55 protein-coding genes (2 of these 55 only partly in view) are annotated in these 55,070 nt (G+C 66.4%); 33 read left to right on the top strand and 22 right to left on the bottom strand.

Features of this window, described 5'->3' with window-relative positions:
• On the top strand, window positions 1–1,116 hold the 3' portion of the coding sequence (locus ACFQNJ_RS14120) for an aldehyde dehydrogenase (NADP(+)) (RefSeq protein WP_382258654.1). Its footprint begins 357 nt before the window's first position; 1,116 of the gene's 1,473 nt are visible here — the last part of the coding sequence; the start codon falls outside the window, past its left edge; the stop codon is at window positions 1,114–1,116.
• 33 nt (window positions 1,117–1,149) lie between these two features.
• Here the strand turns inward: ACFQNJ_RS14120 and minE are convergent, their stop codons facing one another.
• From minE to minC, 3 genes are read right to left on the bottom strand one after another with little or no spacing between them, the layout of a single operon-like run.
• A complete protein-coding gene (gene minE, locus ACFQNJ_RS14115) occupies window positions 1,150–1,413 on the bottom strand; it encodes a cell division topological specificity factor MinE (protein ID WP_374640346.1) in 264 nt (87 codons plus the stop codon).
• A 3-nt stretch (window positions 1,414–1,416) separates the two neighbouring features.
• Window positions 1,417–2,232, bottom strand: coding sequence for a septum site-determining protein MinD (minD, locus tag ACFQNJ_RS14110; RefSeq protein WP_382258651.1), 816 nt, complete (start codon window positions 2,230–2,232; stop codon window positions 1,417–1,419).
• 52 nt (window positions 2,233–2,284) lie between these two features.
• Window positions 2,285–3,064: a septum site-determining protein MinC gene (gene minC / locus ACFQNJ_RS14105; RefSeq protein ID WP_382258648.1), complete on the bottom strand. Its 780-nt coding sequence runs from the start codon at window positions 3,062–3,064 to the stop codon at window positions 2,285–2,287.
• Between the two features lie 133 nt (window positions 3,065–3,197).
• On the opposite strand from minC, the gene ACFQNJ_RS14100 reads away from it, so the two are divergent.
• Window positions 3,198–4,139, top strand: coding sequence for a prenyltransferase (locus ACFQNJ_RS14100; RefSeq protein ID WP_382258645.1), 942 nt, complete (start codon window positions 3,198–3,200; stop codon window positions 4,137–4,139).
• A gap of 350 nt (window positions 4,140–4,489) precedes the next feature.
• On the opposite strand, the gene ACFQNJ_RS14095 is transcribed toward ACFQNJ_RS14100, so the two are convergent.
• The 6 genes from ACFQNJ_RS14095 to ACFQNJ_RS14070 form a co-directional block, all read right to left on the bottom strand.
• Window positions 4,490–7,165, bottom strand: a complete 2,676-nt coding sequence (locus ACFQNJ_RS14095; RefSeq protein ID WP_382258642.1) for a bifunctional acetate--CoA ligase family protein/GNAT family N-acetyltransferase — start codon at window positions 7,163–7,165, stop codon at window positions 4,490–4,492.
• Window positions 7,166–7,172: 7 nt separating this feature from the next.
• The gene (locus ACFQNJ_RS14090; protein ID WP_374640341.1) at window positions 7,173–8,099 is read right to left on the bottom strand and encodes a histone deacetylase family protein; all 927 of its coding nucleotides are present in this window, start codon (window positions 8,097–8,099) and stop codon (window positions 7,173–7,175) included.
• Window positions 8,100–8,216: 117 nt separating this feature from the next.
• On the bottom strand, window positions 8,217–9,431 hold the full coding sequence (gene ubiM / locus ACFQNJ_RS14085; RefSeq protein WP_382258639.1) for a 5-demethoxyubiquinol-8 5-hydroxylase UbiM: 1,215 nt from the start codon (window positions 9,429–9,431) through the stop codon (window positions 8,217–8,219).
• Between the two features lie 81 nt (window positions 9,432–9,512).
• On the bottom strand, window positions 9,513–10,133 hold the full coding sequence (locus ACFQNJ_RS14080; protein ID WP_382258636.1) for a Spy/CpxP family protein refolding chaperone: 621 nt from the start codon (window positions 10,131–10,133) through the stop codon (window positions 9,513–9,515).
• 136 nt (window positions 10,134–10,269) lie between these two features.
• Window positions 10,270–10,722 (bottom strand): Cu(I)-responsive transcriptional regulator, encoded by a 453-nt coding sequence (gene cueR, locus ACFQNJ_RS14075; protein WP_382258633.1) that lies wholly within the window; start codon window positions 10,720–10,722, stop codon window positions 10,270–10,272.
• Window positions 10,719–10,919: a heavy-metal-associated domain-containing protein gene (locus ACFQNJ_RS14070; protein ID WP_374640337.1), complete on the bottom strand. Its 201-nt coding sequence runs from the start codon at window positions 10,917–10,919 to the stop codon at window positions 10,719–10,721. The genes cueR and ACFQNJ_RS14070 overlap by 4 nt, the downstream gene beginning before the upstream one ends.
• A 285-nt stretch (window positions 10,920–11,204) precedes the next feature.
• On the opposite strand from ACFQNJ_RS14070, the gene ACFQNJ_RS14065 reads away from it, so the two are divergent.
• The 6 genes from ACFQNJ_RS14065 to ACFQNJ_RS14040 all read left to right on the top strand — a co-directional run bounded on the left by ACFQNJ_RS14065 (window position 11,205) and on the right by ACFQNJ_RS14040 (window position 18,945).
• A complete protein-coding gene (locus ACFQNJ_RS14065) occupies window positions 11,205–13,496 on the top strand; it encodes a heavy metal translocating P-type ATPase (RefSeq protein WP_382258800.1) in 2,292 nt (763 codons plus the stop codon).
• Between the two features lie 95 nt (window positions 13,497–13,591).
• Window positions 13,592–14,188 carry a hemerythrin domain-containing protein gene (locus ACFQNJ_RS14060; protein ID WP_382258630.1) on the top strand — a complete coding sequence of 199 codons (597 nt, stop codon included), beginning with the start codon at window positions 13,592–13,594 and terminating at the stop codon, window positions 14,186–14,188.
• Window positions 14,189–14,226: 38 nt separating this feature from the next.
• Entirely contained in the window at window positions 14,227–15,456 is a 1,230-nt protein-coding gene (locus ACFQNJ_RS14055) for a YbfB/YjiJ family MFS transporter (RefSeq protein ID WP_382258627.1), read from the top strand.
• Between the two features lie 144 nt (window positions 15,457–15,600).
• Window positions 15,601–16,524 (top strand): agmatinase, encoded by a 924-nt coding sequence (gene speB, locus ACFQNJ_RS14050; RefSeq protein ID WP_382258624.1) that lies wholly within the window; start codon window positions 15,601–15,603, stop codon window positions 16,522–16,524.
• Between the two features lie 2 nt (window positions 16,525–16,526).
• The gene (locus tag ACFQNJ_RS14045) at window positions 16,527–17,840 is read left to right on the top strand and encodes an NAD(P)/FAD-dependent oxidoreductase (RefSeq protein WP_382258621.1); all 1,314 of its coding nucleotides are present in this window, start codon (window positions 16,527–16,529) and stop codon (window positions 17,838–17,840) included.
• 46 nt (window positions 17,841–17,886) lie between these two features.
• Window positions 17,887–18,945, top strand: coding sequence for a tellurite resistance/C4-dicarboxylate transporter family protein (locus ACFQNJ_RS14040; RefSeq protein ID WP_374640330.1), 1,059 nt, complete (start codon window positions 17,887–17,889; stop codon window positions 18,943–18,945).
• 10 nt (window positions 18,946–18,955) lie between these two features.
• Here ACFQNJ_RS14040 and pdxR read toward each other — a convergent pair whose 3' ends face one another.
• The gene (gene pdxR, locus ACFQNJ_RS14035) at window positions 18,956–20,446 is read right to left on the bottom strand and encodes a MocR-like pyridoxine biosynthesis transcription factor PdxR (RefSeq protein WP_382258618.1); all 1,491 of its coding nucleotides are present in this window, start codon (window positions 20,444–20,446) and stop codon (window positions 18,956–18,958) included.
• Between the two features lie 97 nt (window positions 20,447–20,543).
• Between pdxR and ACFQNJ_RS14030 the strand changes: the two genes are divergently transcribed.
• The 10 genes from ACFQNJ_RS14030 to ACFQNJ_RS13985 all read left to right on the top strand — a co-directional run bounded on the left by ACFQNJ_RS14030 (window position 20,544) and on the right by ACFQNJ_RS13985 (window position 32,222).
• The gene (locus tag ACFQNJ_RS14030; RefSeq protein WP_382258616.1) at window positions 20,544–21,344 is read left to right on the top strand and encodes a gamma-glutamyl-gamma-aminobutyrate hydrolase family protein; all 801 of its coding nucleotides are present in this window, start codon (window positions 20,544–20,546) and stop codon (window positions 21,342–21,344) included.
• A gap of 65 nt (window positions 21,345–21,409) precedes the next feature.
• A complete protein-coding gene (locus ACFQNJ_RS14025; protein ID WP_374640327.1) occupies window positions 21,410–22,771 on the top strand; it encodes a glutamine synthetase family protein in 1,362 nt (453 codons plus the stop codon).
• A gap of 21 nt (window positions 22,772–22,792) precedes the next feature.
• A complete protein-coding gene (locus ACFQNJ_RS14020; protein ID WP_382258612.1) occupies window positions 22,793–24,232 on the top strand; it encodes an aspartate aminotransferase family protein in 1,440 nt (479 codons plus the stop codon).
• 144 nt (window positions 24,233–24,376) lie between these two features.
• A complete protein-coding gene (locus ACFQNJ_RS14015; RefSeq protein WP_374640325.1) occupies window positions 24,377–25,555 on the top strand; it encodes an extracellular solute-binding protein in 1,179 nt (392 codons plus the stop codon).
• Window positions 25,556–25,655: 100 nt separating this feature from the next.
• A complete protein-coding gene (locus tag ACFQNJ_RS14010; protein WP_382258609.1) occupies window positions 25,656–26,759 on the top strand; it encodes an ABC transporter ATP-binding protein in 1,104 nt (367 codons plus the stop codon).
• A 21-nt stretch (window positions 26,760–26,780) separates the two neighbouring features.
• Entirely contained in the window at window positions 26,781–27,692 is a 912-nt protein-coding gene (locus ACFQNJ_RS14005; RefSeq protein ID WP_374640323.1) for an ABC transporter permease, read from the top strand.
• A gap of 13 nt (window positions 27,693–27,705) precedes the next feature.
• Window positions 27,706–28,539: an ABC transporter permease gene (locus ACFQNJ_RS14000; protein WP_374640322.1), complete on the top strand. Its 834-nt coding sequence runs from the start codon at window positions 27,706–27,708 to the stop codon at window positions 28,537–28,539.
• Window positions 28,540–28,633: 94 nt separating this feature from the next.
• Complete coding sequence (locus ACFQNJ_RS13995; protein ID WP_374640321.1) at window positions 28,634–30,106, top strand: aldehyde dehydrogenase; 1,473 nt, start codon at window positions 28,634–28,636, stop codon at window positions 30,104–30,106.
• A gap of 11 nt (window positions 30,107–30,117) precedes the next feature.
• Window positions 30,118–31,413, top strand: coding sequence for a 4-aminobutyrate--2-oxoglutarate transaminase (gabT, locus tag ACFQNJ_RS13990; RefSeq protein ID WP_382258604.1), 1,296 nt, complete (start codon window positions 30,118–30,120; stop codon window positions 31,411–31,413).
• A 44-nt stretch (window positions 31,414–31,457) separates the two neighbouring features.
• Entirely contained in the window at window positions 31,458–32,222 is a 765-nt protein-coding gene (locus ACFQNJ_RS13985) for a BUD32 family EKC/KEOPS complex subunit (protein WP_382258601.1), read from the top strand.
• Window positions 32,223–32,225: 3 nt separating this feature from the next.
• On the opposite strand, the gene ACFQNJ_RS13980 is transcribed toward ACFQNJ_RS13985, so the two are convergent.
• The 4 genes from ACFQNJ_RS13980 to ACFQNJ_RS13965 all read right to left on the bottom strand — a co-directional run bounded on the left by ACFQNJ_RS13980 (window position 32,226) and on the right by ACFQNJ_RS13965 (window position 35,298).
• Window positions 32,226–32,996: a class II aldolase/adducin family protein gene (locus ACFQNJ_RS13980; RefSeq protein WP_382258598.1), complete on the bottom strand. Its 771-nt coding sequence runs from the start codon at window positions 32,994–32,996 to the stop codon at window positions 32,226–32,228.
• Between the two features lie 33 nt (window positions 32,997–33,029).
• Window positions 33,030–34,163: an ABC transporter substrate-binding protein gene (locus tag ACFQNJ_RS13975; RefSeq protein WP_382258595.1), complete on the bottom strand. Its 1,134-nt coding sequence runs from the start codon at window positions 34,161–34,163 to the stop codon at window positions 33,030–33,032.
• 174 nt (window positions 34,164–34,337) lie between these two features.
• Complete coding sequence (locus tag ACFQNJ_RS13970) at window positions 34,338–34,529, bottom strand: YgaP family membrane protein (protein ID WP_374639253.1); 192 nt, start codon at window positions 34,527–34,529, stop codon at window positions 34,338–34,340.
• A gap of 109 nt (window positions 34,530–34,638) precedes the next feature.
• Window positions 34,639–35,298, bottom strand: coding sequence for a Crp/Fnr family transcriptional regulator (locus ACFQNJ_RS13965; protein WP_382258591.1), 660 nt, complete (start codon window positions 35,296–35,298; stop codon window positions 34,639–34,641).
• Between the two features lie 126 nt (window positions 35,299–35,424).
• Here ACFQNJ_RS13965 and ACFQNJ_RS13960 point away from each other — a divergent pair, with 126 nt between their 5' ends.
• The 4 genes from ACFQNJ_RS13960 to ACFQNJ_RS13945 all read left to right on the top strand — a co-directional run bounded on the left by ACFQNJ_RS13960 (window position 35,425) and on the right by ACFQNJ_RS13945 (window position 37,865).
• Window positions 35,425–35,982 (top strand): cytochrome b, encoded by a 558-nt coding sequence (locus ACFQNJ_RS13960; protein WP_374639257.1) that lies wholly within the window; start codon window positions 35,425–35,427, stop codon window positions 35,980–35,982.
• Window positions 35,983–36,009: 27 nt separating this feature from the next.
• A complete protein-coding gene (locus ACFQNJ_RS13955) occupies window positions 36,010–36,579 on the top strand; it encodes a YceI family protein (protein WP_382258587.1) in 570 nt (189 codons plus the stop codon).
• A 47-nt stretch (window positions 36,580–36,626) separates the two neighbouring features.
• Window positions 36,627–37,199, top strand: coding sequence for a YceI family protein (locus ACFQNJ_RS13950; RefSeq protein ID WP_382258584.1), 573 nt, complete (start codon window positions 36,627–36,629; stop codon window positions 37,197–37,199).
• A gap of 96 nt (window positions 37,200–37,295) precedes the next feature.
• On the top strand, window positions 37,296–37,865 hold the full coding sequence (locus ACFQNJ_RS13945; RefSeq protein ID WP_382258581.1) for a YceI family protein: 570 nt from the start codon (window positions 37,296–37,298) through the stop codon (window positions 37,863–37,865).
• Here ACFQNJ_RS13945 and ACFQNJ_RS13940 read toward each other — a convergent pair.
• Together ACFQNJ_RS13940 and ACFQNJ_RS13935 are read right to left on the bottom strand one after the other, a co-directional pair.
• Window positions 37,856–38,140, bottom strand: a complete 285-nt coding sequence (locus ACFQNJ_RS13940; RefSeq protein ID WP_382258578.1) for a YkgJ family cysteine cluster protein — start codon at window positions 38,138–38,140, stop codon at window positions 37,856–37,858. The genes ACFQNJ_RS13945 and ACFQNJ_RS13940 overlap by 10 nt on opposite strands.
• 10 nt (window positions 38,141–38,150) lie before the next feature.
• Window positions 38,151–38,741 carry an NADPH-dependent FMN reductase gene (locus ACFQNJ_RS13935; protein ID WP_382258575.1) on the bottom strand — a complete coding sequence of 197 codons (591 nt, stop codon included), beginning with the start codon at window positions 38,739–38,741 and terminating at the stop codon, window positions 38,151–38,153.
• A gap of 244 nt (window positions 38,742–38,985) precedes the next feature.
• Between ACFQNJ_RS13935 and mnmG the strand changes: the two genes are divergently transcribed.
• From mnmG to ACFQNJ_RS13900, 7 genes are all read left to right on the top strand, one after another.
• Window positions 38,986–40,980: a tRNA uridine-5-carboxymethylaminomethyl(34) synthesis enzyme MnmG gene (gene mnmG / locus ACFQNJ_RS13930; RefSeq protein ID WP_382258572.1), complete on the top strand. Its 1,995-nt coding sequence runs from the start codon at window positions 38,986–38,988 to the stop codon at window positions 40,978–40,980.
• A complete protein-coding gene (gene rsmG, locus ACFQNJ_RS13925; protein ID WP_382258569.1) occupies window positions 40,977–41,744 on the top strand; it encodes a 16S rRNA (guanine(527)-N(7))-methyltransferase RsmG in 768 nt (255 codons plus the stop codon). The genes mnmG and rsmG overlap by 4 nt, the downstream gene beginning before the upstream one ends.
• Before the next feature lie 109 nt (window positions 41,745–41,853).
• Window positions 41,854–42,468 carry a LysE family translocator gene (locus ACFQNJ_RS13920; RefSeq protein WP_382258566.1) on the top strand — a complete coding sequence of 205 codons (615 nt, stop codon included), beginning with the start codon at window positions 41,854–41,856 and terminating at the stop codon, window positions 42,466–42,468.
• 21 nt (window positions 42,469–42,489) lie between these two features.
• Entirely contained in the window at window positions 42,490–43,260 is a 771-nt protein-coding gene (locus ACFQNJ_RS13915; RefSeq protein ID WP_374639267.1) for a ParA family protein, read from the top strand.
• 15 nt (window positions 43,261–43,275) lie between these two features.
• The gene (locus ACFQNJ_RS13910; RefSeq protein ID WP_382258563.1) at window positions 43,276–43,833 is read left to right on the top strand and encodes an RBBP9/YdeN family alpha/beta hydrolase; all 558 of its coding nucleotides are present in this window, start codon (window positions 43,276–43,278) and stop codon (window positions 43,831–43,833) included.
• Between the two features lie 14 nt (window positions 43,834–43,847).
• Entirely contained in the window at window positions 43,848–44,768 is a 921-nt protein-coding gene (locus ACFQNJ_RS13905) for a ParB/RepB/Spo0J family partition protein (protein WP_382258560.1), read from the top strand.
• 16 nt (window positions 44,769–44,784) lie between these two features.
• On the top strand, window positions 44,785–45,219 hold the full coding sequence (locus tag ACFQNJ_RS13900; protein WP_382258557.1) for a DUF3658 domain-containing protein: 435 nt from the start codon (window positions 44,785–44,787) through the stop codon (window positions 45,217–45,219).
• A gap of 105 nt (window positions 45,220–45,324) precedes the next feature.
• Here the strand turns inward: ACFQNJ_RS13900 and ACFQNJ_RS13895 are convergent, their stop codons facing one another.
• The 4 genes from ACFQNJ_RS13895 to ACFQNJ_RS13880 form a co-directional block, all read right to left on the bottom strand.
• Entirely contained in the window at window positions 45,325–46,167 is an 843-nt protein-coding gene (locus ACFQNJ_RS13895) for a hypothetical protein (protein WP_374639271.1), read from the bottom strand.
• 42 nt (window positions 46,168–46,209) lie between these two features.
• Window positions 46,210–46,812 carry a tetratricopeptide repeat protein gene (locus ACFQNJ_RS13890; protein WP_382258554.1) on the bottom strand — a complete coding sequence of 201 codons (603 nt, stop codon included), beginning with the start codon at window positions 46,810–46,812 and terminating at the stop codon, window positions 46,210–46,212.
• Window positions 46,813–46,929: 117 nt separating this feature from the next.
• Entirely contained in the window at window positions 46,930–48,354 is a 1,425-nt protein-coding gene (locus ACFQNJ_RS13885) for an FAD-binding oxidoreductase (RefSeq protein ID WP_382258551.1), read from the bottom strand.
• Between the two features lie 79 nt (window positions 48,355–48,433).
• A complete protein-coding gene (locus ACFQNJ_RS13880; protein ID WP_382258548.1) occupies window positions 48,434–48,754 on the bottom strand; it encodes an EF-hand domain-containing protein in 321 nt (106 codons plus the stop codon).
• Window positions 48,755–48,981: 227 nt separating this feature from the next.
• Here ACFQNJ_RS13880 and ACFQNJ_RS13875 point away from each other — a divergent pair, with 227 nt between their 5' ends.
• Both ACFQNJ_RS13875 and ACFQNJ_RS13870 read left to right on the top strand, forming a co-directional pair.
• A complete protein-coding gene (locus ACFQNJ_RS13875; protein WP_382258545.1) occupies window positions 48,982–49,548 on the top strand; it encodes a cob(I)yrinic acid a,c-diamide adenosyltransferase in 567 nt (188 codons plus the stop codon).
• Between the two features lie 17 nt (window positions 49,549–49,565).
• Window positions 49,566–49,886 (top strand): hypothetical protein, encoded by a 321-nt coding sequence (locus tag ACFQNJ_RS13870; RefSeq protein ID WP_382258544.1) that lies wholly within the window; start codon window positions 49,566–49,568, stop codon window positions 49,884–49,886.
• 16 nt (window positions 49,887–49,902) lie between these two features.
• Here the strand turns inward: ACFQNJ_RS13870 and ACFQNJ_RS13865 are convergent, their stop codons facing one another.
• Both ACFQNJ_RS13865 and ACFQNJ_RS13860 read right to left on the bottom strand, forming a co-directional pair.
• Window positions 49,903–51,048 (bottom strand): PilT/PilU family type 4a pilus ATPase, encoded by a 1,146-nt coding sequence (locus ACFQNJ_RS13865; protein ID WP_382258541.1) that lies wholly within the window; start codon window positions 51,046–51,048, stop codon window positions 49,903–49,905.
• Between the two features lie 145 nt (window positions 51,049–51,193).
• On the bottom strand, window positions 51,194–52,480 hold the full coding sequence (locus tag ACFQNJ_RS13860; protein WP_382258538.1) for a solute carrier family 23 protein: 1,287 nt from the start codon (window positions 52,478–52,480) through the stop codon (window positions 51,194–51,196).
• 192 nt (window positions 52,481–52,672) lie between these two features.
• Between ACFQNJ_RS13860 and ACFQNJ_RS13855 the strand changes: the two genes are divergently transcribed.
• Both ACFQNJ_RS13855 and ACFQNJ_RS13850 read left to right on the top strand, forming a co-directional pair.
• On the top strand, window positions 52,673–54,790 hold the full coding sequence (locus ACFQNJ_RS13855) for an acetoacetate--CoA ligase (protein ID WP_382258536.1): 2,118 nt from the start codon (window positions 52,673–52,675) through the stop codon (window positions 54,788–54,790).
• A 127-nt stretch (window positions 54,791–54,917) separates the two neighbouring features.
• On the top strand, window positions 54,918–55,070 hold the 5' end (the start) of the coding sequence (locus ACFQNJ_RS13850; RefSeq protein ID WP_374639301.1) for a tripartite tricarboxylate transporter substrate binding protein. It continues 843 nt past the right edge of the window; 153 of the gene's 996 nt are visible here — the first part of the coding sequence; its start codon is at window positions 54,918–54,920; its stop codon lies off the right edge, out of view.

The following is a 55,070-nucleotide window of genomic DNA, read 5'->3' as shown; positions in this document are numbered from 1 at the left end:
GTCGGCCATCCCGCCATGCAGCGACAGCGCGTGCCCCTGGGTCCGGTGGCGATGTTCGCGGCCAGCAACTTTCCCTTTGCCTTTTCGGTGCTCGGTGGTGATACCGCATCGGCCCTGGCGGCCGGTTGCCCGGTGGTGGTCAAAGCCCACCCGGGACATCCGGCCCTGTCGCAACGGGTCCACACCCTGATCCAGGCGGTGCTGGCACGCCAGGGTCTGCCCGCCGGTCTGATCGGCCTGGTGCAAGGCGCCGGGATCGAGGTGGGCGTGGCGCTGATTCGCCATCCCCTGATCGCCGCGGGCGCTTTCACCGGCTCCACCCGGGGAGGACTTGCGCTGCAGGCCGAGGCCAATGCCCGCCCCCGGCCCATCCCGTTCTACGGTGAGCTCGGTGCCATCAACCCGGTGGTGGCGCTGCCCGGGGCGCTGACCGCCCAAGGTGCCGAACTGGCCACCACGCTGGCGGGCTCGATCACGCTCGGTTGTGGCCAGTTCTGCACTAACCCCGGCCTGCTGGTGATGCTGGACCACCCGGCCACGTACACCTTCATCGGCCAGTTGCAGGCGGCTCTGGCGGCGCTGCAGCCACATCCGATGCTCACGCCGGGCATACGGCAAGCCTTTGACGCGGGCGTGGCCCAACTTCTGCAGGCAGGTGCCGACCTGGTGTGGCAATCGCAAGGGCAGGGAACAGCCCCGGGTCCCCATCTGCTGACGGTGGGGGCACAGAGGTTCATGGCCGAGGCCGCCTTGCGGGAAGAAGTCTTCGGCCCCTCGAACCTGATCGTGCGCTGCGCGGACGTGGAAGAGGTGTTGGGGGTGCTGATGGCCGTCGGCGGCAGCCTGACGGTGACGGTGTGGGGCGTCGAGACCGACACGGCGGATCACCGCGCTCTGGTGCGCACCGCCATGCAGATCGCCGGTCGGGTGCTGTTTGCCGGGGTACCGACGGGTGTGGCCGTCACCAGGGCCCAACAGCATGGCGGCCCCTGGCCGGCCTCCACCGCACCCATGACCACCTCGGTCGGTGACGCGGCGCTGGATCGCTTTCTGCGCCCGGTGTGTCTGCAGGATGCCCCGGCCTGGCTGCAGGCACGGGCCGGGGTGCCTTGCTGATCGTCTGAGCCTGCCCGGCGGGCAGGCCTTGTCTCAAGGCTTGCGGTCGGGCAGCTCGATCTTGACTTCCAGCACCTCCAGGTCGTCCTGGCGCTCCAGGTGGACCTTGATGTCGTCCTGGTTGATCTGGATGTACTTGCTGATCACGGCCACCAGCTCGCGCTGCAGGGCCGGCAGGTAATCGGGCGTGGCCGCGCTGCGGCCGGCGCGCTCGTGCGCCAGGATGATCTGCAAACGTTCCTTGGCGACGCTGGCGGTCTTCTTCTTTTCGCCGAGCAGGAAAGACAGGAAGGACATGGCTTACTTGCTCCCGAACAGGCGCTTGAAGAAGCCGGGCTTCTCGGCGTCGATGAAGCGCAGCGGCTTCTCGGCCCCCAGGAAGCGGTCGATCACATCGCTGTAGGCCTCGGCCACATCGGTACCCTTGAGGTGGATCGCCGGCGTGCCCTGGTTGGAGGCCTGCAGCACGTTCTCGCTCTCGGGGATGACACCGATCAGCTTGATGCGCAGGATGTCCTGGATGTCCTCCAGGCTGAGCATCTGGCCGTCGGCCACGCGGTTGGGGTTGTAGCGGGTGATCAGCAGGTGTTCCTTGATCGGCTCCTTGCCCTCGATGGCTCGCTTGGTCTTGCTGCCCAGCATGCCCAGGATGCGGTCGGAGTCGCGCACCGAGGAGACCTCGGGGTTGGTCACCACCAGGGCCTCGTCGGCGTAGTGCATGGCCATCAGCGCGCCGGTTTCGATGCCGGCGGGCGAATCACAGACGATGTAGTCGAAACCCATGCCGGCCAGGTCGTTGAGGACCTTCTCCACGCCTTCCTGCGTCAGCGCGTCCTTGTCGCGGGTCTGGCTGGCGGCCAGCACGAACAGGTTGTCGCAGGTCTTGTCCTTGATCAGGGCCTGGTTCAGGTTCGCCTCACCATGGATCACGTTGATCAGGTCATAAACCACACGCCGCTCGCAACCCATGATGAGGTCGAGGTTGCGCAGGCCGACGTCGAAGTCGATGACGGCGGTCTTGTGGCCGCGCAAAGCCAGGCCGGAGGCAAAGCTGGCGCTGGTGGTGGTCTTTCCCACGCCACCCTTGCCGGAAGTGACGACAACGATCTTGGTCATGGTGAGGGTCTTTCTCGCTCGGTTGGTCTGGGTTGGTCGGTGGGTCAGCGCTTCAGGCGCTGATGGCATCGATGACGAGCTTGTCGCCATCGGGCCCGGAATTGAGGCGCACCTGCGCCGGCTTGCCCTGCACCTCGGGTGGCAGCGGGTTCTCCGAGGTGCGGTAGATGCCCGCGATCGAGATCAGCTCCGGGTCCATGGACAGGGCGAAGATGCGGGCCTCGGCGTTGCCTCGGGCGCCAGCGATGGCCTTGCCGCGCAGCGGTGCATAGACATGGATGTGGCCATCGGCAATCACCTCGGCACCCGGGTTGACCATGGCCATGACCACCAGGTCTCGGCCGCGCGCATACACCTGCTGGCCCGAGCGCAAGGGCTTGTCGATGACCAGGGCGTTGGAGGTCGGCGGCGGCGCCACCGGGGCAGGCGCCGCCGGTGCGGCGGATGCGGCCGGGGCCGTGGCGGGTGCGGGACCGCTGGCGCGCTGGACCACGGCGTCGTCGGCTGGCACCAGGCCCGCCAGCACGGCGGCCGCCATCTGCGTCTCATTGCCACCGCGCACCGCCAGGGGACGCAGGCGGTGCTGGCCCAGCAGCGCGGTCAGGCGGGCGAAATCCAGGGGCGCATCCGCCTCGTCCGAGGTCTGCAGCGGCCCCAGATCGATCAAGAGCGGATCGTGGTCGAAGAAATCGGGCACATCGCCGAAGCGCTGACGCAACTCATCCTCCAGCCGGGACAGGTCGGCCGATTTGAGCAACAGGGCCACCAGGGGCAGACTGGCGCTCTTGATCTCGAAAGTGACGGGCGCTTGGGCGTTGAGGACAGTGGACATGTCGGAGGCGGGCTGGCGGCCGGGGGTACCGCGGCGCGTGGCAGGCAGTTTACCAGTGGCCTGCCGCCCGCCGACCGGCGAGCGGCACCAGGCTGTGAACAGGTGTAGCCACCGCTGACATACCATGTGGGGTATGAAACACCCTGCGCCCGCCAGTGCTTGTGCCCGTGCCTGGCTGATCATCCGCATGACCCGCCCGGCCTTCCTGCTCCTGACAGTGGTGGCCTGTGTGCTGGGCACAGCCACCGCCGCCGCCTGCGGTTGCGGACTGGACCCGGGTCTGGCCCTGACCGCGGGCGTGCTGGCGGTGCTGGCCCATGCGGCCGGCAACGTGATCAATGACCTGCACGATGCCCGCAACGGCGCCGATGCCGCCAACCTGCAACCGATGACCCCTTTTGCTGGCGGCTCGCGCCTGATCCAGCAGGGGTTGGTGTCCGAGCGGCAGACCGCCGAAGTCGCCTGGGGCCTGATGCTGCTGGTGGCTCTGGGTGGCCTGTGGCTGGCGGTCAAGACCGGTGGCGGACTGATTCCCCTGGGCCTGGCGGGCCTGGGTCTGGCCTGGGCCTATTCGGCACCGCCCCTGAAGCTGATGTCGCGCGGGCTGGGCGAACTGGCGGTGGGTCTGGTCTGGTTCCTGGTGGTGATCGGTGCGGACTATGTGCAGCGGAGGCAATTTTTCCTGATACCGGCCAGTGCGGCCGCCAGCTTCGCACTGCTGACCATGGCGGTGCTGCTGATCAACAGCCTGCCGGATGCCGCCAGCGATGCGCAAGTTGGGAAACACACCACCGCGGTACGCCTGGGCGCCGATGGCAGCTGTGTGCTGTATGTCCTGCTCATCCTGCTGGCCCACGGCTGGCTGGCGCTGAGCACCTGGTGGCTGATCCCGCCCGTGCAGGCGCTCTGGGGTCTGCTGTCCCTGCCACTGTCGCTGAGCGCGGCGGTGCTGCTGGTGCGCCACCGGCAGGACACCGGGCACTTGCGCCCTGCCCTGGTCCTGAGCGTGGCCGCCGTTCTGGTGCACGGTCTGGGCATGGCCGCCGGCTTCTGGCAGGTCGCCCGACTGCACTGAATCCTTCGTTCTGCCCCCATGGCCGACACCGTCGGCCATTTTTTTGCACAAGTTTGTTGATAACTTTCTGGCAACTCATGATTTATCCACAGGGTTGTGGATTTCCGGACATTTGTCCCCGTTCGCGAACATCACCGTCCGGGGCAGTGCCCACACACTTTGATCGAGTCCAGATCGTTGATATGTCAGGAAAAAAGTGGCTTGTCCACAGACCTGGCGCTTGCTCTACTACTCCTACTAATTTGAAATAAAGAACTTAGAGAAGAACAACAGACAAAAAAAAGCCACCCCGACAGGGGCGGCTCGCGTCAAAAAATGCCTGAAAAACAGGCAAACCAGGTCTCAGAAACTCACAAGGGGTGGGTCACCAGCTTGAAATCAGGGTCCTCGACAAAGGTTTTCACCGCGAAACCCAGACTGCGCATGAGCTTGAGCATGCCGGGGTTGTTGGCCAGCACCAGCCCCTCGATCTCGGCCAGGCCCTTGTCGCGGGCCTCCTCCATGATGCTCAGCATCAGGCGTGACCCCAGGCCCTTGCCGTTGAAGTCATCCGCCACCACGAGCGAAAACTCGCAGCTGGATTTGTCCGGGTTGGTGATGTAGCGCGACACGCCGATGATGCGTTCGGTCTCCTCCATCTCGCCGTCGGGATTGGCCTTGCGCTCCTTGAGCACCGCCACCAGGGCCATTTCCCGGTCGTAGTCGATCAGCGTCAGACGCGCCAGCATGGGGGTCGGCAACTCGGTCATGGCCGAGACGAAACGGAAATACCGGCTTTCAGACGACAGGCCATGCACCAGGTCCTGCAGCATCTGGGCATCGTCGGGGTGGATGGGGCGGATGGTGTACTCGCCACCCCCGCGCATCGGCCAGATCTGCTCGTAGCGCGCCGGGTAGGGCAGGATCGACAGGTGGGCGTAGTTGCGGGCGGTGGCCGGCGCGCTGTCGATCACGATGCGTGCATCCACGGCGACCGCGCCGCTTTCATCGACGATGATGGGGTTGATGTCCATCTCGCGCAGCTGGGGCAACTCGCAGACCATTTCCGAGACGCGCAACAGCACCTGTTCCAGGGCCTCGCGATCGACCGCACTGGCGCCCCGCCATTCCCCCAGGGTATCGGCCACGCGGGAACGTTCGATCAGGCGCCGGGCCAGGAACTGGTTGAGCGGCGGCAGTTCCATGGCCTGATCGTCGATCAGTTCGATCATGGTCCCCCCGGCACCAAAGGCAATCACCGGGCCGAAGGGGTCGTCGGTCTTGAGGCCGATGTACAGCTCGCGGCCGCGCCGGTCACCCGCCATCTTCTGGATGGTCACGCCGTTGATGCGGGCATCGGGCTTGAGGCGTCCGACGGTCTGGATCATGGTGTTGTAGACGTCACGCACCGCCGTGGCATTGCGCACGTTCAGCGCCACGCCATTGACGTCGCTCTTGTGGCTGATGTCGGGCGAGTCGATCTTCAGGGCCACCGGGTAGCCCAGCTGGGTCGCGATCATCATGGCCTCGTTGGCGCTGCGCGCCAGCAGGGTCTGCGTGACCGGGATGTGGAAGGCCGAGAGCAGGGCCTTGGATTCCATCTCGGTGAGCACTTTGCGGCGCTCGGTCAGCACGTTCTCGATGATCAGGCGCGCGCCTTCGATGTCGGGCTTGGCCAGCGGCGACAGCGGGGGCGGGGTCTGCTGCAGCAACTGCTGGTTCTGGTAGAAGCTGGCGATGTTGCCGAAGGCGCCGACGGCCGCCTCGGGCGTTCTGAAGCTGGGGATGTTGGCCGTGGCCAGCACCTCGCGCGCCTGACCGACGGAATCGTCGCCCATCCAGCAGCACAGCAGGGGTTTGCCCAGTTTCGGATTGACCTGGGCGATGGCATCGGCCACGGCCGCGGCATCCACATCCGCCTTGGGTGAATGCACCACCAGGATGCCATCGACACCCCGGTCCTTGCCAGCGGCCTCCAGGGCGGCGGCGTAATGCTCGGGCAGGGCCTCTTCGGACAGGTCGATCAGGTCCGACAGGGAGGCGAGCGCCGGCAATTGGGGCTTGAGCGACGTGGCCGAGTCGGGTGAGAGCCGCGCCAGGTCCAGACCGATCTCGTTGGCCCAGTCGGCGGCGAGCACGCCGGGACCGCCGCCGTTGGTGACGATGGCCAGCCGCTTGCCCACCGGCCGGTAGCGCGAGGCCAGGCACTTGGCGGCAGAGAACAGCTGCACGAAGGACTTGACCCGCACGGCACCCGCCCGGCGCAGCGCAGCGTCGAACACATCGTCGCTGCCGACGATGGCGCCACTGTGGGTCTGTGCGGCCTCGTTGCCGGCCGGCTTGCGTCCGGCCTTGAGCACCACCACCGGCTTGGCGTTGGCGGCGGCGCGCAGCGCGCTCATGAAGCGGCGTGCGTTGGAGATGCCTTCCATGTAGACCACGATGCTGTGCGTCTTGCCGTCGTTGGCCAGATAGTCCAGCACCTGGGCCAGGTCCACCGAGGTGTTGGGCCCGAGCGAGACGACCGTGGAAAAACCGACCGAGTTCTTGGCGGCCCAGTCCAGGATCGAGGCCGTCAGGGCCCCCGACTGCGACACCAGCGCCAGCGGGCCGGGCGTGGCCAGCTTGCCGGCCACACTGGCATTCAGACCGGCGGCCGGCCACTGGAAACCCAGGCTGTTGGGACCGAGCAGGTGCATGCCGTGGCGCCTGGCCACCCGGTGCATGTCGGCGGCCAGATCGGCACTGACGCCGCTGCCCACCACCAGGGCGGCCCGGCACTTGATGCGTCCGGCCACTTCCAGCGCTTCGATCACTTCACCGGTTTTCAGGCAGATGATGGCCAGATCGGCCCGCGTCTGTGCCAGGTCGGCCAGGGTGCCGGTGGTGTGGATGTCGATGAAGACGAAATGGCCTTTGAATCGCTGGGCGGTCAGCGCCTCGACCAGGTGGCGTGCATGGGCCGTCTGGACCGACGCATCCTCCCGGTTGGCAAAGATCGCGATCGATTCGGGCTGGAAGAGGGGGGTGAGGTAGTGTTTGTCCATAAATCCTTCAATCTGCTCCGATCAGCACCCGCACATGGGCGGCGGCGCTACGAGCCAGGGGGCTGAGCACATAGCCGCCCTCCAGGCAGGAGATCACGCGGCCCTTGCAGTGGGTGTCGGCCACTTTCATCAGTTGCTGGGTCACCCAGGCGTAATCGGCCTCGACCAGGCCCAGGTTGCCCATGTCGTCTTCGCGGTGTGCATCGAAGCCGGCCGAGATGTAGATCAGTTCGGGCCGGAAGGCGTCGAGTGCCGGCAGCCAGTGCGCGGTGACGGCTTCGCGGAAAGCATCGCTGCCCGAGCGGGTGGGCAGGCCGACGTTGACCATGTTCGGTCCCTTGGCTTCTTCGCCATTGAAGGGGTAGAGCCCCTTCTCGAAGATCGAGCACATCAGCACGCGCTCGTCTCCCTGGAAGATGTCCTCGCTGCCGTTGCCGTGGTGCACATCGAAATCGATCAGGGCCACGCGTGACAGGCCGTGCACGTCCAGGGCATGCCGGATGCCCACCGCCACATTGTTGAAGAAGCAGAAGCCCATGGCGGCGGCTCGCTCGGCATGGTGGCCGGGCGGACGGATGTTGCAGAAGGCGGTCGAAGCCTGACCGGCCAGCACCAGGTCGGTGGCCTGGATGGCGGCACCGGCGGCCCGCAGGGCGGCCGGCAGGGTCCAGGCGTTCATGCTGGTGTCGGGATCCACCTGGTGGATGCCTTCCGTGGGCGCCATCGCCATGAGTTCGCGCACGTAGAGCGAGGCGTGGGCACGGCCGAGCTGCTCTTCGGTGGCCATCGGGGCATCGTACTGCGCCATGTAGTCCAGCAGGCCCTTGACCAGCAGGTGGTCGTTGATGGCCCCCAGGCGCTCCGGGCACTCGGGATGGTGGGCGCCCATCTCGTGGCGGGCGCAGTCGGGGTGGGTGATGTAGGCGGCCAGCATGCAATCGTCTCCTCGAACCGGTGGATCGGGCCTGATGCCCTGGGTATGTCCAACGGTCCAATCTAGACCGGCAAGCTGACGCCTGCCTTGATGCAGCGCAATACCGTGCTGTGCTGTTCAGGCCAGTCCGGTCAGACTCCCGGCCACTGCCCGTTTGAAGGGTGGCAGCCGTTCACCCACTCGCACCATCAGTTCCCGCAGGACACGCGCAGGTCTCTCATCGCGGGTGTAGAGCGTGGCCAGCGCGTGCGTGGCCAGATACAGGCCACGGCTGGCCCGCTGGTGCGTGCGCTCATAGCGCTGCAGCAGGGCTGGCGAAGCGATGTCACCCCGCTGGTGGTGAGCACGAATGAGTGCTTGCGACAGCGCCTCGATGCTGCGCAGGCCCAGGTTGAAGCCATGGGCGGTCACCGGGTGCATGCCCACCGCCGCGTCACCCACGGCCGCAAACCGGCGCGCCACCAGATGCCGGGGCAGGACCCCGACCAGCGGATAGACATGGCGGGTGCTGGCCAGGCGCATGGTGCCCAGCTGCTGTCCGAAGCGGGCCGTGATGGCTTCGCCGAATGGTGCGGGGTCGGTGCCTGCCAGTACCTCGATGTCGGTGTGTGGCAGGGTGAGAACGACGCTGGAACGTGGCTGGCCGGTTTCAGGACAGTCGTTCATGGGCAGCAGCGCCAGGGTCTGCCCGTGGTCGAACCATTCCCAGGCGGCCGCCCCGTGCGGGGTGGGGTGGGTCATGGCGCAGACCAGCATGCTGCGGCCATAGTCGTGCAGATCCGCGGCGATGCCCATGGCGCGCCGGGTGCTGGAATGCCGGCTGTCGGCGGCCACCAGCAGGCGTGCGCGCAGGCGGCGGCCATCGTCCAATTGGACTTCGGCCCGGTGGTCGTCGGTGGCGACGCGGACCACCTGACGCCCATCGATCAGGTCTGGCGGAGATCCTGTCTCGTCGGGCTCGGCCATCGCACTGGCCCACGCAGCGCGCCGGATGTGGTGATTGTCCACCAGAAAACCCAGCTGCGGCTGGCCGCCATGCTCATGCCCGATGCGCATGCGGGCCTGGCCCCGACCGGGTGCGCCGTTCATGACCAGAGCGTCCCGCAGCGGGGCGATGTGGTCGGACCCGATCAGGCCCCACAGGCCCAGCTGCTGCATCAGGGACCGGCTGTGATGGGTGAGGGCGATCTCGCGGCCGTCAAACGCTGGCTGGGCCAGCGACTCGCGCTGCTGGCTGTCGATCAGGGCTACCGACAGGCCGCTGCCGCGCAGGGCCCGGGCCAGGCAAAGACCGGCCGGTCCGGCCCCGGAGATGATGATGTGGTGGTCCATGGAGCCGCCACTGTAGGGCGGCTGACCAGCATCGGCCTTGACTCAGGTCAAGCGGGCTGATGCCGGCCGGTTCCCACCGGATCAGCTGCGGGCAGCGGGCGGCATGTCACAACCCATGCCGCGTTTCATGGGGCCGTCACCGTGGTGCTTGCCGTGATGGCCATGATGATGACCCTGTCCACCACCGTAACCGGCGTGGCCACCCATGCCTGGACTCATGCCGCGTTCATCGAAGATCTTCTGCTGTTCGGGCGTCAGGGCGGCGTAGAAGCTGCGCGTGGCGTCCATGCGCTTGGTCATCAGGGCATCCCGTTCGGCTTTGCGGGCCGCCATGCGGTCCAGCCGTTCCGGTGTGGTCAGCTTGCTCCAGTCTTCGCGCGTCATGCGCTGGCCGGGGGCTTCGGCCGGGCCGGTGCGGGCCACAAAGGCTGCCCAGGCGGCTTCCTGCTCGGGGGTGATTTTCAGGGCCTCCTTCAGTCCGGCCAGACGCTCGCTGCGGTGGCGTTCCATGCGATCCAGGCGTTCGGACATGCTGACATGCCGCGCGCCGTGCATGTGCGGACCCGGGGCATCGCTCATCCGCTGGGCCGTGTGCTGGGCGAGCAGTTCGGGTGCCATGCCCTGCGCGATGGCGGTGGCCGACAGACCTGCCAGGGCCGCAGCCAGGGTGGTGGCGATGAGGGATTTCTTCAAAACGGACATGGCGTTCTCCTGGAGTGATTCGGTGGTGACCGGAACCGGCTGCGCTGGCAGCGTCGGGATGGTTCCAGTGTGGCCCTGCGATGTTTCCGGGGTGTGCCTGTCTGATGCCGTTTTGTAAAGTTTTGTTCCGCTCCCGTCACCGGGACGGCTCGGCCAGGTCATCCAGGATGGGGCAGTCCGGCCGGTCATCGCCCGGGCAGCAGCACAGTAGGGCCTTCAGGCTGCGCTGCATGGACTGCAGGGCTTCGATGCGCTGTGTCAGTTCGTCGTGATGGCGTTGGGCGATCTGCTTGACCTGGGCGCTGCTGCGACGGCGGTTGTGCCACAGGTCGACCAGTTCAGCGATGGCCTCCAGGCTGAAACCCATGTCGCGCGCGCGCCGGATGAAGCGCAGGGTATGCACATCGGTTTCGGTGTACTGTCGGTAGTTGCTGCCCGTGCGACGGACCTGGCCGAGCAAACCCAGCGACTCGTAGTGGCGCAGCATCTTGGGCGAAATGCCACTGAGGCCCGCCGCCACGCCGATGGCCACAGGCCAGTGGCTGGCCGTTGGCTCTTCAGGTCCGGCAGACGCGCGCAAGGTGCTCATGCCGCGACCGTGTAGCCTTCTTCCCGGATGGCCGCTGCCACGCTTTCGCGGTCTTTCTCGGTCGTGACCTCGACCAGGTTCTGCTGGCGGTCGATGCGCACCTGGGCCTGGGGATCGATGCTGCGGATGGCGGCCTGGACGGCCTTCTCGCAATGGCCGCAGGTCATGCCCTGGACCTGGAATTGCTGGGTGCTCATGGGAACTCCGATGGGATGGATGAAGAAGCCATCATGCACCTTGACACCGTGTCAAGGTCAAGCATGGATGCGCAACGATACACCTTGTGGCTTGACCTTCCCATGGGGGTAAAGCTTATGCTTCGATAACCCCTGCGCCGTTGCGCGGCTTTTCCCCCAGGGGGACCACGCCTGTGGCCCGGCGGAGCCGGTCCCACGGCGTGTGCTGGACGATTCATCGAGAACCAAGTGACTTCTTCAACTGCCGATACTTCTTCCTGCCAGATCGACCTGGGTGTGGGGGGCATGACCTGTGCCTCCTGTGTCTCGCGCGTCGAGCGCGTGCTCAAGCGCCAGAGTGGCGTCAGCGAAGCCACCGTCAACCTGGCCACCGAGTCGGCCCGCGTGGTGCTCACCGAACCCGCTGATGCCGATGCGCTGGCCCGCATCAAGCGGGCGGTGCGCGACGCCGGCTATGAGCCGCGGGCCCTTGACGAGCCAGATGACGACCACGCGGCCAGCTGGCACGGCATCCCGCGCGATTTCCTGCCCGTGCTGGCGGGGCTGGTGCTGTCGGCCCCGCTGGCCCTGCCCATGCTGGGTGACCTGGCCGGCCAGCACTGGATGCTGCCCGCCTGGGTGCAGTTCCTGCTGGCCACGCCGGTGCAGTTCTGGCTGGGCGCCCGCTTCTACAAGGCAGGCTGGCACGCGCTCAAGGCCATGACCGGCAACATGGAACTGCTGGTGGCCATTGGCACCACCGCCGGCTGGGCACTGTCGACCTGGCTGTGGCTGCGCGCCGACGCGGGCGAGATGGTGCACCTGTATTACGAGGGCTCGGCGGTGGTCATCACGCTGGTGCTGCTGGGCAAATGGCTGGAGGCCCGCGCCAAGCGGCAGACCACCAGCGCGATCCGTGCCCTGCATGCCCTTCGGCCCGAGCGCGCCCACCTGCTGCCCGACGGCGTGCGTCGCACCGATGAGACCGACGTGGCGGTGGACGAGTTGCTGGCGGGAGACGAGGTGCGGGTGTTGCCCGGCGAGCGCTTTCCTGCGGATGGTGAGGTGCTGGATGGCCATTCGCAGGCCGACGAGTCGATGCTGACCGGCGAGTCCATGCCGGTGCCCAAGTCGCCCGGTGACCGGGTCACGGGGGGATCGCTCAATGGCGACGGATCGCTTCGGGTTCGGGTGAGCGCCGTGGGGTCGCAGAGCGTGCTGGCGCGCATCATCGCCCTGGTGCAGGATGCGCAGGCGGGCAAGGCCCCGGTGCAGCGCCTGGTCGACCGGGTGGCCGCGGTGTTCGTACCGGCGGTGCTGGTGATTGCCGCCCTGACGCTTGGTGTCTGGCTCTGGGTCGGCAGCCCGGTGGAAGAAGCCCTGCTGCATGCGGTGGCGGTGCTGGTGATCGCCTGCCCGTGTGCCCTGGGTCTGGCCACGCCAGCAGCCATCATGGCCGGCACGGGGGTGGCGGCGCGGCACGGCATCCTCATCAAGGACGCCGAGGCGCTGGAGATGGCCCACCGGGTGGACACGGTGGCCTTCGACAAGACCGGCACGCTGACCGAGGGTCATCCCCGGCTGCTCAGCGTGGAGGGTGTGGCCGGTGTGGATGAGCTGGCGGCCCTGGGCGCGGCGGCGGCCCTGCAGGCGCACAGTGCGCACCCGCTGGCCCAGGCCGTGCGCGAGGCGGCGCTGACCCGTGGGGTGGAAGTGGCCGAGGCCGTGGATGTCCAGGCGGTGCCCGGACGGGGTCTGCAAGGGCAGGTGCAGGGGACCACGCTGGCCCTGGGCAGCGTGCGCTGGATGGGTGAGCTGTCGGTGGATCTGTCGCTGCTTCAGGACGCGCTGGCCCGCCAGCAGACGTCAGGGGCTACCGTGTCGGTCCTGGCCACCCAGCTGCCTTCGGGGGGCTGGGCCGCGCTGGCCTTGCTGGCCTTTGGTGACGAGCCCAAGGCGGGCAGTGCCCAGGCCATTGCCCAACTTCGAAAGAGGGGTCTGAAGCTGGTCATGGTCTCGGGCGACAACCAGCCGGCGGCGCTGGCCATGGCCCGGCGCCTGGGTTTGCGTGAAGACCTGGGCGAGGTGATTGCCGAGGTGCTGCCCGGCGACAAGGCGGCTGTGATTGCACGCCTTCGTGCCGGCGCAGAAGGTCAAGAATTCACCGCCGGGCCGTCCCAAGGTGAATTCGCGCCCCCTTGGGGGGCAGCGACCCGCGCAGCGGCGGAGCGTGGGGGCCATGTGGTCGCCATGGTGGGCGACGGTGTCAACGACGCGCCTGCCCTGGCCGCTGCCGATGTGGGCATGGCCATGAGCCATGCGCAGGGCGGCGGGTCGGACGTGGCCATGCATGCCGCCGGCATCACCCTGATGCGGGGCGACCCGGCACTGGTGGCCGCTTCGCTGGACATTTCCCGGCGGACGGTGGCCAAGATCCGGCAGAACCTGTTCTGGGCCTTCTTCTACAACGCCGCCGGCATCCCGCTGGCGGCGCTGGGCTACCTCAGCCCCGTGGTGGCCGGTGCCGCCATGGCCCTGAGCTCGGTCAGCGTGGTCACCAACGCCTTGCTGCTCAAGCGCTGGAAGCCGGACGCTTGACCTGCGTCAAGGGCCTTTGGCTGGCGGCGCGGCATAGTGGCGTACATTGACCGACCGAGCGGTCGGCAAACGAACCGAGGAACGAGGAGACAGGCATGCAACACGAAGCCCTGCGGGTCATCCGCGAAGAACACGCCACGCTGGCGGCCATGCTGCAGTCGCTCATGCAGATGGTGCGCCGTGGGCCTCAGGCGGACGGCAAGGACGATGCCGAGCTGTACTTCGATGTGCTGCGCGCCATGCTGTTCTACATCGACGAGTTTCCCGAAAAGCACCACCACCCCAAGGAGTCGGATCTGCTGTTCCCGCGGGTGGCGCGGGTGGCGCCCCACACCATGGCCACGATCGACCAGCTCGAGCGTGACCACATGCGTGGCGAGCCGCGGGTGCGTGAACTCATGCACCTGCTGATGGCCTGGGAACTGCTGGGCGACACCCGCAAGCAGGCCTTCATCGACGAGGTGACCCGTTACGTGGAGTTCTACCTGGACCACATGCGGCTGGAAGAATCGGTGATCCTGCCCGAGGCCGAACGCTGCCTGACCGATGAGGACTGGCATGCCCTGAATGCGGCCTTTGCCACCAACCAGGACCCTCTGAACGGGCGCATTCCGCGGGATCCGCAGTTCGACCGCCTGTTCACCCGCATCGTGATGCGGGCACCGGCACCGGTGGGATTGGGTCAACCCTGAATGGCGGCAGCAAAGTTTCCCGCTGACAATGGGTGGTCATGTCCACCCGTCCTGCCCACCTGAGTCCCCCTGACGACGAGACCGGTCACACCCCCTGGGTGCGCCTGGCGCTGGCCCTGTCCCTGGGCGCGGCGGTCTCGCTGGGCATCACCCGCTTTGCCTATGGCCTGCTGCTGCCGCCGATGCGAGAAGACCTCGGCTGGTCCTACACGCTGGCGGGGGGGATGAACACCGCCAACGCCCTGGGCTACCTGCTCGGTGCACTGGCCACGCCGGTGCTGATGCGCCGCGGATCGCCCTCGGGCGTGCTGCTGGCGGGTGCCCTGCTGGCCTCGCTCTTCATGGCGGCCAGCGGTTTCTTCACGGCGGCGGTGCCCCTGCTGCTGCAGCGCCTGCTGGCGGGCGTGGCCAGTGCCTTCGTGTTCATCGCCGGCGGATTGCTGGCCGCCCGTCTGGGGGCACGGCAGCCGCACCGCAGCGGTCTGCTGCTGGGCCTGTACTACGGGGGGACCGGTCTGGGCATCGTCGCCTCCGCTCTGGGGGTGCCGGTGGCGCTGGCGGCCGCGCATGACCAGCCCCATGCCTGGACCTGGGCCTGGTGGGCCCTGGCCCTGCTGTGCCTGCTGGCCACGCTGGTGATGCGCTGGCCTGCGCGCGTGCTGGCCCGTCTGGAAGCTGCTGCACCGGCCGGGAGCGATCGATCCCAGGGGGCACGCGTCTTCCGCGTGCGGGATTTCGCCTTCGGTCTGGCCGGCTACATGGGCTTTGGCGTGGGTTACATCGGCTACATGACCTTCGTGATCGCATTGCTGCGCGAGCAAGGCACCTCGCCCCTGGCGATCACGGCCTTCTACACCCTGCTGGGGCTGGCGGTGGTGGCGTCTTCGCGCATCTGGGCCGGTCTGCTCGACCGCCACCGGGACGGCCAGGCCCTGGCGCGCCTGAATGCCCTGCTGGGGGTGGCTGCCATCCTGCCCGCGCTGACCTCGGCCTGGCCACTGATGCTGGCTTCCGGCCTGCTGTTTGGCGCCGTGTTCCTGTCGGTGGTGGCGTCCACCACGGCCCTGGTCCGGCACAACCTGCCGCCGTCCCAGTGGGCCGCCGGCATCAGCGCCTTCACCATCATCTTCGCCGCCGGCCAGATCGTGGGCCCGACCGTGGTCGGCCTGATCGCCGATGGGCCGGGTGGCCTGGCCCGGGGGCTGGTGTTTTCGGCCTGTTCTCTCTGGGTGGGCGCAGTGCTGGCCACTCGGCAGCGCGCTCTCTGATCCCGCGCCGGATGCCTGCCATGTCGGCGGTGGACGAATTCCGCCCCGACCAATTGGACCCATCGACCCATCGCCAACGGCGTATCGTCCAGATCCAATCCGGACCCCGGTTCCATTCCATTTGCCCTGCCCGGGCCTCACACCATGTCCTCGATCGGTCACTTTGCCTTCGCCAACAACACCAACCGGTTTCTGGCTTGCGATCCCTTGGCCGACCAGCCTTTTGCCATTGCAGGCATCCCCTATGACGGCGTGGTGACCAACCGGCCCGGCGCCCGGTTCGGGCCACAGGCCATCCGCTCGGCCAGCCTGATGCTGTGCGACGGCATCCACCCTTTCTTTGATGTGTCGCCGGTGGGCCTGCTGGGCGATGCGCTGGACATGCGCCTGCCCAACGCTTCGCCGCTGCCCGAGGTGCGCGCGCAGATCGAGCGGCAGGCGGCCGAGCTGATGGCCCGGCACCACTGCGTGTTCCTGGGCGGCGATCATTCCGTCACGCTGTCGCTGCTGCGTGCCGCCAGGGCGCGGCATGGTCAGGCGCTGGCCTGTGTGCATTTCGACGCCCACTGCGACACCTGGACCGACCACTTCGGTGAGCCCTCCGGCCACGGTACCTGGACCTATGAAGCGATCCAGGAAGGGCTGATCAGTGCCGAACACACGGTGCAGATCGGCATCCGCTCCAGCGGCGACCGGTCCGCGCGCGAGTACGTGGCCGATCAGGGGGGCGAGATCTTCACCGCCCGGCGCCTGCGCGGGCTGGACGGCGCGGGTCTGGCGCCCGTGGTGCAGGCGATCCGCCAGCGAATGGGCGACCGGCCCTGTTACCTGACCCTGGACATCGACTGCCTGGACCCCGCCTTCGCGCCGGGCACCGGCACACCCGAACCTGGCGGCATGACCAGTTCGCAGGTGCTGACGCTGCTGGAGGATCTGGCGGACCTGAACTGGATCGGCATGGACTGCGTGGAGGTGGCGCCTGCTTACGACCACGCCGAACTGACCAGCAACGCCGCCGCCACCTTCGTCTGGACCTACCTGTGTGGCCAGGTGGCCAAGAGGGCCTGACCGTGTTCAAGCGCTCCCTGCTGAACTCCGACACCCAGCTCAACCGCCTGAGCTATTACGAGGCCAGTGCGCAGCGCCCGGCGCCTGCGCCGACCTTGCAGGAAGACCTGCAGGCCGATGTGCTGGTGGTGGGCGGGGGGTTTGCCGGGTTGTCGGCGGCCCTGGAGATGGCGCAGCGTGGCCTGTCGGTCGTGCTGCTGGAGGCTGACCGCATCGGCAGTGGCGCCAGCGGCCGCAACGGCGGTCAGGCGATCGTGGGTTACGCCAGCGGGCAGGAGCCCTTCGAGCAGCAGCTCGGCGCAGCCGATGCCCGGCGCGCCTGGGACCTGTCGGTCGAGGCGGTGGAACTCATCGAGCGGCGCATCGGGGCGCACGGCATCGACTGTGACTGGCGGCGGGGCTACGTGTACGTGGCGGACCGACCCGCCAAGTTGAGGGCCTTGCGCGAAGAGGCCAACGCCTTGCAGGCCCACGGCATCGACTGCGAATGGGCCGAGGGTGAGGCGGTCCGCGGTTTCATCGACAGTCCACGCTACGTGGCGGCGGCGCGAGAGCAGCGCTCAGGCCACCTGCACCCGCTCAAGTACGCGTTGGGCCTGGCCCGGGCCGCGCAGGTCGCGGGCGTGCGCATTTTCGAACGCTCACCGGTGACCCATTTGCAGCGGGGCGATACCCTGGTGGCGCGCACGGCTGGTGGTCAGGTGCGCGCGCGCTTTGGCGTGCTGGCCGGCAACTGCATGCTGCCCGAATTCGGACCCGCGGTGGCGCCCGAAATCGCCCCGCGCATCATGCCCGTGGGCACCTACATCATCGGCACCGCACCGCTGGAGCCGGCGCTGTGCGAACGCCTGATCCCGGGATGCGCGGCCGTGTGCGACAACAACTTCGTGCTCGACTATTTCCGCTTCAGCGCCGACCATCGCATGCTGTTCGGCGGCCGGGTGAGCTACACCACCATGACACCGCCGCGCCTGAAGGAAGTGATGACGGCGCGCATGGTGCAGGTGTTTCCCCAGCTGCAGGGCGTTCCGGTGGAGTACGTGTGGGGCGGCTTCGTGGACATCAGCATGAACCGGGCGCCTGACTTCGGCCGGCTGGGTGACAACCTGTACTACCTGCAGGGGTTCAGCGGCCATGGGGTGGCCCTGACCGGGCTGGCGGGTCAGCTGGTGGCCGAAGCCGTGGCCGGGCAGGCAGGACGCTTCGATCTGTTCGCCCGGCTCAGGCACCAGGCTTTCCCCGGCGGTCCCTGGCTGCGCACCCCCAGCCTGGCGCTGGGCATGCTCTGGTACCGGGTGCGTGACCTGACCGGTTAGCGCATTCGCCGATCACTCACAATGCGGGTCGAACCAGCGACCCGTCATGAGCACGATCCCCATTCCTTCCGGACAACCCGCGCTGAGCCTTCAGGGCCTGCACCCGGGCAACTTTGCCCTGGTCATGTCGACCGGGATCATCGCCCTGGGACTGAACCTTCTGGGCTTCGGGCGCATCGCTGCTGCCATGCAGACCGTGGCCGTGGTCGCCTGGGTCGTGCTGGTGGCGCTCAGTCTGGTTCGGCTGCTGCGTCATCCCGGGGCGGTGCGCATCGACCTGCTCAATCCGCGCATGGTGTTCTCGTACTTCACACTGGTGGCCGCCACCAACGTGGTCGGTCTTCTGCTGCATGGATCGGGACAACTGGCCCTGGCCGTGGCTTGCTGGTTTCTGGCTTTTCTGGCCTGGTGCCTGCTGCTGTACCTGGCCTTCAGCGTGTTGACCTTCCTGACCCATGAACACAACGTCAACATCGTGCACGGCGGCTGGCTGATCGCGATCGTGGGGACGCAATCGCTGGTGCTGCTGGGCGCCCGCATTGCGCCCGATCTGGGTGAGTACACCGGTTACATGATGATCGAGGTGCACATGCTCTGGGGACTGGGGCTGGTCTTCTATGGCATCTTCGTCACCCTGTTCTGCCACCGCATCTTCTTTCTCACCCTCAAGCCGCAGGACATCTCGCCGCTGCTCTGGGTGGTGATGGGGGCGGGTGCCATCAGTGCCAATGCCGGCACCAGCCTCATCGCGGCCGATGCGCGCCTGCCCTTCCTGGTGGCCCAGAAGCCCTTCATCGATGGTGTGACCATGATCTGCTGGGCCTGGGCCACCTGGTGGGTCCCGATGCTGGCGATCTTCGGCATCTGGAAACACCTGGTCAACCGGGTGCCGATGCGCTACGAGCCGGTCATGTGGAGCATGGTCTTTCCGCTGGGCATGTACGCCGTGGCCAGCGCGCGCCTGGGCCTTGCCGCCGATTTCCCGCCGCTCTACGGCATTTCCCGGCTGATGATCTGGGTGGCGATGGCCGTGTGGCTGGTGGTCATGGCAGGGCTGGTGCGTCGTCTGGTCCGCGCGCTCATGCAATCGCGCACACCGGCCTGAGCGCCAGTGCTCAACGGGAAGCACCGGCACGGATCACCGTGTCCGTCAGCAGCCGTCCGCAACGGGCGATCTCGGCCAGCGGGGCATAGCCGTAGCCGATCACCAGTCCCCGCAGGTCCTGCCGTTGCAGGCAGTAGGCCGACACGGGTCGCACCGTCAGGCCCTGCTGGCCGATGCGCTGCGCCAGCGCGCGGTCGTCGGTGCCGGCCGGCAGCCGCAGACACAGGTGCAGGCCCTGGTCCGCACCACTGATGAACGGGCCATCGGCGTCACCCAGCAGCGGGCGCAGCGATTCCAGCAACAGCTGCCGCCGCTCGGCATAGCCCTGGCGGGCCCGGCGCAGCGCGCTGCTGAAGTGCCCCATCTCGATGAACTCGGCCAGGGCGGCCTGCAGGGGCATCTGCCCCGGGCGGTTCAGGTCGTAGTGGGCCTGCCGGAAGGATTCGACCAGGGACTTGGGCACCACCAGGTAGCCCAGCTTGATGCCCGGGTACAGCACCTTGGAGAAGGTGCCCATGTAGAGCACGCGGCCGTCGGTGTCCAGCCCCTCCAGGCTGCTGATCGGTGGTCCGCTGAAGCGGTATTCGCTGTCGTAGTCGTCCTCCAGCACCCAGGCGTTGTGGGTGCGCGCGGTCTGCAGCAGCTGGTGGCGCCGCGGCAGCGACATCACCGAGCCGGTGGGGTACTGGTGCGAGGGCGTCACGTAGATCAGGCGCGGGGGATGCGCGTCGTCGCTGGCGCCGGGCCGGATGCCCTGCTCATCGACCGGCACCGGGTGCAGGTGCAGGCCCGTGGCCATGAAGGCCTTGACCGCACCCCAGTAGGCGGGGTCCTCCACCCACACCGTGTCGCCGTGATCGGCCAGCAGGCGGGCGCACAGCTCCAGCGACTGCTGCGTGCCGCTGGTGACGATGACCTGGTCCGCATCCAGCTGCACGCTGCGGAACACCCGCAGGTAATCGGCGATGGCGCGACGCAGCGGCGCGTAGCCCCCGGCCGTGGCGTAATCCAGCATGTCGGGATAGGTCATGCGCCAGTGCTTGTTCTGCAGCCGCTGCCACAGCGCGAGCGGGAAGGCACTGAAATCGGCGATGCCGGGCGTGAAGGGTTGCACCTCCAGTTCACTGGCGCAGAAGCTGCCGGCCAGTGCTTCGCCGCGGCGCGAGAGCCGGGCCGGGGCCAGCGTCGGCAGGGTGCGAAGACCGCCCCGGGCGCGCCGGGCGCTGTTGATCTGGGGCACGTTGTCGTTGACGTAGGTGCCACTGCCCACCCGGCTGACCAGGTAGCCCTCGACGCCGAGCTGGTTGATGGCCGCCACCACCGTGTTGCGGGACAGTCCCAGGTCCTGGGCCAGGTCGCGGCTGGAGGGCAGGCGCTCGCCCGCCGCCAGCTTGCCGTCGAGCATGGCGCGCCGCATCGCCTCGTACAACTGGCGGTGCAAGGGCAGGGCATCCTGGACACCCAGGCGGTTCATTTCGGCCAGCAGGAACTCGGACAGCATGCGGTTTTCGGATAAGTGGCACCATGAAGTGGCGCGAACTGGCTCCGATTGTGATCCAATTTTGTCGTCAGAATGGTTTCAAGTGTTTGGAGACACCATGAAAATGCCGCCATGCATGGTCTGGCTGCCCGCGGACCATCGCCTGCTGGGCGATCACGGGCATCAGATGCCCTTTCTGCTGCTCGGTGACAAGTACGCCCGCGCCGTCAAGGTCGGGGTCGAGGCCCAACCGGTCATGTTTCCGCTGGCCGACGTGGGCGACATCCCCGAGCTGCTGTCGATGGTCGATGGGGTGATGCTCACCGGCTCGCCCTCGAATGTCCATCCTTCCCATTTCGATGAAGAGGTGGCCGATCCCTCGCTGCCGCTCGATCCGGTGCGCGACACCCTGACCCTGGCGCTGATCAAGGCCTGTGTGCACGAGGGCGTGCCGCTGCTGGGCATCTGCCGGGGGTTCCAGGAAATCAACGTGGCCCTGGGCGGCACCCTGCACCAGCGCGTGCACGAGGTGCCTGGCCGCATGGACCACCGCGAACCCAAGACGGCGCCGTTCGAGGAACAGTACGCACCCCGTCATCCGATTCATCTGGCGCCAGGCAGCGTGTTCGAGACCTGGGCCGGCGGCCCGCAGGTGATGGTCAACTCCCTGCATGGCCAGGGCATCCACCGTCTGGCCGATGGGCTGGAACCCATGGCCCAGGCACCCGATGGCCAGATCGAGGCTGTGGCGGTGCGCGGTGCACGCACCTTTGCCTACGCCGTCCAGTTCCATCCGGAATGGCGCTGCTGGGAGAACCCCTTCTACAGCGCCATCTTTGCCGCCTTCGGTCACGCCTGCCGCCAGCGCCGCAGCCTGCGTCTGCAGGCGGCCGATCTGGCCCGGCACCGTCCTGGCTAGCTACCGGGGACATCTGTCATCATCATCCAGCACGTCCACCAACCACAACGACAAGGAAACGGCTCATGAGCAGCCCGCAAACATTCAACGATCTGGAGCAATGGCTCAACCAGCACCGCGTCACCGAGGTCGAATGCCTGGTGCCTGACCTGACCGGCGTGGCCCGCGGCAAGATCCTGCCGCGCGAGAAGTTCACCGAAGACCGCGGCATGCGCCTGCCGCAGGCCATCGTCGGCATGGGCGTGACCGGTGAGTTCCCGGAAAGCGGTCCCTACTACGACGTCGTGGACCCCACCGACCGCGACATGCAGCTGCGCCCCGACCCGAGCACGGTGCGCATCGTGCCTTGGGCCACCGACCCCACCGCGCAGGTGGTTCACGACTGCTTCGACCACACCGGCAAGCTGGTGCCGTTTGCGCCGCGCTCGGTCCTGCGCCGCATCTGCGACCTGTATGCCGCCGAGGGCTGGGAGCCGGTGGTGGCGCCCGAACTCGAGTTCTACCTGACGGCCCGCAACACCGACTCCAACACGCCGCTCAAGCCGCCGATCGGCCGCAGCGGACGTGCCGAAACCTCGCGACAGGCCTACTCCATCGACGCGGTCAACGAGTTCGATCCGCTGTTCGAGGAGATCTACGACTACTGCGAGAAGATGAACCTCAACGTGGACACGCTGATCCACGAGGTGGGCGCCGGACAGATGGAGATCAACTTCTTCCATGCCCACCCGCTGGGTCTGGCCGACGAGGTGTTCTTCTTCAAGCGCACCGTGCGCGAGGCCGCGCTGCGCCACGACATGTACGCCACCTTCATGGCCAAGCCGATCGCCGGCGAACCGGGCAGCGCCATGCACGTGCACCAGAGCATCGTCGACAAGGCCACCGGCCGCAACATCTTCAGCAACGAGGATGGCTCGCCGTCGGACGCCTTCCACCACTACATCGGCGGCCTGCAGCGCTACATTCCCGCCGCCATGGTGCTGGTGGCTCCGTATGTGAACAGCTACCGGCGCCTGTCGCGCCACACGGCCGCGCCGATCAACATCGAGTGGGGCCACGACAACCGCACGGTGGGCATCCGCTCGCCGATTTCCAGCCCGCAGGCGCGGCGTGTGGAAAATCGCGTGATCGGTGCCGACGCGAACCCCTACGTGGCCATGGCCATGACCCTGGCCTGCGGCTACCTGGGCATGAAGAACCAGATCAAGCCCAAGCCCGAAATGCGGGGCGATGCCTACCTCTCGCCCTACGCCCTGCCGCGAAGCCTGGGCGAGGCACTGGACTGGCTGCGCCGCGAGACCGACCTGCACGAGGTGCTGGGCAAGGAATTCGTGACCATCTACACCGAGATCAAGGAGCTGGAGTTCGAGGAGTTCATGAAGGTGATCTCTCCCTGGGAACGCGAACACCTCCTGTTGCACGTCTGATCAGACATAAAGCGAAACGCCATGAACACCTCCACCCTCATCGCACCGCCCGCACTCGTCCGTCGTGCCGAGCAGCAGGACACCCAGGCCATCCAGGCGCTGGACAGTGCGCACTACATGCACCCGTTCACCGACCACGCTGATCTGGCCACGCGCGGGTCTCGGGTGATCACGCACGCCGACAACATCTACGTCTGGGACAGCGAAGGCAAGAAGATCCTGGACGCGATGAGCGGTTTGTGGTGCGTCAACGCGGGTTACGGCCGCAAGGAGCTGGCGGACGCGGCGTACCAGCAGATGATGACGCTGCCGTTCTACAACAGCTTTTTCCAGACCACCAACGTTCCGGCGGTCAGGCTGGCGGCCAAGCTCACCTCGCTCGCACCCAAGGTGGGGGACCGCAGCTTTACCCACGTGTTCTTCGGCAGCAGCGGTTCGGAAAGCAACGACACCAACGTGCGCATGGCGCGCCGCTACTGGGACCTGCTGGGCCAGCCCCAGCGCAAGGTGATCATCAGCCGGGAGAACGCCTACCACGGCTCGACCATGGCCGGTGCCTCGCTCGGCGGCATGAGCGGCATGCATGCTCAAGGCGACCTGCCCATCCCCAACATCACCCACATCGGGCAGCCCCACTATTGGGAAAACGCGCTTCCCGGGGAGAGCCGCGCCGACTTCGGCATCCGCGCGGCGCGCTGGCTGGAGGAGAAGATTCTGGAAATCGGCCCCGAGAAGGTGGCGGCGTTCATCGGCGAGCCGGTGCAGGGTGCCGGTGGCGTGATCATCCCGCCCGAGACCTACTGGCCCGAGATCCAGCGCATCGTCGACAAGTACGGCATCCTGCTGATCGCCGACGAGGTGATCTGCGCCTTTGGCCGTCTGGGCCACTGGTTCGCCTATGAGCAGTTCGGCATCCGTCCCGATCTGATCACCTTTGCCAAGGGCGTGACCAGCGGCTACATCCCGCTGGGCGGGGTGATGGTGGGCAACCGCGTGGCCGAGGTGCTGATCGGGCAGGGCGGCGAGTTCAACCACGGCTACACCTACAGCGGCCACCCGGTGGCCTGCGCGGTGGCGCTGGCCAACCTGGAACTGATGGAGCGCGAGGGACTGGTTGATCAGGTGCGCACCGACACGGGGCCCTACCTGGCGCAGCAGTTCGGTGCGCTCAAGGACCATCCCCTGGTGGGTGAGGCCGAGACCTGCGGCTTCGTGGCCGGTCTGGTGCTGGTCAAGGACAAGGAACAGCGCACCATGTTCGATCCGGACCTGTCGGTGGGCATGATCTGCCGCCGCCACTGCTTCGGCAATGGTCTGGTGATGCGGGCGGTGGGCGACCGCATGATCATTGCCCCGCCCCTGGTGATGACCCGGGCGCAGATCGACGAGATGGTGGGTCTGATCCGCCAGTGTCTGGACGCCACCTTGGCCGAGTTGCGCACGAAAGGCCTCCTGGCTTGACTAGAATGCCTGCTGCAGTGTTCGATGCCCCAATCCGGGGAGAAAGCAGGCCTGTTTCTTGCTCTTGATGGGAGCAACGGGGCCGCTGGCGCTGGGTGAGTCGTTTGTCGGTTTCCAACCAACCTTTCTGGAGTGCCTTTCACCATGAAAAAGCAAGTTCTGGCCCTGGCCATTTCGGCAGTCCTCCTGGCCGCCTGCGGCAAGAAGGAAGAGCCCGCTCCCGCGCCGGCACCGGCCGCTCCGGTGGCTGCTGCCCCGGCTGAGCCGGCCAAGCCCGCCGGCCCGGTGTTCGATGACGAGAAAGTCCTGAACATCTACAACTGGCCCGACTACATCCCCGAGGGCATGATCGCCGCCTTCGAGAAGGAAACCGGCATCAAGGTCAACTACGACACCTTCGAAACCAACGAAGCCCTGCACGCCAAGCTGGTGGCCGGCAACACCGGTTACGACATCGTCGTGCCCGGTACCGTGTTCGCCAAGGGCCAGATCGAAGGCGGCCTGCTGCAACCCCTGAAGAAGGACCAGATCCCCAACCTGGCCAACCTGGACGGCGAGTTCATGAAGACGCTGACCAAGGCCGACCCGGACAACCAGCACCTGGTGCCGTGGGGCTGGGGCTTCACCACCGTGGGCATCAACAAGACCAAAGCCGAGAAGGCCCTGGGCGGCATGCCCATGCCCGAGAACGCCTGGGACCTGGTCTTCAAGCCCGAGTACACCAGCAAGCTCAAGTCCTGCGGCATCGCCTACCTGGATTCGCCGACCGAAATCATCCCGGTGGCCCTGCACTACATCGGCAAGGACGCCTACTCGAACGACCCGGCCGATTACAAGGCCGCCAACGAGATGCTGGCCAAGGTCCGCAAGGACATCCGCCTGTTCAGCTCGACCATGATCGACGACATCGCCGGCGGCAAGGCCTGCGTGGCCATCGGATGGTCCGGTGACATCAACCAGGCCGCTGCCCGCGTGAAGGAAAACGGCGGCAAGGACGTGATCGAGGCCCTGCTGCCCAGCACCGGCGCGCTGATCTTCGTGGACGCCATGGCCGTCACCAAGGACGCCAAGCACCCGAACAACGCGATGGCCTTCATCGACTTCTACCTGCGTCCCGAGAACGCCGCTGCCATGGCCAACGAGATGGGCTACCCCACCGGCAACAAGGCGGGCATGGACAAGGTCAACCCCGAGATCGCCGGCAACAAGACGATCTTCGTGGAGTCGGACTACATGGCCAAGATGATCCCGCCCAGCAGCTTCACCAACGAAGCACGTGAAGCCATGGCCAACGCCTACAACGCCTTCAAGAAGGGCAAGTAAGACGGGCGCTCGCTCCGAGCACGTCGCTCCATGGGCTGTTCAACCGCCGGGTCTGAACAGCCCTTTTTGTTTCTGATGTCCTGATCACCGGAGAAATTGCATGACCCAGCCTGGCGCACAAGAGGGGTATCTGGTCACCGAGAAGCTGGTCAAGCGCTTCGACGAAGCCGTGGCTGTCGACGAGGTGTCGCTGTCGATCGGCAAAGGCGAGATCTTTGCCCTGCTGGGTTCGTCCGGCTGTGGCAAGTCGACCCTGCTGCGCATGCTGGCGGGTTTCGAGACACCGACCAAGGGTCGCATCCTTCTGGGTGGTCAGGACGTCGCCGGACTGGCGCCTTACGAGCGGCCGGTCAACATGATGTTCCAGAGCTATGCGCTGTTCCCGCACCTGAACATCTGGGAGAACGTGGCCTTCGGTCTGAAGCGCGAGGGCCTGCCCAAGGCCGAGATCCAGCAGCGCACCGACGAGATGCTCGCCCTGGTGCAGCTCACACCTTATGCCAAGCGCAAGCCGCACCAGCTCTCGGGTGGGCAGCAGCAGCGCGTGGCGCTGGCGCGCAGCCTGGCCAAGAAGCCCAAGCTGCTGCTCCTTGACGAGCCGCTGGGCGCGCTGGACAAGAAACTGCGCGAGCAGACCCAGTTCGAGCTGGTCAACATCATCGAGAAGGTGGGCGTGACCGTGGTGATGGTGACCCACGACCAGGAAGAGGCCATGACCATGGCCAGCCGGATTGCCATCATGAGCAAGGGCCGTGTGCTGCAGGTGGGCACGCCCAAGGAAATCTACGAATACCCGTCCAACCGTTTCGTGGCCGACTTCATCGGCAACGTGAACCTGTTCGATGGCAAGCTGAGCGTCGACGAGCCGGACCGCTGCGCGGTGGACACCAAGATCGGCCAGATCCAGGTCGGCTACGGCATCAGTGGTGCGGTCGACATGGCGGTGTCGGTGGCCGTGCGTCCCGAGAAGATCAGCATCGGCAAGCAGCGGCCCGACGGGGTTCGCGCCAACCTGTTTGCCGGACGCGTCAAGGAAATCGCCTATTTCGGCTCCTACAACACCTTCATCCTGGTGACCCCGCAGGGGGTGAAGGTCAAGATCACCGAGCCCAACGGTTCGCGCCACGAGATGCTGGACATCACCTGGGAGGACGATGTGTTCTTCTGGTGGGATGACACCGACGCAGTGGTTCTCCGCGATTGACCCCGACCAAGGAGCATCTCCATGGCGTCCACTCTACCGGTCCCAGGCAAGCGCTTCGTCATCGGCGTGCCCTATGTCTGGCTGTTCGTCTTCTTCTTCCTGCCGTTCCTGATCCTGGCCTACATCAGTTTCGTGGACATGGGGGAGAGCATCCACCCGTTCAAGCCGCTGTGGGATCCCGAGACCGGCATCCTGCAGCTCAAGTACGAGAACTACACCACCATCTTCCGCGACCTGGCCGGTGGTGCGCTGTTCCAGACGATCTACATCGAGGCCTACCTGCGCTCGATCTGGTACGCGCTGCTGACGGCGCTGCTGTGCCTGATCATCGGCTACCCGTTCGCCTATTTCATCGCGCGCTCTTCGCCGGCCGTGCGCCCCGCGCTGCTGATGATGGTGATGTTGCCGTTCTGGACCTCGTTCCTGCTGCGGGTTTACGCCTGGAAGGGCATCCTGGGTGACTATGGCGTCATCAACAAGCTGCTGATGGCGCTGGGCATCATCGACGAGCCCATCCTGATGCTCTACACCAACGTGTCAATGCTGGTGGGCATGACCTACGTCTACCTGCCCTTCATGGTCCTGCCGCTTTACGCCAACCTGGTGAAGATGGACTTCCGGCTGCTGGAGGCTGCGTACGACCTGGGCACCACGCCCTTCAAGGCCTTCTGGCTGATCACCGTGCCGCTGTCCAAGGCGGGCATCATCGCTGGTTTCATGCTGGTGTTCATCCCCTCACTGGGCGAGTTCGTGATCCCGTCGCTGCTGGGTGGGCCGGAGAACATCATGATCGGTCGCGTGGTCTGGGACGAGATGTTCACCAGCAACAACTGGCCGCGCGCCTCGGCGCTGGCGGTGGTGATGATCGCGTTGATCGTGCTGCCGCTGGCGGTCTACTACCACTACACCGGCGAACGCGCCGAGCAGCGCTGACCGGAGGCCAACGATGAAATTCCTCGAAAAGCATTTCGGCAAGGCCTGGATGGCGCTGGTCTTCCTGTTTCTGTACCTGCCCCTGCTGTTCATGATCGTGTTCAGCTTCAACAGCACCCGCCAGGACGCCAACTTCACGGGCTTTTCGCTGCGCTGGTACGAAGCCCTGACGCGCGACACCAAGATCGTCGAGGGCTTCTGGCTGTCGGTGAAGGTCGCGGCGGTCACCGGTTTTCTGTCGGCGATCCTCGGTACCTTCGCGGCCTTCGTGCTGGTGCGCTATCGCAAGTTCCTGGGGCGCACCGTCTTCTCGGGCATGGTCAATGCCCCGCTGGTGATGCCCGAGGTGGTGATCGGCCTGTCGCTGCTGCTGCTGATGGTGGGCGCGCAGAACGTGTTCGGCTGGCCCGAGCGCGGCATGCTGACCATCATCCTGGGCCACACCCTGCTGGGCATGGCCTACGGCATGGTGGTGATCCAGAGCCGGCTCATGGAGATGGACCGCCGCATCGAGGAGGCCGCCATGGACCTGGGCGCGCGCCCGCACCAGGTGTTCTTCCTGGTGACGCTGCCCAACATCTTCCAGGCCATCCTGGCGGCCTTCCTGCTGAGCTTCACGCTGTCGTTCGACGATGTGGTGATCTCCGAATTCCTCTCCGGCCCGGGTGTGAGCACGCTGCCGCAGGTGATCTTCGGCTACGCGCGCCGCGGCATCAACCCGACCATCTACGCCGCGGCCACGCTGCTGATCGTGACGGTGACCATCGTGATCGTGGCCTACAGTGTCTGGGTGGCGCGGTCCACGCGCAAGCGCGAGCGGGAGATCGCGGCGGCGGCCAAGAGCTGACGAGGCGGTGCGGGGCTTGTCCGATGAAGTGGACTGGCCCCGACCCCCGATTCGGGCGTAGCATGGTGCCACTTCACAGTGGAGACCCTTGCCCATGTCCGATATGCCCAGCTTCGACGGCCGTGCCGTCATCAACGGTGAACGTGTCGCGGCCCGCGACGGCCAGACCTTCGATTGCCTCTCGCCGGTCGATGGCCGGCTGCTGACACCGGTGGCCCGCTGCGGCGCGGCCGACATCGATGCCGCGGTGGCGGCTGCCCGTGCCGCGTTCGAAGACCGTCGCTGGGCGGGCAAGGCGCCGGCCGCACGCAAGCGCATCCTGATCCGTTTTGCCGAACTGATCCAGGCCCACGGCGACCTGCTGGCCCTGACCGAGACGCTGGACATGGGCAAACCCGTCAAATACGCCAAGGGCGTGGACGTCAACAGCGCGGCCAACTGCATCCGCTGGTACGGCGAGGCCGTGGACAAGATCTACGACGAGATTGCGCCCACGCCCGACACCGCGCTGGCCCTGATCACCCGCGAACCGCTGGGCGTGGTCGGCGTGATCGTGCCCTGGAACTACCCGATGATCATGGCGGCCTGGAAGATCGCGCCGGCCCTGGCCGCGGGCAACTCGGTGGTGCTCAAGCCGTCGGAGAAGAGCCCGCTGACGGCCCTGAAGCTGGCTGAGCTGGCGCTGGAAGCCGGCATTCCGCCAGGCGTCTTCAACGTGGTGCCGGGTTACGGCCCCGAGGCCGGCAGCCCGCTGGCCCTGCACATGGACGTGGACTGCATCGCCTTCACCGGCAGCACCCGCGTGGGCAAGCAGATCCATGTGATGGCCGGACAGAGTAACCTCAAGCGCGCCTGGACCGAGCTGGGTGGCAAGTCGCCCAACATCGTGTTCGCCGATTGCCCCGACCTCGACAAGGCGGTGGACGCCGCCGTGGGCAGCATCTTCTTCAACCAGGGTGAGAGCTGCAACGCGCCCTCGCGCCTGTTCGTCGAGGCCAGCATCAAGGACGCTTTCCTGGAAAAGGCCCTGGCCAAGGTGCCGTCCTACCAGCCGGGCAACCCGCTGGACAAGAACACCGTGATGGGTGCCATCGTCGACGAGACGCAGCTGTCGACCGTGCTGCGCTACATCGAATCGGGCAAGAGCGAAGGCGCGAAGCTGCTGGCCGGCGGTGAGCGTGTGGCCCCCGTGGCCGGCGGCTGCTATGTGCAGCCGACCATCTTCGATGGCGTGCGCAACGACATGACCATTGCCCGCGAGGAGATCTTCGGCCCGGTGCTGTCGGTGCTGAGCTTCACCGACGCGGCCGACGTGGTGCGTCAGGCCAATGCCAACGTGTACGGCCTGCAGGCGGCGGTCTGGACGCGCGACATCAACAAGGCCCACGGCGTGGCCCGTGCGCTGCGCGCCGGCACGGTGCATGTCAACTCTTACGACGAGGACGACATCACCGTTCCCTTTGGCGGCTTCAAGCAGAGCGGCATCGGCCGCGACAAGTCGCTGCACGCATTTGACAAGTACACCGAGATGAAGACCACCTGGATCCGGATCGATTCCCCCCTGTGAAGGAGACAAGCATGAACGCCATCAACGAACTCAAGAACGAACACACCAACGCCGCCTGGCACGCCCGGCGCCAGGCCGCCACCCCGCGTGGTGTCGGTGTCTTTGGTGATTTCTTCATTGACCGCGCGAAGAACGCCGAGTTCTGGGACATCGAGGGTCGCCACTTCATCGACTTTGCCGGCGGCATTGCGGTGCTCAACACCGGCCATGTGCACCCCAAGGTGCAGGCGGCGATCACGGCGCAGCTGCAGCGCTTCACCCACAGCTGCTACCAGGTCGTGCCCTACACCGAGTACGTGACCCTGGCCGAGCGCATCAACGCCATCGTCCCGATCGAAGGCCCGGCCAAGACCGCCTTCTTCTCGACCGGTGCCGAGGCGGTGGAGAACGCGATCAAGATCGCGCGCAGCAGCACCGGGCGCAGTGGCGTGATTGCCTTTGGCGCGGCCTTCCATGGCCGCAGCCTGTTTGCCGTGTCGCTCACCGGCAAGGTCCAACCCTACAAGGCCGGTTTCGGCCCGTTCCCGCCCGAGATCTACCACGTGCCGTTCCCGTGCCACTGCAGCTCGCTGGAAGACACCAAGAAGGCCATGGAGCAGCTGTTCAAGTGCGACATCGAGCCTTCTCGCGTGGCGGCCATCATCTTCGAGCCGGTGCAGGGGGAGGGTGGCTTCAACCCGATCCAGCAAGCGGCGGTGCAGTGGCTGCGCCAGCTGTGCGACCAGCACGGCATCCTGCTGATCGCCGACGAGGTGCAGACCGGCTTCGCCCGCACCGGCAAGATGTTCGCGATGGAGCACTATGGCGTCAAGCCGGACCTGATCACCATGGCCAAGAGCATGGCCGGTGGCACCACGCTGTCGGCCGTCTCGGGCCGGCAGGCGGTGATGGACGGCCCGGCCCCGGGTGGTCTGGGTGGCACCTACGCCGGTCACCCGCTGGCCATTGCCGCGGCCCATGCCGTCCTCGACGTGATGGCCGAGGAGCGCCTGCCCGAGCGGGCCCAGGTGCTCGGTGACCGGCTGGTGGCGCATCTGAGGGCCGCGCAGGGCCGTTACAGCCGCATCGCCGATGTCCGCGGCCTGGGTGCCATGGTGGCCTGCGAGTTTGTCGACGGCCAGGGCCATCCGGATGCCGACGCCACCAAGCGCGTGCAGATGGCGGCGCTGCGGCGCGGGTTGCTGCTGCTGACCTGTGGCGTCTACGGCAACGTGATCCGTTTCCTGTTCCCGCTGACCATCGAGGATCACGTCTTCGACAAGGGCCTGAAGATCCTGGACGAAGCGCTGACCGAGGCCCTGGGCTGAGGCTTTCGGGTACGGCCGGCGGTTTTCGGGATAATCCGCAGGCCTTGAACCCGACCACCACCCCCAAGACCTGGACCAAGACCGCCGACCGGCCGCTGCGCAGTGCGTGGCGTTCGGCCGGCGTATGGCTGCTGGCCCGTTTCATGGGGGTCCCGGTCCCCTGGCAGGCGGTCCATCAGCGGGATGGGCGCGCCCTCTTGGCCTACGAGCATCAGCGGCTGCTGGCGCTGGGCGCCGCCGGGGAGGCGGTGCCCCCGGTGCTGGCCTTCGACGGGCATTCGCTGGTGACGGGCGACATCGGCCGAACCTTCGACCACATCGTCAACGAAACCCCCTTGCCGCAACGCTTGCCACTGATGTGCGCGGCGGCCGAGGATCTGGCCGGCTTCCATGCCCGTGGCCATTGGCATGGGGGTGCCCAGGCGCGCAACCTGACCTGGGACGGTCAACGCTTTGCCCGCATGGACTTCGAGGAACCGCTGTACCCGGCGATGCCGCTGAATCAGGTGCAGCTGTACGACGCGCTGCAGCTGCTCATGTCCTATGCCCGGTTTCTGGAGTCCATGGGCCCTGGCGCTGTGCGGGATGTCTTGCAGGCTTACCGGAGCGCGTCGGTCCGGGCGTTTGCCGCCCGTGGGGTCACCCCCCCTGATTTGCCATCCTTCATCCAGCGTCTGATGTCACGCCTGCGCACAGTGCAGCGGGTGCTTCACGCGGTTCCCCGCCTGCGTGAATCCCGTGAAGCCATGCGCCTGCGCATTGTTCTCGACGGGATGGCCGCCTTCACTGCCCAGCACACCGGGCATTGAGTGTCAGGTCCGGTAACCCGGATCGGTTCTCTCCAGCCGGCGCAGCAGGGCAGGCCAGGCGATGTTCGCGCCCTGACCGGCGGTGGCCACGCGCATGACGTCGGCCATGCCCGCCAGAATGCGCGGGTCGACCCGAACCAGTTCACCGCCACCGGACTGAGCATCGATCTGGATGCGGCAGGTGTTCTCGAAGGTATACATCGAGAGGAAGGCGTCGGCGATGCTCTTGCCCACCGTCAGCAGGCCGTGGTTGCGCAGCACCAGGAAGTTGGCCTGACCCAGGTCGGCCTGCAGGCGCGGCTTCTCATCGGGGCGGAAGGCCACGCCTTCGTAGTCGTGGTACGCCAGAGAGGCCAGCACGAAGGTGCTCTGCTGGCTGATGGGCAGGATGCCGGCCTTCTGCGCACTGACGGCCACTCCGGCGCGCGTGTGGGTGTGCAGCACGCACTGCACCTCGGGCCGTGCCTCATGCACGGCGCTGTGGATCACGAAGCCGGCCGGGTTGACCGGGAAGGGCGAGTCGTGCAGCTTGTTGCAGGCCATGTCGACCTTGACCAGGCTGGATGCCGTGATCTCGTCGAACATCAGGCCGTAGGGGTTGATGAGGAACTGGTGCTCTCCACCAGTGACGCTGTCAGGCAGCTTGGCGCTGATGTGGGTGAACACCAGATCGGACCAGCCGTACAGTGCCACCAGACGGTAGCAGGCGGCCAGGTCGCAGCGCAGGGCCCATTCCTCGGGACTGACCTGTTCCTTGAGAGACGGTGTGTGCATGTCGTGCTCCGGTTCGCTGGAAGGGGTTCACGCCTAGCGGACAAAGCGCCCGTCGGCATTGACGATGGTGATTTCGGCCCAGGCATTGCCGTGGTGCTGGCCAGGGCCGAAATTCAGCAGGTTGCCGCCCAGGGACCAGTTGCGCAGGTCCTGGATGGACTGGATGATGTTGTCGGGCGTGATGCGGGGGCTGGCGCGACGCAAGGCTTCGATGAGAAAGCGCGCGCCCAGATAGCCACCGTAGGCGTTGTAGCTCACCGGCACGCCAGCGGCGGCTGCGAGGCGGTTGAACTCGCGCGCCATCGGATCCACCTGGCGCCATGGGGAGGGCACGATCTGCGTCATGGCCAGTCCTCGCGCGTCCGGGCCCAGTGCCGGTACCGCGCTGGCCGCCACCGAGAGGGTGTAGACCGGCACGTTGATCAGCGACCGGGCAGCGCGCACGAAACCCACCACCGAGGGGCCGACAGCCACCATGTACACCGCCTTGGGTCTGGCCTGTGCCAGTTCACGGGCCGCATCGGCGGCGTTGCTGCCGTCCACCGCCAGGCGGGCCACGCGCTCGATGACCACGCCCTGGGCCTTGGCACTGGCTTCGATGACCGGCAGCATCGACTGGCCGAACGCGTTGTCCTGCAGGGCAATGCCGATGCGATCGAGCTGGATGGTCGCCAGGGTGCGCAAGGCGTGCTCGGCCTCGTCCTGGAAGCTCGCTTGGGAGGTGAAGAAGGTCGGATGGGGCCTGAGGCGCAGCACGTGGGCGCCCGTCCACGCGCCCACCAGCGGCACCCGCTTGTCGGCCAGGTAGGGCAACAGGGCGCCGACACCCTCGGTGCTGCCCAGACCGGTGAGCGCCACCACCTTGTCCTTTTCGACCAACTCGCGCACGTTGGCCACGGTGCGCTGTGCATCGTAGGCGTCGTCACGGATGAGCATGCGCAACGGACGCCCGCCGATGCCGCCGGTGGCGTTGAGTGCGTCCACCGCCAACTGCTGGCCTGCCAGCGGCGCCTGGAAGGCGCCGGCGATCGGACCGCTCAGTGGGACGCTTTGTCCCACCAGAATGGCGTTGTCTTGGGCGAACCCTGGTCGGTGGATGGCGGCCAGTGTCCATGCAGCCGCCGCGCCGATGGCGCGGCGACGTGAGAGCTTGGGTGTCCCCGGCATGCTGTCTCCTCTGCGGTCCCGTGTGCTTGTTCTGTCTTGCGGACCCACGGATTGAACGGCGGCGGCGCTGCCCATCTTGTCCCCTGCACGACAGGATGGCCCTGTGAAAACCCGAAGCCCCGCACCGGCAAGACGCCTGTGCGGGGCTTCGGGTCGGTGGTACCGGGGATGGGCTCAGTTCTTGGTCGAGCAGGTGTTGAAGCCCAGGATCGCGTAGGGCGGGCACCAGCCCATCAGGCCGGTGAGCAGCGGCACCACGCCGACATAGCCCCAAAGGCCCACGGCGCCGGTGGCGGCGGCGGCAATGAGGGCCAGCCCCACGACGATGCGGATGATGCGGTCGATGCCGCCAACGTTCTTGGTCATGTTCATGCTCCTGTGCTGAACCAAACAGATCCATCACCTGGACAACGGCCGATGATGATGGGCGCAGGGCTATTGGAAGCTTTCGGGACCGCGGTGTCTGTGACCCAGGTCACACAGCGCCGGCGGGTCCGCCGGCCAGGGCGCGCAGCCGGGCGCTGTCGCGGATGGTGATGCATTCCCTGGAAAGCTCGACCATGCCTTCGCGCTCAAAGCGGTGCAGCAGCCGCGTCACCATCTCGCGCACCGTGCCCAGTTCGTCGGCCAGTGACTGGTGTGTGGCCCTGACCTGGGCACCGTGTCCCAGCAGGGTGGCCGCCAGGCGACTGTCCAGCCGCTGGAAGGCCACCGCTTCGATCAGTCCGGTGAGATCGGCCATGCGGGCGGCAAACAGCCCGAGCACGAAGTCACGGAAACCGGCGTCTTCCAGTGCCGTCCGGAAGTGCTCGGGCGGGAGCATCACCAGCGTGGTGGGCGCCGTCGACAGGCCTCTGGCCGTCAGGGCCTGGTTGGCAAACAGGCCCGCCGAGGACACCAGGCACATCTCGCCGGGTTGCACCCGGTACAACTCCAGCTCGCGGCCACTGGGAGAGGCTCGGCTGACCCGCACCTCGCCGTCGAGCACCAGCGGGAAGCCCTGGCAAGGGTCGTTCTCACGGAACAGCACCGTGCCCAGGGGCACCGTGATCACCGGCAGACCCGACAGGGTCTGCGCCTGCGACGCCAGCGAGGGGTACAGTGACAGCAGGCGCTGAGCTTGGGTGTCGTCCATGTCCGGGATTGTAGGCAGACCGCCTGTCGGGATCCGAACACGAAGCTTAAGTTCATTCAAATTTCTTGAATGAAGGCTTCAAGCGCCTTCGCTCCCGCCTGCGGTCCAACTTCCTACACTGCCGGCATGAATTCGACACCTGCCTTGCGCTACCACCCGGTCTCGGTGCTCTTGCACTGGGTTCTGGGTCTGGCTTTGATCGGTTTGTTCGCGGTGGGTCTGTACATGACCGATCTGCCGTTCTCGCCCCAGCGACTGAAGCTCTACAACTGGCACAAGTGGGCCGGTGTCACGCTGCTGGCGCTGTCCGCTTTCCGTCTCATCTGGCGCCTGACGCACCGCCCGCCGGCTTTGCCGGTCGCCATTGAATCGGCGATGCCCGGCTGGCAGAAGCTGGCCCACCATGCCACACACCATGGTTTGTACCTGCTGTTCTTTGCGGTGCCCCTGCTGGGCTGGGCCTACAGCTCTGCGGCGGGCTTTCCCATCGTGCTCTTCGGCGTGCTGCCCCTGCCCGACTTCGTGCCGGTCAGTGAGGAACTTGCCGAGCTGATCAAGCCTCTGCACAAGCTGTCGGCCTTCGCGATGATGGCGCTCGTGCTGTTGCATGTGGCCGGTGCCCTCAAGCACCAGCTGGTCGACCGCGACGGCCTCATTGCCCGGATGGGCTTCGGCCGACGCTGACCCTCACCTTTCACAGGAACTTCTCCCATGACCTTCATGCGTCCCGCGTCCTTCGTGCTGGCGCCGGCCCTGTGGCTGCCCCTGGCTGCGCAGGCCCAGCAGCAGCTCGTGCCCGCCCAGAGCGAAATTGGTTTTGTCAGTCGCCAGATGGGCGTGCCGGTCGAAGGCAAGTTCAAGACCTTCAGCGCGCAGGTGGCCTTCGATCCGGCCAAGCCGGCCGCCAGCAACATTGCCTTCACCGTCGATACCGGCAGCGCCACGCTCGGGGTGCGAGAGACCGATGTCGAGCTGCCCAAACCCATCTGGTTCAACGTGGCCCAGTTTCCCAAGGCCACCTTCCAGTCCAGCAGCGTCAAGCGGGTGGACGCCAGCAAGTTCGAGGTGGCCGGCAAGCTGACGATCAAGGGCGTGAGCAGTGACGTGGTCGTGCCCGTCACGCTGGCCCAGAGCGGCACCACCACCACCGCCACCGGCAGCTTCCCCATCAAGCGCCTGACCTTCCGCATCGGCGAGAAGGAATGGTCGGACACCTCCATGGTGGCCGATGAGGTGCAGGTCAAGTTCAAGATCGCGCTGACCGGTGTCGGCAAGCTCTGATCGCGTTTTCCCGTTTGTCCGTTTTTTGTCCACAGAGGAGTTCAACCATGCGCAAATCCCTGACCCTGCTGGCGGCCGCCGCCGTGCTGTCCACCACCGGCCTCGCCCAGGCGGCCGACTACCAGATCGATCCGACCCACACCAACGTGATCTGGGAGCAGATCCACTTCGGCACCTCCACCAACCGTGGCAGCTGGGCCAAGAAGAGCGGCACCGTGCAGTTCGATCGCGCCGCCAAGACCGGCAAGGTCAACCTCACCCTGGACATGAGCTCGGTGACCACCGGCGTGACCCCTTTTGACAACCACCTCAAGGGCGACGATTTCTTCGCCGCCGACAAGCATCCCACCGCCACCTTCGTGGGTGACAAGTTCGTCTTCAACGGCGACAAGGTCAGCGAAGTGCAGGGCGCCCTGACCCTGCGCGGCCAGACCCACCCGGTCACGCTCAAGGCGGTGCGTTTCAACTGCTTTGACCACCCGATGCTCAAGCGCGAAGTCTGCGGCGGCGACTTCGAGACCACCATCAAGCGCAGCCTGTGGGGCGTGAACTGGGGCCTGAACATGGGCGTGCCAGACGACACCAAGATCGTGATCCAGGTCGAAGCCATCAAGCAGTGATGCGCATCGTCTGAAAAAGTCTTTGCCAATGGAAAGGCCCGCCGCGTGCGGGCCTTTTGCTTGCGCGCCTACCATTGCCCTGCGGAGGTGTTGGCCATGCGAAAGCTCTTGACCTTGCTGATGCCCGTCGGGCTGTGGGCGGCATTGCCTCTGAAGGCGGCCGACTTCACCCTGGACCCGACCCATACGTTTGCCACCTTCGAGATCGACCATTTTGGTGCCACCACCAACCGGGGACGATTTGACCGAAAGCAGGGGAGTGTGTTCTTTGACCGCATCGCCGGTGTCGGTCGCGTGGACATCACCATCGATGTGGCGTCCGTCAGTACCGGGACGCCGGCCTTTGACCGTCAGTTGCTCGGTGCCGATCTGCTGGACGCCGAGCGATATCCGACAGCCCGGTTCGTGTCCGAGCGCTTCATTTTCCAAGGCGACCGCGTCACGTCGGTGGAGGGGCAGCTGACGCTGCGCGGCCAGACACGGCCCGTCTCCTTCCGGGCACTGAAATTCAACTGCTACAACAGCCTGGTGTTCAAGCGCACCGTGTGTGGGGGCGAGTTCGACACCGTCATCGATCGCACCGACTTCGGCATCGACTACCTGGTGCGCTTCGGCGTGGCGCGGGACGTGAGGTTGCTGGTCCAGATCGAGGCGATTCAGCCCTGAGCTTGCCGGGTTTGCGGGGTTGACGGCTGTGTGTCGGCCTCCAGGCGCTCCAGAAACAGGAGCGCCTGTGTCCGGCTGGTCCCGCACATTTCCGGGCTGGGCGGCAGCGAGGCGCAGACGGCGGGCCGTTCGGGCAGGCCGAACAGCCGGCAAGCCAGGGCCTCATCCAGGTGGGGACATCTCATGCCCGCCGGCTTGCCGCCCGGCAGGCCGGGCAGGGGGCTGCTGATCGAGGGGGCGATGCAGCAGGCGGCGCAGCCTGGACGGCAGTCCATCCGCGGCTGGTCAGGCGCTGAAACGCCGCGCGGCCCAGAGCACCTGGTCGATCACGCCGTGCACGGCGGTGCGCTGCGCGTCGTTGCTGATGCGGCCGTCCGGGTCAAAGGCTTCGGTGGCTTTGGGCATCGCAAACTGCTTCGGGGCGACCCAGGCCTGCAGGTTCAACAGCAAGGGTGTCAGGTGGCTCAGGCTGCGCACGCCACCCAGTGCGCCGGGCGAGGTGGACAGCAAGCCGACGACCTTGCCGGCGAAGGCCTTGGTGCCGCTGCCCCACACCGGGTCGCCCTTGACGGGGCTCGACACCCAGTCGATGGTGTTCTTGAGCAGGGCCGTGTAGCTGCCGTTGTACTCGGGTGAGCAGATGATCCAGGCCGGGTGGGCGTGGAAGATCTCCTTGAGGCGGATCACATCGCGCGGCGTGCCTTTGGCTTCGAGGTCGGCGTTGTACAGCGGCACGTCGAAGTCGGCCAGTTCCAGGCGGGTGACCTGGGCACCCTCGGCAGAGGCCATGGCCGTGACGGCGCCGGCCAGCTTGCGGTTCCAGGAATGTTCGCGGGTGCTGCCTGCAAAGACGAGGAGGGGGATGGCGGTATTCATATGCTGATTGTGGCATTGCCGGCTTGCAGCAAACCTGCATTCGCCGCCATGTCCTGTTCTGGCGTGGCCCAAGGCCAGCCCTTCGGATGGGCAGGCATTTCGCAGGCCTCAGGCAAAGATGGGACAATTGGCGCCTGTCGCCCCGGCCAGAGCAGGCCCCGGGGCACGCCGTGTTTCACGTGAAACACCCATCCCGGATCATCGGGCGCCACCACCGAGATGGGCGCGCCCCGGAGCTCTCACCATGTTGTACCCACAGGAATTCGATGTCATCGTCGTCGGCGGTGGCCATGCCGGCACCGAAGCTGCGCTCGCGGCCGCCCGAATGGGCTGCACCACCTTGCTGCTCACCCACAACATCGAGACCCTGGGCCAGATGAGCTGCAACCCCAGCATCGGCGGCATTGGAAAAGGCCATCTGGTCAAGGAGGTGGACGCGCTGGGTGGCGCCATGGCGCTTGCCACCGACGAGGGTGGCATCCAGTTCCGTATCCTCAACAGCAGCAAAGGCCCGGCGGTGCGCGCCACCCGTGCCCAGGCTGACCGCATCCTGTACAAGGCCGCCATCCGCCGAATGCTGGAAAACCAGCCGAACCTGTGGCTGTTCCAGCAGGCGGTGGATGACCTGATGGTTGAAGGTGATCGGGTGGTCGGCGCCGTCACGCAGGTCGGCATCCGCTTTCGCAGCCGTACCGTGGTGCTGACCGCGGGCACCTTCCTGGACGGCAAGATCCATGTCGGTCTGAACAACTATTCGGCCGGCCGTGCGGGGGATCCGCCGGCGGTGTCGCTCTCGGCGCGGCTCAAGGAGTTGAAGCTGCCGCAGGGCCGACTGAAGACCGGTACCCCGCCCCGCATCGACGGTCGGACCATCGATTGGTCGAAATGCACCGAGCAACCCGGCGATGGCATGCCTGGCGGCATGAACCCGGATCTGCCGGTGCCGGTGTTCAGCTTCATGGGCAGCACAGCCATGCATCCCAGGCAGATTTCCTGCTGGATCACCCACACCAACGCCCGCACGCACGAGATCATCCGCTCCGGCTTCGACCGCAGTCCCATGTTCACCGGCAAGATCGAGGGCGTCGGTCCTCGCTACTGCCCCAGCGTGGAAGACAAAATCAACCGTTTCGCCGACAAGGACAGCCACCAGATCTTCCTGGAACCTGAGGGCCTGACCACTCACGAGGTCTACCCCAACGGCATCAGCACCAGCCTGCCGTTCGACATCCAGTACGACCTGGTTCGCAGCATGGTCGGGTTGGAGAATGCCCACATCCTGAGACCGGGCTATGCCATCGAGTACGACTACTTTGATCCGCGCTCGCTCAAGAGCAGCTTTGAGACGAAGCAGATCCAGGGTCTGTTCTTTGCCGGCCAGATCAACGGGACCACGGGCTACGAAGAGGCGGCCGCCCAGGGGCTGTTTGCGGGCCTGAATGCCGCACTGCAGTGCCAGGGTAAGGATGCTTGGCTGCCGCGCCGCGACGAGGCTTACCTTGGCGTGCTGGTGGACGACCTGGTGACCCAGGGTGTGACCGAACCGTACCGCATGTTCACCAGCCGCGCCGAATTCCGCCTGCAGCTGCGCGAGGACAACGCCGACATGCGCCTGACCGAACAGGGCAGGGCGATGGGGCTGGTGGATGATGTTCGCTGGGACGCGTTCTGCCGCAAGCGCGACGCGGTTTCACGTGAAACCGAGCGCCTGAAGTCGACCTGGGTGAATCCGCGCATTCTGGAGGCCGCCGAGTCCGAGCGGGTGCTGGGAAAGGCCATCGAGCGTGAGTACAACCTGTTCGACCTGCTGCGCCGGCCGGGGGTGTCGTATCCCGACCTGATGGGGATGGGCGAAGGTCGCTGGGCGCCGGCGGTCAAGCTGGACGATCAAGATGCCCGTCCGGTGGTTTCACGTGAAACACTGGGCGAACTGCATGACGCGGTGGTGGAGCAGGTAGAGATCGCCGCCAAGTACTCGGGCTACATCGACCGGCAGAAGGATGAGGTGGAGCGCGCGGCCCATTACGAACACCTGAAGCTGCCGGAGGATCTGGACTACGCGCAGGTCACGGCCCTGTCGTTCGAGGCGCGGCAGAAGCTGGCCAAGCACCGGCCCGAGACGCTGGGCCAGGCCTCGCGCATTTCAGGCATCACCCCGGCCAGCATCTCGTTGCTGATGATCCACCTGAAGAAGGGCGGATTCAAAGGCTTTGCCCGTCGTGAGTCTGAAGCCGCATGAGTGCAGTTACCTTGAAGCCGGTACTGGAAGCCGGGTTGCGTGAACTTGGTCTGAACCTGAGCGATGCCCAGGTCGACCAGTTGCTGGCCTACCAGGACCTGATCACCAAGTGGAACAAGGTCTACAACCTGACGGCGGTGCGCGACCCCCAGGAGATGCTGACGCACCACCTGCTGGACAGCCTGGCAGCGATCCCGGCGCTGCTGCGACAGATCGGAAGAATGCCAGGTTTCGCCGCCGGGCCGCCCCAAGGCGAAACAGCCCCCGGGCCCGGCGAAGACCGGGGCCCTTCCCCGTCTCGGGGCAGCGACCCGCGCAGCGGTGGAGCGTGGGGGCCTCGGTTGTTGGATGTCGGCTCGGGCGGCGGTCTGCCGGGGGTGGTGATCGCCATCACCTGCCCGCAGATGGAAGTGCATTGCGTGGACACGGTGCTCAAGAAAGCCACCTTCATCCAGCAGGTCGCGGCCTCGCTGAAGTTGCCGAATCTGCGCGGCATTCACGCACGGGTGGAGTCGCTGAAGGCGGAAGAGGGGAATGGCTACGACATCGTCTGCTCCCGCGCCTTTGCATCGCTGGTGGATTTCACCACCTGGTCCCGCGCGGCGCTCAATCCGGCGGGGGTGTGGATGGCCATGAAAGGCAAGCACCCTGAAGACGAGTTGCTGGCTTTGCCTTCTTCGGTGTCCGTGTTTCACGTGGAACAACTGAAGGTGCCGGGCCTGGCGGCGGAGCGTTGCATCGTCTGGATGCGGGCGGTGGCCTGATTCGGGCGGGCGCTTCTGGTCGGGTGCCGGCGACGGTCCCCTCTCATCGAGACCTCTGGCCGGCAGACTCACGTAAACTCGGCCACTTCACCGCGAGGGATTCCACACCATGTTCGGCATTGCAGACTACGGCGCCTTTGTCATCGCCATCATCGTCTTTCTGGCCATTCCGGGACCGGGGAACCTCGCGCTCATCACCTCCACCGGCAAGGGCGGCATCCGCGGCGGGCTGGCGGCTACCCTCGGCGTGATTGCGGGCGACCAGGTGCTGATGTGGATGGCCGTGGCGGGCGTGGCCGCGCTGCTGGCGGCCTATCCGGCGGCCTTCGCGTTTGTCCAGTGGGCAGGTGCCGCCTACCTGGCCTGGCTGGGTTGGAAGATGCTGACCGCCAAACCCGGCGATGCCCCGGTGCTCAACATCCGGCCGCGGCAATACTTCCAGCAGGCCCTGACCATCACCCTGCTCAACCCCAAGGCCATCGTCTTCTACATGGCCTTCTTCCCGTTGTTTGTCGACCCTCAGAAGCATCAGGGCCTGATCACCTTCGGCGCCATGGCCGCGACGATTGCCTTCCTCACTTTCCTGTACGGTCTGACCGTGGTGTTGCTGACCCATTTCCTGGCCGAACGCATGCGCGCCAACCCGCGGATCGGTCGGGCGCTGGAGAAGCTGGCCGGCGTCTTCCTGATCGGCTTTGGCATCAAGCTGGCCATTTCCAAGTAATCACCAGAGCGGGACCCCGGCATGGCCAAGATTTTCTGTGTTGCCAACCAGAAGGGCGGCGTTGGCAAGACCACCACCACCGTCAACCTGGCGGCGGGCCTGGCCAAGATCGGCCAGCGCGTCCTGATGGTGGATCTGGATCCGCAGGGCAACGCCACCATGGGCTCCGGCGTGGACAAGCGCACCATGCCCTTGTCGGTGTATGACGTCCTGCTGGAGTCGGCCTCGGTCAAGGAGGCGGGTCTGTTCTCGGACAAGTGCGGCTACACCGTGCTGGGCGCCAACCGCGATCTGGCGGGCGCCGAGGTCGAACTGGTCGAGGTCGAGCGGCGCGAGAAGCGCCTGAAGCAGGCCCTGGCCGAGGTGGACGCCGACTACGACTTCGTGCTGATCGACTGCCCGCCGTCGCTATCCATGCTGACCCTCAACGGGCTGTGCTCGGCCCATGGCGTCATCGTGCCGATGCAGTGCGAATATTTTGCGCTGGAAGGCCTGACCGACCTGGTCAACACCATCAAGCAGGTGCACGCCAACCTCAACAAGGACCTGCAGATCATCGGCCTGCTGCGCGTGATGTACGACCCGCGCATCACCCTGCAGCAGCAGGTGTCCGACCAGCTCAAGGCCCATTTCGGCGACAAGGTGTTCGACACCGTCATTCCGCGCAACGTGCGCCTGGCCGAGGCACCCAGCTACGGCCTGCCCGGCGTGGTGTTCGACCCGTCGGCACGCGGCAGCCAGGCCTTTCTGTCCTTCGCGACCGAGATGGTCGACAGAATCCGGAAGATGTGAGCGCTTGCTGCTGCCATGAACATTGTCAAACCTGAAAACGTCCTGATCCTGCCGGGCTGGCAGAACAGCGGCCCCGGCCATTGGCAGAGCCGCTGGGAAACCCTGCACGGCTTCCGTCGGGTGGATCAGCACGACTGGATGACTCCCCGCCGGGGCGACTGGATCGCCCGGCTGGAGGATGTGATCCTGGGCAGCGACGGCCCGGTGGTGCTGGTGGCCCACAGCCTGGGCTGCATCCTCACGGCCGCCTGGGCACAGGTCTCGCGCAGCACCGCCCGCGTGCAGGGCGCGCTGCTGGTGGCGCCGGGCGATCCCGAGCGTGACGAGTTGCGTGGCGTCTTGCCGAGCTGGGCGCCCATCGTTCGAGACCGGTTGCCGTTTCCCAGTCTGTTGCTGGGCAGCCATGACGACCCTTATTGCAGCCTCGCAAAAGCCCAATCCCTGGCGGACGCCTGGGGATCGCGGTTCATCGATTGCGGGCCATGCGGACACATCAACGCGGAGTCCGGGCTCGGCGACTGGCCTGATGGCCTGGCGCTGCTGCGCGAACTGACGGACCCGAAAGACATTTGAAGAAAGACGACGCCATGGTCACCAAGAAACCCAAAGGCCTTGGCCGCGGACTCGAGGCCCTGCTGGGGCCCAAGGTCGACGACGCGGCGACACCGGCGGTCGCCCAGGAAGGCGCGCCCAGCACGCTGCCGGTCACGGACATGGTGCCGGGCATGTACCAGCCCCGCACCCGCATGGACGAAGGCGCGCTCTACGAGCTGGCCGAATCCATCAAGGCCCAGGGCATCATGCAGCCCATCCTGGTGCGCCAGCTGGCCGATGGCCCCAACGCCGGCAAATACGAGATCATCGCTGGCGAGCGGCGCTTCCGTGCCTCCCAACTGGCCGGCCTGACCCAGGTGCCGGTGCTGGTGCGTGATGTGCCCAACGAGGCCGCCGCCGCCATGGCCTTGATCGAGAACATCCAGCGCGAGGATCTCAATCCGCTGGAAGAGGCCCAGGGCCTGCAGCGCCTGATCCGGGAATTTGGCCTGACCCATGAGCAGGCTGCCCAGGCGGTGGGTCGCTCGCGAAGCGCGGCCAGCAACCTGCTGCGCCTGCTCAACCTGGCCGACCCGGTGCAGACCATGCTGATGGCCGGCGACATCGACATGGGCCATGCCCGGGCGTTGCTGGCGCTGGAAAAGGTGTCGCAGATCACGGCGGCGAACCAGATCGCTGCCAAGAAAATGTCGGTGCGCGAAGCCGAGAGCCTGGTCAAGAAGCTGGGGGCTGAGTTCAACCTGGTGCCCCAGAAGCCCAAGAAGGAAAAGTCGCGCGACATCCGCCGGGTGGAGGAAGAGCTGTCCGACCTCCTGACCGCCGAGGTCGAGGTCCGGATCAAGAAGCGCGTCAAACGCCACGGCCGGGTGGAGGACATGGGCGAGCTGGCGATCCAGTTCGGCTCGCTGGATGAGCTCAACGGGCTGATCGACCGCCTGCGCGCTGGCAACTGACCCGTCTTTTCTGCCCATGGCCCGTTCCGACCTGCAAGGCGCCTGCCAGACGCTCGCCGAAGCCCTGGAAGCGTTGGAGCAGCATGTCCTGGCCCTGCCTGCCAGCCCACATCGCAGCCACTGTCTGCAGGCCGTTCATCGCATGACGCATGTGTTCGAGACGGAGCTGCGGCTACCCTTGTCGCAGCCGCCCCCCGGGCCAGACTCGCCGGTGTCAGGACCCGAGGAGGCCCTCATGCGGCAGATCGACGACTGCCTGCTGGATGCCCTCACGGCAGAGTGGCGACGTGCCGCGCGGGTGGTCGGGGCGGCGGTGGCGGAATGGCCTGACATGCCCCTGGAGCACTTTGCCCAGCGCCTGCAGGTGCTGGCACAAGCGGGGCGTCTGCAGGTCCGCGGGGATTTCACCAGCCTGTTGCACAGCGAAGTGCGTCTGCCGGACGTGAACTGACCCACCACCAGGCAGGACGAAAAAAAACCTCCCGGTCGCGGGAGGTTTTTCTTCGGTCTGGCGTGCTGTCAGGCGGGTGGCCCCGCCCGATGGACCCGCGCAGGATCAGTTGCCCACCTTGAGCTGGCCACCGCGGCCCAGGCCGCCCTTGACTTCCTGTGCCTTGTAGTTGCGCAGGGAAACGACCATGCTGTTGTAGGCGTCGGTGAAGGCGGCCACGGCGGCCTTGCCTTCCGGCGTGCGCGAGAAGCCACCCAGGGCACCGGCGGCGCTGCCACCGAACGCACCGAGCGCGGCACCGTAATTGGTGGCGGTGGCGTTGCCTTCGGAGATGGCAATCTGCACACCGGAGCGGATGTCGAACAGGGTCAGCGTCACCACGGAAGCCTTGCTCTCCAGGCCACCCGCCAGGGCACCGAGCACCGGGTTCTTGCGACCGATCACGCCACCGAGCGAGGCCCCGATGGCGCCTGTCGTCTCGTTGTCGATGATGATGGCCGGCTCCATGTAGTAGTCGGCGGCCACGCGCTGGCCCTTCTGCTGGTTGGAGCCGGCACGGAACTCACCCGAATTGCGCTGCTTGTCGGTGATCGACGAAATCTTGCTCTCGGTGCGGTTGTTGCCGATCGAGGTGATCACGAAGCAGTTGGACTGCTGGACCGCCAGGCGGATCAGCGGCTCGATGGTGGTGACCTTGGTGGCCGCACCGAAGCTGGCGTACCACTCCTTGCCGCGGCCGTCGTCCACGGCCAGCGTGCCCAGCGGCGAGGCGCAACGCTCCAGCGCGGTGTTGGCGCCCGCGCTCGTGCCGCCAGCGGCCGAACCGGTCGCGGCCGTCGGGCTGCCACCCGTGGATACGCTGCCGCCGCCAGGCGTGACGCAGCCGGCCAGGGTCAGGGCTGCCGCCAGGGCGGCCATGCGCAGGGTGAGGGAAGAAGTCTTGGTCATGGAAACAGCTTTCTTTGGAGACGGAAATTCGGACACGTGGGATCAGCGCTGGTACCAGCCGCTGTTGCCCCAGGTCCAGTAGTAGGGAGTGCTGGTGTACCAGACGCTCCACGACTTGCGCTCGGCTTCGCGCACCTGATAAAGGCGTCGCTCGTCCTTCTTGGCGGCGGCTGCGTCAGGCAGCAGCTTTTTGGCGCCCTTGTGGCCCTTGCCCGCGGCCATGGTCAGCCAGACCTCGGCCTCGGCCGGGTCGGGACCCATTTCCTCAAAGCCCAGCAGGTAGATGCGCCCCAGGGCGTATTGCGCCTCGACATGGCCGCGATCGCCGGCCTTGCGCATCCACTGGATGGCCTGGTAACTGTTGCGGTCGACACCGTCACCGCGCAGGAAGCGCAGGCCCAGGTCGTAGGCGGCCTTGGCGTCCTTCTCGCCCAGCGCCGTCAGCGCGGCGAGGCGGCGTTCGGCCTCGGGATCGGTCGGGGTGCCCTGGAAGGTGGCCGAACTGCGCGGACGGTCCGAGCAGCCGCTGTCGTCACAGATGCGGATGGTGTCCGCCGGCTTGGTGATCTGGGCCTCGGGCGCCTGTGCGGCACATCCGGCCAGCAGGATCATGGCGACAGAAGCGGATGAAATGACCGCGCGCATGGAACCCTCCTGTGAAATGTCTCGACTTGAAACTTAATCAAAAAAGTATACAAGCGAGCCCGCGCCGTCCCGTCTCAAGGGCAGGTAAGCGATTGTTACCCGACCTGGTTCATCCCATCAATAGGTGAAGATCTTCCCCGGGTTGAGGATGTTGTCCGGGTCGAGCGCCTGCTTGATGGTGCGCATCATGTCGATGGCGCCGTCGCCGGCCTCGCGGCGCAGGAAGTCCATCTTGTGCAGGCCCACGCCGTGCTCGCCGGTGCAGGTGCCTTCAAGTTGCAGCGCGCGGTGCACCAGCTTGTGGTTGAGCTCTTCGGCCACGCGGTGTTCCTGCGGATTGGCTGGATCGATCAGGTAGCCGAAGTGGAAGTTGCCGTCGCCGACGTGGCCCACCAGGAAGTAGGGGAGGCCGCTGGCATCGGCCTCGGCCACCGAGTCGAGCAGGCAGTCGGCCAGGCGGCTGATCGGCACGCAGGTGTCGGTGCTGACGGCGCGGCAGCCGGGCTTGCTCTGGATGGCGGCAAAGTAGGCGTTGTGCCGTGCGGTCCACAGGCGGGTGCGTTCCTCGGGCGTGGTCGCCCATTCGAACGCGTTGCCACCGAACTCGCTGGCGATCTCCTGCACCATCTCGGCCTGCTCCTGCACGCTGGCGGGGGAGCCGTGGAACTCCATCAGCAGCATGTGTTCCTCGCGCAGGCCCAGCTTGCTGTGGGCATTGACCATGCGCACGGTGCCCGCATCGATCAATTCGCAGCGCGCGATCGGTACGCCCAGCTGGATCACCTGGATGACGGTGCGCACCGCCGCCTCGATGCTCGGGAACGAGCAGATGGCGGCAGAAATGGCCTCGGGCAGCGGATAGAGCTTGACGGTGATCTCGGTCATGATGCCCAGCGTGCCCTCGCTGCCCACCATCAGGCGGGTCAGGTCGTAGCCAGCGCTGCTTTTCTTGGCCCGGGTGCCGGTGCGGATGACCTCGCCCTTGGCGGTCACCACCTCCAGCGCCAGCACGTTCTCGCGCATGGTGCCGTAGCGCACGGCGTTGGTGCCGCTGGCGCGGGTGGCGGCCATGCCGCCGATGGAGGCGTCCGCGCCGGGGTCGATCGGGAAGAACAGGCCTTCGTGCTTGACGGCTTCGTTCAGGGCCTTGCGGGTGATACCGGGCTGCACGGTCACTGTCAGGTCTTCGGCATTGATGGACAGCACCTGGTTCATGCGGCTGACGTCGATGCTGATGCCACCCTGGATGGCCAGCAGGTGGCCTTCCAGCGAGGAGCCGACGCCAAACGGGATCACCGGCACCTTGTGCTGCGCCGCGAGCTTGACCGCATCGGCCACGTCCTGGGTGGACTCGGCAAAGATCACCGCGCTGGGCGGCGGCACATCGAAGATGGACTCGTCGCGGCCGTGCTGTTCGCGCACCACCAGCGCGGTGGAGCACTGCGGGCCGAAGCGCTGCTGCAGGGCATCGATCAGGGCGGCGGGCACCTCGCGCAGGTGCAGTTCGGGGGCCAGGTGGGCGTGGTCGGCGGGGGCGTTCATGGGTGGGATCTCCTGGGGCGCGTCTCTCTCGCCCGGCAATGAGCCTGCAGTGTACGCCGAGGGGTGCGCGCCCGCGATGTCAGGAACCCTTGATGCCCTGGTGAAATTCCTTGCGCGAGAGTTTGCCGTCCCCGTCCCTGTCCAGCGCGGTGAAGCGCTGGGCCACGGCGGGCAGGTGCTCCGCCTCCTGAGGGCTCAGGTGCCCGTCGCCGTCGCGGTCGGCCCGGTCGAAGGCGGCGCTGATGGCCTCGGCCAGATCCACAGCCCGGGGCTGGGTGGCGCCCGCCAGGCCCGGGGCGAGCGTGAGCGTCCACACCGCCAGCAGGGCCACGCTGTGGCGTTCGAACCGGGAGGGGGTCAGGTTGGCCGCAGAGGCCTGTGGTCGACGGAATGTGCGCATGCTCAGAGACTCCTTCATGGTTTTTGTCGAGCAGGCATTTCAGCGGATATCCGTGCCACCGGCCAGCACTTTTGCCAGGCGTTTCCACCGGCACAGAAGCCTTGCGCCTTTCACACTTTCTTTGAACATGTAACGGGCTGGCGGGCAGCTTCGCGCAAAATGCACCACGGCGCGGCGTGCGATGCCACCGACCGCGATTCCGGATTCACGCAACCAGGATGTGCACCATGGGCAACCGACTCACACAGATCGCCACCCGCACCGGCGACGCCGGCACCACCGGCCTGGGCGATAACGCCCGCGTTTCCAAGAACAGCCTGCGCGTGCACGCGATGGGCGATGTGGACGAGCTCAACTCGCACATCGGCCTGCTGCTGTGCGAGGACATGCCCGCCGATGTGCGCACGCTGCTGGTGGAGATCCAGCACCAGCTGTTCAACCTGGGTGGCGAGCTCTCGATTCCCGGGTTTGAACTGCTCAAGCCCGAGGCGGTGCTGGCCCTCGATGAAGCGCTGGCGACCTACAACGAGCAGTTGCCGCGCCTGCAGGAGTTCATCCTGCCCGCCGGCAACCGCGCGGCCGCCCAGGCCCACATCTGCCGCACCGTGGCCCGCCGGGCCGAGCGCCATCTGGTGGCCCTGGGCAACGAGGAGGCCATCAAGGAAGCGCCGCGCCAGTACCTCAACCGGCTGTCCGACCTGATGTTCGTGCTGGCCCGGGTGCTCAACCGCATGAACGGTGGCGATGATGTGTACTGGAAGAGCGAACGCATCGCCAAGGCCGAGGACGCGTGAAGCCAGGGACGGCATGTTTGGCCGCATCGGCGTTGCTGTTCTCGGCCGCCGCTCAGGTCGCCTCGGCGGCCCCCCGCCAGGTGCAACTGGTGTGCGAGGCCGTCTACCTGCCGGCGCGCAGCACCTGGACGCGTTCGGTGGACATCCGCTACGACGATCGCCGCATCCGTGAAGTGGCCATCGACGGCCAGCCCGTCTACACCTTCGCGGTGCGCGGCACGGTCATCCTGACCTCGCAGGACAACGAGCGCATCCAGATCGACACCGCCGGCGGCTCTTGGACCAGCGACTTCCGAGGCCTGGCCAGCGCGCAGGGGCGTTGCGAGCGGGTGGACTGAGTTCGAGGCCGGCTGGTCAGCCCGCCATCCGCAGCCCGCCGGTGTCGGGCCGCTGATGGCTGTGCAGACGGATGCGCAGCGACAGGTCGGTGCGGGAGTCGGCGTACTCCACGGCCTGCTCGGCGGTGAGTTCTCCGCGCAGGTACAGGTCGTAGAGCGACTGGTCGAAGGTGCACATGCCCATCTCGTTGCTCTTGGCCATCGCGTCCTTGATGTCGTCTGTCTGGCCCTTCTGGATCAGGTCGGCGACGTAGGACGAGAGCAGCATCACCTCCACCGCCGGCACCAGCGGGCCGGCCGTGCTGCGGATCAGGCGCTGGCCCACCACGCCCTTGAGGTTCAGCGACAGGTCCATCAGCACCTGCTTGTGCGCAGTCTCCGGGAAGAAGTTGAGGATGCGCTGGATGGCCTGGTTGGCGTTGTTGGCGTGCAGGGTCGAGACGCACAGGTGACCGGTTTCGGCGTAGGCCAGGGCGTGCTGCATGGTGGCGCGGTCGCGGATCTCGCCGATCATGATGACGTCGGGGGCTTCCCGCATGGCGTGGCGCAGGGCCTCGTCGAACGACTTGGTGTCCAGACCCACCTCGCGCTGGTCGATGATCGACAGGCCATGGCTGTGCTCGAATTCCATCGGGTCTTCGACGGTCAGGATGTGGCCGGCCGCGCTGCGGTTGCGGTGGTCCAGCATGGACGCCAGTGTGGTGGATTTGCCCGAACCTGCTGCGCCGACCACCAGGATCAGCCCGCGCTTGAGCATGGCCAGCTTCTTGAGCACGGGAGGCAGTTTGAGGTTCTCGATCGACGGGATCTTGCCGCTGACATGGCGCACCACCACGGCCACGTCGCCGCGCTGACGGAACACGTTCACACGAAAGCGCCCCATGCCAGGCAGGGCAATGGCCAGGTCGCACTCGAAGTTGGCCTCGAACTCGCGGATCTGCGATTCGCGCATGACCGAGTAGGCCAGGCGCTGGGTCTGCACAGCGTCCAGCGGGGCTTCATCGATGCGACGAACCACGCCCTGTATCTTCAGGGCAATGGCGCTGCCGGCCGAGATGAACAGATCGGAAGCGCCCTGGGCCACCATCATCGACAGGTAGCGACCGAGGTCATCGTTGCTGGAGGTCATGCCGGATTCCATGGATGGGTCGAAGTCTTTCATCACGTCATTGGCATGGTAGCTGCATTTGCGGGCGGGCAACATCCCGGAAAACGGGCATTTGCCCAGCATTTCACGGTGTCGGACCGGGCAAAAAAAGAGCCTGCAGCCATCAGGCCCAGGCTCTCTTGTGGCAACCAGGGACTGTTCAGGACTTGCGGCCCAGCAGTGCCCACAACAGGATGGCACCGAAAGTAGCAGTGCCGATGCCACCCAGCGCGAAATCGCCAAACTTCAGTGTGAAGTCGCCGGTGCCCAGCACCAGGGTGATGGCCGCCACCAGCAGGTTGCGGTTGTCGGAGAAGTCGACCTTGTTGTCGACCCAGATCTTGGCGCCGGCCACCGCGATCAGGCCGAACACCACGATGGACACCCCGCCCATGACGGCCAGCGGGATGGCCTGGATCAGGGCGCCGAACTTGGGGCTGAAGCCCAGCAGGATGGCCATGACACCGGCGACCACGAAGATGGCGGTCGAGTAGATCTTGGTCGCGGCCATGACGCCGATGTTCTCGGCGTAGGTGGTGACACCGGTGCCACCGGCGCTGCCGGCCACGATGGTGGCGACGCCGTCGCCCATGAAGGCGCGGCCCATGTACTGGTCCAGGTTCTTGCCGGTCATGGCGGTCACGGCCTTGATGTGCCCCAGGTTCTCGGCCACCAGAATGATCGCGACCGGTGCGATCAGCAGCATCGCGTTGCCGGTGAACACCGGGCTGCTGAAGTTGGGCATGCCGAACCAGGCGGCATTGGCAATGCCGGACAGGTCCAGCGGCTTGCCCATGCCGAAACCGTTGGTCAGCACCGCATAGATGATGCTCGCGACGATCAGGCCCATCAGGATCAGCAGGCGCTGGACCATGCCCTTGGTGAACACGGCCACCAGGGCCACGCTGACGAAGGTGATGGCCTGCATCCAGGCATCGAAGCCGGTGGGCGCCATGTTCTTGACCGGGATGTGCGCCAGGTTCAGGCCGATCACGGCCACCACCGAACCGGTGACCACCGGGGGCATGAAGCGCTCGATCCAGCCGGTGCCCACCGCCTGCACGATGGCACCGATGATGAAGTACAGCACGCCGCAGGCGATGATGCCCCCCAGGGCCACACCGATGTTGGCATTGGGACCGGGGCCCTGATAACCGCTGGCGGCGATCACCACACCGATGAAGGCAAAGCTCGATCCCAGGTAGCTGGGTACCTTGCCGCCGGTCATGAGGAAGAAGATGAGGGTGCCGATGCCGCTCATCAGGATGGCCACGTTGGGGTCGAAGCCCATCAGGATGGGGGCCAGCACCGTGGCGCCGAACATGGCAATCAGGTGCTGCACGCCCATCATGCCGGTTTGCGCCCAGGGCAGGCGCTCGTCGGGGCCGACGACCCCCCCGTTGGCCAGCGTCGAGGCTGGTTTCTCAGTCCAGTTGAACAGACCCATGGATTCTCACTCCGTTGGTTGATTGGATGCGCCGAGGATAAACGGGCGCGATTGTGCAGGCAGGAACCGTGCCCGCCAAGCTGCGCTGCAGCAGGCCTGACGCCTGAGGGATAGCCGGCGAGCGGCGGGCGCTGCTAACCTGTCGGACCACAAGGAGACAGGACCGGCCGCTGCGGACCGGTCAGGCAAGACATGAACATGGCCACCGACAGCACCCACGCCCCCTACCTTCCCCAGATCCGCCTGTACCAGGACTGGCTGGCCCGCGAACGCGGTCTGCACTTCGACAGCTACGACGCCCTCTGGCGCTGGAGCACCACCGAGCTGGAGGCGTTCTGGCAGAGCATCTGGGACTATTTCGAGCTGCACTCGCCGACGGTGGCCACGGCGGTGCTGGAGAAGAACGTCATGCCCGGGGCGCGCTGGTTTCCGGGGGCGCAGGCCAACTACGCTCAGCAGGTGTTCCGCCATGTGCAGGCGGCCCATGCGGCCGGTTTTCCGGCGGTGATCGCGTGCAACGAGAAGGGACGCCACACGGAGCTGTCCTGGCCCGAGCTGCGCCGCCAGGTGGCCGCGCTGGCCCTGCACCTCAAGGCCCAGGGGGTGCAGTCGGGCGATCGGGTTGCGGCCTACCTGCCCAACGTGCCCGAGGCCATGGTGGCCTTCCTGGCGGTGGTCAGCATCGGTGCGGTCTGGAGCATCTGTGCACCGGACATGGGCACCAACGCGGTGCTCGACCGCTTCCGGCAGATCGAGCCGGTGGCCCTGATCGCCTGCGATGGCGTGACCTACGGCCACAAGGACCACGACCGCCTCGGGGTGGTGGCCGAGCTGCGCGCGGCCCTGCCCACCGTGCGGCACGTGGTGCTGCACACCAACCTGGCGGACACCGAGGACGAACGCAGCGCCGCCCTCCTGCGAGCGTCGCCCTGTGAATCGTTTGCCCAGGCCACCGCGCGCGACGACGCCGAGGTAGCCGCTTTCGAGCCGATGTGGCTGCCCTTCGACCATCCCCTGTGGATCGTCTATTCCAGCGGCACCACGGGCCTTCCCAAGCCGATCGTGCACGGCCATGGGGGCACCGTCATCGTGGCGCTGGCGCTCAAGATCATCCACAACGACGTGGGTTGCAGCTACCACCCCAACAGCTGGGGCGAGCGCTACCACTGGTACAGCTCCACCGGCTGGGTGATGTGGAACGCCCAGGTCAGCGGCCTGCTCAACGGCACCACCTGTGTCATCTACGACGGCAACCCGGGAGGCAGCAAGGAACGACCGGACTGGACCACGCTGTGGCGCTTCGCGGCCGAGACCGGGGTGACCTTCTTCGGCGCGGGGGCAGCTTTCTACGCCAACTGCCTCAAGGCCGGGGTGGATCTGTCCACCTGTGGCGACCTGTCCAGCGTCCGGGCGCTGGGCACCACGGGCTCCCCCCTGTCGGAGGACGCTCAGCGATGGGGAACCACCCAGTTCGCGAGCATCGCTGCAAACGAAGACCAGAAAGACATCTGGTGGTGCAACATTTCGGGCGGGACGGATTTTGCCGGCGCGTTCATCGGCGGCAACCGGGAGTTGCCCCAGACCCCCGGCCGCATGCAGTGTCGCCTGATGGGCTGCGCGGTCGAGTCCTGGAACGAGCAGGGCCAGCCGGTGCTGGACGAGGTGGGCGAACTGGTGTGTACCCAGCCCATTCCATCGATGCCGCTGTACTTCATCGGCGATACCAACCACCAGCGCCTGATCGGCAGCTACTTCGACATGTACCCGGCAGGCCACGGCCGTGCGCCCGGTGGCGGTGATCTTGACGCAAGCGCGGGCGCTGTCTGGCGCCACGGCGACTGGTTGCGCATCTTCCCGGACGGTGCCTGCGTGATCTACGGCCGCTCGGACGCGACCATCAACCGGCACGGCCTGCGCATGGGCACCAGCGAACTCTACAGCGCGGTCGAGGCCCTGCCGGAGGTGCTCGATTCCATGGTGGTGGACCTGGAGTACCTGGGACGGGAGAGCTACATGCCGCTGTTCGTGGTGCTGCGTTCCGGCCTGACGCTGGATGAGGCACTGCGCGCGAAGATTACCGGCGCCATCCGAATCGCGCTGTCGCCCCGTTTCGTGCCCGATGAGGTGTTCCAGGTCGAGGAGATTCCGCGCACGCTTTCGGGCAAGAAGCAGGAGTTGCCGATCAAGAAACTGATGCTGGGGCAGCCGCTGGAGAAGGTGATCAACCGCGAGGCCATGGCCAACCCGGGCTGTCTGGACTGGTACGTGCGACTGGCGCAGGACCATCTGGCCCGGACGGCGGCAGGATGAGCGGCGGCCTACGCGAGTCACACCGGTGACGGATTCGGCCCTTCCCTGAGGATCTGCCCGGTTCCCAGGCGGGCGGGGCTTGGCTATGTTGTGTCTGGCGTACCCACCACATTTCCAGGAGACATGCATGCGCCCCGTTGACCGCTTCTCGCCCAACCGCCGACAGGTGCTTTCCATGGCCGCCGCCGTGGCCGCACCGGCCATCCTGCCCGCCCATGTGCTGGCCCAGGACAAGTTTCCCTCCAAGCCGATCACCCTGATCGCGCCCTGGCCCGCGGGC

It is taken from the genome of Hydrogenophaga bisanensis (genome assembly GCF_042665135.1).
Classification (GTDB): domain Bacteria; phylum Pseudomonadota; class Gammaproteobacteria; order Burkholderiales; family Burkholderiaceae_C; genus Hydrogenophaga; species Hydrogenophaga bisanensis.
Note: the sequence above shows the minus strand (reverse complement) of the source record. Positions and strands in the feature narration are given on the sequence as shown.

Coding starts and splice junctions, on each gene's coding strand:
- mnmG (WP_382258572.1), top strand. CDS start 38,986: ATGTTGTACCCACAGGAATTCGATGTCATCGTCGTCGGCGGTGGCCAT.
- ubiM (WP_382258639.1), bottom strand. CDS start 9,431: ATGGACCACCACATCATCATCTCCGGGGCCGGACCGGCCGGTCTTTGC.
- ACFQNJ_RS14010 (WP_382258609.1), top strand. CDS start 25,656: ATGACCCAGCCTGGCGCACAAGAGGGGTATCTGGTCACCGAGAAGCTG.
- ACFQNJ_RS13865 (WP_382258541.1), bottom strand. CDS start 51,048: ATGAAAGACTTCGACCCATCCATGGAATCCGGCATGACCTCCAGCAAC.
- ACFQNJ_RS13860 (WP_382258538.1), bottom strand. CDS start 52,480: ATGGGTCTGTTCAACTGGACTGAGAAACCAGCCTCGACGCTGGCCAAC.
- speB (WP_382258624.1), top strand. CDS start 15,601: ATGTCCTCGATCGGTCACTTTGCCTTCGCCAACAACACCAACCGGTTT.
- pdxR (WP_382258618.1), bottom strand. CDS start 20,446: ATGCTGTCCGAGTTCCTGCTGGCCGAAATGAACCGCCTGGGTGTCCAG.
- ACFQNJ_RS14025 (WP_374640327.1), top strand. CDS start 21,410: ATGAGCAGCCCGCAAACATTCAACGATCTGGAGCAATGGCTCAACCAG.
- ACFQNJ_RS13965 (WP_382258591.1), bottom strand. CDS start 35,298: ATGGACGACACCCAAGCTCAGCGCCTGCTGTCACTGTACCCCTCGCTG.
- ACFQNJ_RS13905 (WP_382258560.1), top strand. CDS start 43,848: ATGGTCACCAAGAAACCCAAAGGCCTTGGCCGCGGACTCGAGGCCCTG.
- cueR (WP_382258633.1), bottom strand. CDS start 10,722: ATGAGCACCTTGCGCGCGTCTGCCGGACCTGAAGAGCCAACGGCCAGC.
- ACFQNJ_RS13890 (WP_382258554.1), bottom strand. CDS start 46,812: ATGCGCGCGGTCATTTCATCCGCTTCTGTCGCCATGATCCTGCTGGCC.
- minC (WP_382258648.1), bottom strand. CDS start 3,064: ATGTCCACTGTCCTCAACGCCCAAGCGCCCGTCACTTTCGAGATCAAG.
- ACFQNJ_RS13955 (WP_382258587.1), top strand. CDS start 36,010: ATGACCTTCATGCGTCCCGCGTCCTTCGTGCTGGCGCCGGCCCTGTGG.
- ACFQNJ_RS14095 (WP_382258642.1), bottom strand. CDS start 7,165: ATGGACAAACACTACCTCACCCCCCTCTTCCAGCCCGAATCGATCGCG.
- ACFQNJ_RS13880 (WP_382258548.1), bottom strand. CDS start 48,754: ATGCGCACATTCCGTCGACCACAGGCCTCTGCGGCCAACCTGACCCCC.
- ACFQNJ_RS14030 (WP_382258616.1), top strand. CDS start 20,544: ATGAAAATGCCGCCATGCATGGTCTGGCTGCCCGCGGACCATCGCCTG.
- ACFQNJ_RS13920 (WP_382258566.1), top strand. CDS start 41,854: ATGTTCGGCATTGCAGACTACGGCGCCTTTGTCATCGCCATCATCGTC.
- ACFQNJ_RS13935 (WP_382258575.1), bottom strand. CDS start 38,741: ATGAATACCGCCATCCCCCTCCTCGTCTTTGCAGGCAGCACCCGCGAA.
- ACFQNJ_RS13875 (WP_382258545.1), top strand. CDS start 48,982: ATGGGCAACCGACTCACACAGATCGCCACCCGCACCGGCGACGCCGGC.
- ACFQNJ_RS14060 (WP_382258630.1), top strand. CDS start 13,592: ATGCAACACGAAGCCCTGCGGGTCATCCGCGAAGAACACGCCACGCTG.
- ACFQNJ_RS13915 (WP_374639267.1), top strand. CDS start 42,490: ATGGCCAAGATTTTCTGTGTTGCCAACCAGAAGGGCGGCGTTGGCAAG.
- minD (WP_382258651.1), bottom strand. CDS start 2,232: ATGACCAAGATCGTTGTCGTCACTTCCGGCAAGGGTGGCGTGGGAAAG.
- ACFQNJ_RS13855 (WP_382258536.1), top strand. CDS start 52,673: ATGAACATGGCCACCGACAGCACCCACGCCCCCTACCTTCCCCAGATC.
- ACFQNJ_RS13945 (WP_382258581.1), top strand. CDS start 37,296: ATGCGAAAGCTCTTGACCTTGCTGATGCCCGTCGGGCTGTGGGCGGCA.
- ACFQNJ_RS14070 (WP_374640337.1), bottom strand. CDS start 10,919: ATGAGCACCCAGCAATTCCAGGTCCAGGGCATGACCTGCGGCCATTGC.
- ACFQNJ_RS13980 (WP_382258598.1), bottom strand. CDS start 32,996: ATGCACACACCGTCTCTCAAGGAACAGGTCAGTCCCGAGGAATGGGCC.
- ACFQNJ_RS13900 (WP_382258557.1), top strand. CDS start 44,785: ATGGCCCGTTCCGACCTGCAAGGCGCCTGCCAGACGCTCGCCGAAGCC.
- ACFQNJ_RS14100 (WP_382258645.1), top strand. CDS start 3,198: ATGAAACACCCTGCGCCCGCCAGTGCTTGTGCCCGTGCCTGGCTGATC.
- ACFQNJ_RS14080 (WP_382258636.1), bottom strand. CDS start 10,133: ATGTCCGTTTTGAAGAAATCCCTCATCGCCACCACCCTGGCTGCGGCC.
- ACFQNJ_RS14040 (WP_374640330.1), top strand. CDS start 17,887: ATGAGCACGATCCCCATTCCTTCCGGACAACCCGCGCTGAGCCTTCAG.
- ACFQNJ_RS13895 (WP_374639271.1), bottom strand. CDS start 46,167: ATGACCAAGACTTCTTCCCTCACCCTGCGCATGGCCGCCCTGGCGGCA.
- ACFQNJ_RS14055 (WP_382258627.1), top strand. CDS start 14,227: ATGTCCACCCGTCCTGCCCACCTGAGTCCCCCTGACGACGAGACCGGT.
- ACFQNJ_RS14065 (WP_382258800.1), top strand. CDS start 11,205: ATGACCTGTGCCTCCTGTGTCTCGCGCGTCGAGCGCGTGCTCAAGCGC.
- ACFQNJ_RS13960 (WP_374639257.1), top strand. CDS start 35,425: ATGAATTCGACACCTGCCTTGCGCTACCACCCGGTCTCGGTGCTCTTG.
- ACFQNJ_RS13940 (WP_382258578.1), bottom strand. CDS start 38,140: ATGGACTGCCGTCCAGGCTGCGCCGCCTGCTGCATCGCCCCCTCGATC.
- ACFQNJ_RS13970 (WP_374639253.1), bottom strand. CDS start 34,529: ATGACCAAGAACGTTGGCGGCATCGACCGCATCATCCGCATCGTCGTG.
- ACFQNJ_RS14090 (WP_374640341.1), bottom strand. CDS start 8,099: ATGCTGGCCGCCTACATCACCCACCCCGACTGCGCCCGCCACGAGATG.
- rsmG (WP_382258569.1), top strand. CDS start 40,977: ATGAGTGCAGTTACCTTGAAGCCGGTACTGGAAGCCGGGTTGCGTGAA.
- gabT (WP_382258604.1), top strand. CDS start 30,118: ATGAACGCCATCAACGAACTCAAGAACGAACACACCAACGCCGCCTGG.
- ACFQNJ_RS13995 (WP_374640321.1), top strand. CDS start 28,634: ATGTCCGATATGCCCAGCTTCGACGGCCGTGCCGTCATCAACGGTGAA.
- ACFQNJ_RS13950 (WP_382258584.1), top strand. CDS start 36,627: ATGCGCAAATCCCTGACCCTGCTGGCGGCCGCCGCCGTGCTGTCCACC.
- ACFQNJ_RS13885 (WP_382258551.1), bottom strand. CDS start 48,354: ATGAACGCCCCCGCCGACCACGCCCACCTGGCCCCCGAACTGCACCTG.
- minE (WP_374640346.1), bottom strand. CDS start 1,413: ATGTCCTTCCTGTCTTTCCTGCTCGGCGAAAAGAAGAAGACCGCCAGC.
- ACFQNJ_RS14020 (WP_382258612.1), top strand. CDS start 22,793: ATGAACACCTCCACCCTCATCGCACCGCCCGCACTCGTCCGTCGTGCC.
- ACFQNJ_RS14005 (WP_374640323.1), top strand. CDS start 26,781: ATGGCGTCCACTCTACCGGTCCCAGGCAAGCGCTTCGTCATCGGCGTG.
- ACFQNJ_RS14015 (WP_374640325.1), top strand. CDS start 24,377: ATGAAAAAGCAAGTTCTGGCCCTGGCCATTTCGGCAGTCCTCCTGGCC.
- ACFQNJ_RS13975 (WP_382258595.1), bottom strand. CDS start 34,163: ATGCCGGGGACACCCAAGCTCTCACGTCGCCGCGCCATCGGCGCGGCG.
- ACFQNJ_RS14000 (WP_374640322.1), top strand. CDS start 27,706: ATGAAATTCCTCGAAAAGCATTTCGGCAAGGCCTGGATGGCGCTGGTC.
- ACFQNJ_RS13910 (WP_382258563.1), top strand. CDS start 43,276: ATGAACATTGTCAAACCTGAAAACGTCCTGATCCTGCCGGGCTGGCAG.